The 57671-nt window shown below is 53.0% G+C and carries 48 protein-coding genes (2 of these 48 cut by a window edge); 6 read left to right on the forward strand and 42 right to left on the reverse strand.

Annotation, left to right across the window (positions count from 1 at the left end):
* Positions 1-268: the 5' portion of a transcription repressor NadR gene (locus GCWU000342_RS03090; RefSeq protein ID WP_156784475.1), read on the reverse strand. The gene continues 242 nt to the left of window position 1, outside the view; the window shows 268 of its 510 coding nt (coding positions 1-268); the start codon lies at positions 266-268; its stop codon lies off the left edge, out of view.
* A gap of 194 nt (positions 269-462) precedes the next feature.
* Here GCWU000342_RS03090 and GCWU000342_RS03095 point away from each other — a divergent pair, with 194 nt between their 5' ends.
* Positions 463-1281 carry an enoyl-CoA hydratase-related protein gene (locus tag GCWU000342_RS03095; RefSeq protein ID WP_045000219.1) on the forward strand — a complete coding sequence of 273 codons (819 nt, stop codon included), beginning with the start codon at positions 463-465 and terminating at the stop codon, positions 1279-1281.
* 110 nt (positions 1282-1391) lie between these two features.
* Here GCWU000342_RS03095 and nagA read toward each other — a convergent pair whose 3' ends face one another.
* The 13 genes from nagA to glgB all read right to left on the reverse strand — a co-directional run bounded on the left by nagA (position 1392) and on the right by glgB (position 16969).
* Positions 1392-2663: an N-acetylglucosamine-6-phosphate deacetylase gene (nagA, locus tag GCWU000342_RS03100; RefSeq protein WP_006905789.1), complete on the reverse strand. Its 1272-nt coding sequence runs from the start codon at positions 2661-2663 to the stop codon at positions 1392-1394.
* Between the two features lie 118 nt (positions 2664-2781).
* On the reverse strand, positions 2782-3774 hold the full coding sequence (locus GCWU000342_RS03105) for an ROK family protein (protein WP_045000221.1): 993 nt from the start codon (positions 3772-3774) through the stop codon (positions 2782-2784).
* 87 nt (positions 3775-3861) lie between these two features.
* Positions 3862-4782, reverse strand: a complete 921-nt coding sequence (locus GCWU000342_RS03110) for a dihydrodipicolinate synthase family protein (protein WP_006905791.1) — start codon at positions 4780-4782, stop codon at positions 3862-3864.
* A 67-nt stretch (positions 4783-4849) separates the two neighbouring features.
* A complete protein-coding gene (locus tag GCWU000342_RS03115) occupies positions 4850-5773 on the reverse strand; it encodes a carbohydrate ABC transporter permease (protein WP_006905792.1) in 924 nt (307 codons plus the stop codon).
* An 8-nt stretch (positions 5774-5781) separates the two neighbouring features.
* A complete protein-coding gene (locus GCWU000342_RS03120) occupies positions 5782-6693 on the reverse strand; it encodes a carbohydrate ABC transporter permease (protein ID WP_044959352.1) in 912 nt (303 codons plus the stop codon).
* Positions 6694-6825: 132 nt separating this feature from the next.
* Positions 6826-8160, reverse strand: a complete 1335-nt coding sequence (locus tag GCWU000342_RS03125; protein WP_006905795.1) for an ABC transporter substrate-binding protein — start codon at positions 8158-8160, stop codon at positions 6826-6828.
* A gap of 57 nt (positions 8161-8217) precedes the next feature.
* Positions 8218-8904 carry an N-acetylmannosamine-6-phosphate 2-epimerase gene (locus GCWU000342_RS03130; protein ID WP_006905796.1) on the reverse strand — a complete coding sequence of 229 codons (687 nt, stop codon included), beginning with the start codon at positions 8902-8904 and terminating at the stop codon, positions 8218-8220.
* A gap of 131 nt (positions 8905-9035) precedes the next feature.
* Positions 9036-9782: a glucosamine-6-phosphate deaminase gene (gene nagB, locus GCWU000342_RS03135; protein WP_045000223.1), complete on the reverse strand. Its 747-nt coding sequence runs from the start codon at positions 9780-9782 to the stop codon at positions 9036-9038.
* 89 nt (positions 9783-9871) lie between these two features.
* Positions 9872-10714, reverse strand: coding sequence for a MurR/RpiR family transcriptional regulator (locus tag GCWU000342_RS03140; RefSeq protein ID WP_006905799.1), 843 nt, complete (start codon positions 10712-10714; stop codon positions 9872-9874).
* A 605-nt stretch (positions 10715-11319) separates the two neighbouring features.
* Positions 11320-12756 carry a glycogen synthase GlgA gene (gene glgA / locus GCWU000342_RS03145; protein ID WP_006905802.1) on the reverse strand — a complete coding sequence of 479 codons (1437 nt, stop codon included), beginning with the start codon at positions 12754-12756 and terminating at the stop codon, positions 11320-11322.
* Positions 12753-13889: a glucose-1-phosphate adenylyltransferase subunit GlgD gene (gene glgD, locus GCWU000342_RS03150; protein ID WP_006905803.1), complete on the reverse strand. Its 1137-nt coding sequence runs from the start codon at positions 13887-13889 to the stop codon at positions 12753-12755. The genes glgA and glgD overlap by 4 nt, the downstream gene beginning before the upstream one ends.
* A complete protein-coding gene (locus GCWU000342_RS03155) occupies positions 13879-15006 on the reverse strand; it encodes a glucose-1-phosphate adenylyltransferase (RefSeq protein ID WP_242649967.1) in 1128 nt (375 codons plus the stop codon). The genes glgD and GCWU000342_RS03155 overlap by 11 nt, the downstream gene beginning before the upstream one ends.
* A gap of 67 nt (positions 15007-15073) precedes the next feature.
* Complete coding sequence (glgB, locus tag GCWU000342_RS03160; RefSeq protein ID WP_006905805.1) at positions 15074-16969, reverse strand: 1,4-alpha-glucan branching protein GlgB; 1896 nt, start codon at positions 16967-16969, stop codon at positions 15074-15076.
* Positions 16970-17213: 244 nt separating this feature from the next.
* On the opposite strand from glgB, the gene GCWU000342_RS03165 reads away from it, so the two are divergent.
* Positions 17214-17972 carry an alpha/beta fold hydrolase gene (locus GCWU000342_RS03165; RefSeq protein ID WP_006905807.1) on the forward strand — a complete coding sequence of 253 codons (759 nt, stop codon included), beginning with the start codon at positions 17214-17216 and terminating at the stop codon, positions 17970-17972.
* 117 nt (positions 17973-18089) lie between these two features.
* Here the strand turns inward: GCWU000342_RS03165 and pulA are convergent, their stop codons facing one another.
* The 16 genes from pulA to GCWU000342_RS03245 all read right to left on the reverse strand — a co-directional run bounded on the left by pulA (position 18090) and on the right by GCWU000342_RS03245 (position 38693).
* Entirely contained in the window at positions 18090-20285 is a 2196-nt protein-coding gene (gene pulA / locus GCWU000342_RS03170; protein WP_006905808.1) for a type I pullulanase, read from the reverse strand.
* Positions 20286-20342: 57 nt separating this feature from the next.
* Positions 20343-21152 (reverse strand): pyrroline-5-carboxylate reductase, encoded by an 810-nt coding sequence (proC, locus tag GCWU000342_RS03175; RefSeq protein WP_006905809.1) that lies wholly within the window; start codon positions 21150-21152, stop codon positions 20343-20345.
* A 184-nt stretch (positions 21153-21336) separates the two neighbouring features.
* Positions 21337-22680 (reverse strand): replication-associated recombination protein A, encoded by a 1344-nt coding sequence (locus GCWU000342_RS03180; protein WP_006905810.1) that lies wholly within the window; start codon positions 22678-22680, stop codon positions 21337-21339.
* Positions 22681-22713: 33 nt separating this feature from the next.
* Positions 22714-24111: an MATE family efflux transporter gene (locus tag GCWU000342_RS03185; protein ID WP_006905811.1), complete on the reverse strand. Its 1398-nt coding sequence runs from the start codon at positions 24109-24111 to the stop codon at positions 22714-22716.
* A gap of 67 nt (positions 24112-24178) precedes the next feature.
* Positions 24179-24979 carry a glutamate 5-kinase gene (gene proB / locus GCWU000342_RS03190; protein ID WP_006905812.1) on the reverse strand — a complete coding sequence of 267 codons (801 nt, stop codon included), beginning with the start codon at positions 24977-24979 and terminating at the stop codon, positions 24179-24181.
* Positions 24980-25165: 186 nt separating this feature from the next.
* Positions 25166-25888, reverse strand: a complete 723-nt coding sequence (locus GCWU000342_RS03195) for a TraX family protein (RefSeq protein ID WP_045000611.1) — start codon at positions 25886-25888, stop codon at positions 25166-25168.
* 229 nt (positions 25889-26117) lie between these two features.
* Positions 26118-28703 (reverse strand): ATP-dependent chaperone ClpB, encoded by a 2586-nt coding sequence (gene clpB / locus GCWU000342_RS03200; RefSeq protein WP_006905815.1) that lies wholly within the window; start codon positions 28701-28703, stop codon positions 26118-26120.
* A 155-nt stretch (positions 28704-28858) separates the two neighbouring features.
* Positions 28859-29029, reverse strand: a complete 171-nt coding sequence (locus GCWU000342_RS10425; protein ID WP_006905816.1) for a hypothetical protein — start codon at positions 29027-29029, stop codon at positions 28859-28861.
* 99 nt (positions 29030-29128) lie between these two features.
* A complete protein-coding gene (locus GCWU000342_RS03205) occupies positions 29129-30043 on the reverse strand; it encodes an MBL fold metallo-hydrolase (RefSeq protein ID WP_006905817.1) in 915 nt (304 codons plus the stop codon).
* Between the two features lie 121 nt (positions 30044-30164).
* Positions 30165-31004 (reverse strand): undecaprenyl-diphosphate phosphatase, encoded by an 840-nt coding sequence (locus tag GCWU000342_RS03210; protein ID WP_006905818.1) that lies wholly within the window; start codon positions 31002-31004, stop codon positions 30165-30167.
* 126 nt (positions 31005-31130) lie between these two features.
* A complete protein-coding gene (locus tag GCWU000342_RS03215; RefSeq protein ID WP_006905819.1) occupies positions 31131-32387 on the reverse strand; it encodes an AI-2E family transporter in 1257 nt (418 codons plus the stop codon).
* Between the two features lie 16 nt (positions 32388-32403).
* Positions 32404-33618, reverse strand: a complete 1215-nt coding sequence (locus tag GCWU000342_RS09900; RefSeq protein ID WP_006905820.1) for a PIN domain-containing protein — start codon at positions 33616-33618, stop codon at positions 32404-32406.
* Between the two features lie 185 nt (positions 33619-33803).
* Positions 33804-35771: a hypothetical protein gene (locus GCWU000342_RS03225; protein ID WP_006905821.1), complete on the reverse strand. Its 1968-nt coding sequence runs from the start codon at positions 35769-35771 to the stop codon at positions 33804-33806.
* Complete coding sequence (locus GCWU000342_RS03230) at positions 35768-37468, reverse strand: serine/threonine protein kinase (RefSeq protein ID WP_006905822.1); 1701 nt, start codon at positions 37466-37468, stop codon at positions 35768-35770. Before GCWU000342_RS03230 ends, GCWU000342_RS03225 begins: the two co-directional genes overlap by 4 nt.
* Before the next feature lie 317 nt (positions 37469-37785).
* Positions 37786-38331 carry a hypothetical protein gene (locus GCWU000342_RS03240; protein WP_006905824.1) on the reverse strand — a complete coding sequence of 182 codons (546 nt, stop codon included), beginning with the start codon at positions 38329-38331 and terminating at the stop codon, positions 37786-37788.
* Between the two features lie 134 nt (positions 38332-38465).
* On the reverse strand, positions 38466-38693 hold the full coding sequence (locus tag GCWU000342_RS03245; RefSeq protein WP_006905825.1) for a hypothetical protein: 228 nt from the start codon (positions 38691-38693) through the stop codon (positions 38466-38468).
* A 214-nt stretch (positions 38694-38907) separates the two neighbouring features.
* On the opposite strand from GCWU000342_RS03245, the gene GCWU000342_RS10975 reads away from it, so the two are divergent.
* Positions 38908-39804, forward strand: a complete 897-nt coding sequence (locus tag GCWU000342_RS10975; protein ID WP_006905826.1) for a Fic family protein — start codon at positions 38908-38910, stop codon at positions 39802-39804.
* A 60-nt stretch (positions 39805-39864) separates the two neighbouring features.
* On the opposite strand, the gene GCWU000342_RS03255 is transcribed toward GCWU000342_RS10975, so the two are convergent.
* Both GCWU000342_RS03255 and GCWU000342_RS03260 read right to left on the reverse strand, forming a co-directional pair.
* Complete coding sequence (locus GCWU000342_RS03255) at positions 39865-40317, reverse strand: threonine/serine exporter family protein (protein ID WP_006905827.1); 453 nt, start codon at positions 40315-40317, stop codon at positions 39865-39867.
* Positions 40311-41090, reverse strand: a complete 780-nt coding sequence (locus tag GCWU000342_RS03260) for a threonine/serine exporter family protein (RefSeq protein ID WP_006905828.1) — start codon at positions 41088-41090, stop codon at positions 40311-40313. Before GCWU000342_RS03260 ends, GCWU000342_RS03255 begins: the two co-directional genes overlap by 7 nt.
* A gap of 272 nt (positions 41091-41362) precedes the next feature.
* Between GCWU000342_RS03260 and GCWU000342_RS03270 the strand changes: the two genes are divergently transcribed.
* The gene (locus GCWU000342_RS03270) at positions 41363-42904 is read left to right on the forward strand and encodes a L,D-transpeptidase family protein (protein ID WP_006905830.1); all 1542 of its coding nucleotides are present in this window, start codon (positions 41363-41365) and stop codon (positions 42902-42904) included.
* Positions 42905-42930: 26 nt separating this feature from the next.
* Here the strand turns inward: GCWU000342_RS03270 and GCWU000342_RS03275 are convergent, their stop codons facing one another.
* The 5 genes from GCWU000342_RS03275 to GCWU000342_RS03295 are packed head-to-tail and all read right to left on the reverse strand — an operon-like array spanning position 42931 to position 47380.
* Positions 42931-44382 (reverse strand): sensor histidine kinase, encoded by a 1452-nt coding sequence (locus GCWU000342_RS03275; protein WP_045000229.1) that lies wholly within the window; start codon positions 44380-44382, stop codon positions 42931-42933.
* Positions 44383-44395: 13 nt separating this feature from the next.
* Positions 44396-45088 (reverse strand): response regulator transcription factor, encoded by a 693-nt coding sequence (locus GCWU000342_RS03280; protein ID WP_006905832.1) that lies wholly within the window; start codon positions 45086-45088, stop codon positions 44396-44398.
* A gap of 44 nt (positions 45089-45132) precedes the next feature.
* Positions 45133-45921 carry a lantibiotic immunity ABC transporter MutG family permease subunit gene (locus GCWU000342_RS03285; protein WP_006905833.1) on the reverse strand — a complete coding sequence of 263 codons (789 nt, stop codon included), beginning with the start codon at positions 45919-45921 and terminating at the stop codon, positions 45133-45135.
* Positions 45918-46682: a lantibiotic immunity ABC transporter MutE/EpiE family permease subunit gene (locus GCWU000342_RS03290; protein ID WP_006905834.1), complete on the reverse strand. Its 765-nt coding sequence runs from the start codon at positions 46680-46682 to the stop codon at positions 45918-45920. The genes GCWU000342_RS03285 and GCWU000342_RS03290 overlap by 4 nt, the downstream gene beginning before the upstream one ends.
* Complete coding sequence (locus GCWU000342_RS03295; protein ID WP_044959404.1) at positions 46679-47380, reverse strand: lantibiotic protection ABC transporter ATP-binding protein; 702 nt, start codon at positions 47378-47380, stop codon at positions 46679-46681. Before GCWU000342_RS03295 ends, GCWU000342_RS03290 begins: the two co-directional genes overlap by 4 nt.
* 79 nt (positions 47381-47459) lie before the next feature.
* Between GCWU000342_RS03295 and GCWU000342_RS10835 the strand changes: the two genes are divergently transcribed.
* Entirely contained in the window at positions 47460-47594 is a 135-nt protein-coding gene (locus tag GCWU000342_RS10835; protein ID WP_006905836.1) for a hypothetical protein, read from the forward strand.
* A gap of 37 nt (positions 47595-47631) precedes the next feature.
* Here the strand turns inward: GCWU000342_RS10835 and GCWU000342_RS03300 are convergent, their stop codons facing one another.
* From GCWU000342_RS03300 to GCWU000342_RS03320, 5 genes are all read right to left on the reverse strand, one after another.
* Positions 47632-49167: a Mur ligase family protein gene (locus GCWU000342_RS03300; protein ID WP_006905837.1), complete on the reverse strand. Its 1536-nt coding sequence runs from the start codon at positions 49165-49167 to the stop codon at positions 47632-47634.
* 11 nt (positions 49168-49178) lie between these two features.
* On the reverse strand, positions 49179-50399 hold the full coding sequence (locus tag GCWU000342_RS03305) for a carboxylate--amine ligase (protein ID WP_006905838.1): 1221 nt from the start codon (positions 50397-50399) through the stop codon (positions 49179-49181).
* Between the two features lie 211 nt (positions 50400-50610).
* Entirely contained in the window at positions 50611-51324 is a 714-nt protein-coding gene (gene cuyB / locus GCWU000342_RS03310; protein ID WP_006905839.1) for a cysteate racemase, read from the reverse strand.
* A gap of 59 nt (positions 51325-51383) precedes the next feature.
* Positions 51384-53177, reverse strand: a complete 1794-nt coding sequence (gene thrS / locus GCWU000342_RS03315; protein ID WP_006905840.1) for a threonine--tRNA ligase — start codon at positions 53175-53177, stop codon at positions 51384-51386.
* A 425-nt stretch (positions 53178-53602) separates the two neighbouring features.
* Positions 53603-55633, reverse strand: a complete 2031-nt coding sequence (locus GCWU000342_RS03320; RefSeq protein ID WP_006905842.1) for a 2-isopropylmalate synthase — start codon at positions 55631-55633, stop codon at positions 53603-53605.
* A 497-nt stretch (positions 55634-56130) separates the two neighbouring features.
* Between GCWU000342_RS03320 and GCWU000342_RS03325 the strand changes: the two genes are divergently transcribed.
* A protein-coding gene (locus GCWU000342_RS03325; protein WP_006905844.1) for a Na/Pi cotransporter family protein crosses the window boundary here: on the forward strand, positions 56131-57671 show its 5' portion. Its footprint extends 265 nt past the window's final position; the window shows 1541 of its 1806 coding nt (coding positions 1-1541); its start codon is at positions 56131-56133; its stop codon lies beyond the right edge, outside the window.

The raw sequence follows: 57671 nt of genomic DNA on the forward strand, positions 1-57671 counted from the left end.
AGTCAACGATCGCGTTCAACTCCTCCTGGATTTGTGAGGCGTCGTGCTTGCAGGCAATCTGACAGACCGGCAGTCCGGTTTCTTTCGGGAGAATATATCCCCTGGGCGTCGCCGTGATCTTATGTCCCTCCGCCCGAAGAATGGCAATATCTCCGACAATAATCTGCCTGCTGACTCCGAATTCCCCCGCGAGCGCCGAAGCGCTGATGGGTCTGTCCGCCGACTGCAGTTCCTCCAACAGCCCGCTCTTGCGTTTCTTCCTGTCCACTGATCTTCCTCCCGCAAATTTCATCCATCCGCCCGCCTGCCCTCGATTTCTCCGGCAGAATCCAATCCACCGTCCGCCTCACATGAAGTTTACCACAGATAGCCGATTCCAATTGAATTCCATCTGTTAAAGAATTACCATGATCTTAAGAGATGCCAAGGGGCATCGCCATTGTCTTGATAAGGAGAGTGAATATGACAGAATTCAAGCACCTGACCCTGGATGTCGCTGAGGAAATCGCAACCTTGAAGATCAGCAATCCCAAGTCTCTCAACGCCTTAAACACCGAGACCCTTGAGGAGTTGAACGTCGCCCTGACCGAGATTGAGGCCAGAGACGACATCAAGGTTCTGATCCTGACCGGCGGACCCTGCTTTAACAAGAAGCTGGGCGGCGACGACCCCTATCGGTCCTTTGTTGCCGGCGCCGATATCTCCGAGATGGCGGGATTCACCGCCCCCCAGGCCAGAGCCTTCGGCATCCGCGCCTCCAAGCCCTTCTTCAAGCTCATGGAGATGCGCCAGGTGACCATCGCCGCAGTCAACGGATTCGCTTTCGGCGGCGGCAATGAGATCGCCATGGCCTGCGATATCCGCGTTTCCTCTGACAATGCCCTCTTCGGCCAGCCCGAGACCGGCCTGGGAATCATCCCCGGCTTTGGCGGCACCCAGCGCCTTGCCCGTCTGGTCGGCATGGGACGCGCCAAGGAGCTGATCTTCACCTGCGATAATATCGACGCCCAGGAGGCCTACCGCATCGGCCTGGTCAACAAGGTTGTCCCCAAAGAAGACCTCTATCCCACCTGTCAGGCAATGGCCAAGAAGATCATCTCCAAGGGCTCTTACGCCAATTCCATCGCCAAGGCTGCCATCAACAACGGCTATGACATGGACATCAGAAACGCTGTCGAAATGGAGGCCAACCTCTTTGGCGTGGTCAATGACACCCATGACAAGAGAGAGGGTATGGGCGCCTTCTTAGAGAAGAGAGCCGCTGATCTGACGGATTTCTGACCCTTAAAGAGACCAGACAAGGCTCTAGTGATTTTCGGATAAAGGGGCTGTGAGGAAACGTTCCGTTTCCTCACAGCCCCTTTTTTATGACTGGCCTCTTAATTTTTCTGTCAGCAGCGAACTCCGTCCTTATAGACGGCTTTCAGACGCAGGTCCCGGTCCATAAGCAGTAAGTCCGCCCGCATCCCCGGGCCAATGGAGCCGATCTGATCTGCGAGCCCCATTTCCCTGGCCGGATTAAAGGTCGCGGCCCGAACTGCCGTCTCTAAGGGCAGGCCCATTTCTCCAACGGCTGTGCGCATGCAGTCCGCCAGGTTGCTGACAGATCCGGCCAGGGCCCCGTCTGAGGCCAGGCGGGCATACTTTCCCTCCTTGACAACCTCAAGACCTCCCAGCGTATAAGTCCCGTCCGGCATACCGGTTGCCCGCATGGAATCAGAGATCAGAATCATCCGCTCCTCTCCCATCATGCGAAAGGTCGCTCTGACGACAGAGGGGTGAATGTGCACCCCGTCGCTTATCAGCTCCGCGCCGACCCAGGGGGAATCACAGACCGCCCCCACGACGCCGGGAGCCCGATGACTGTAAGCCGGCATGGCGTTATAGAGGTGAACGGCGTGACTCGCCCCCAGGTCAAACGCCCGCTTGGCCGTGTCATAGTCCGCGTTGGTATGAGCCAGGGAAACCGCGACACGGTTCTTGACCTCTCTGATGAAATCCAGCTGATCCCGGTTCTCCTCCGGCGCGATTCCGACGAACCTGACCAGTCCCTCAGAAGCAGACAAAAAGCCCTCCAGGACCTCCATGGAGAAGGGGATGATCTTACTTCCATCCTGGGCCCCCTTCTTGGCCCTGCTGATGAATGGTCCCTCCATGTTGACCCCCACATAGGAGGCCTGGGGCCGATGTCTCTCCTCGGCGCAAGTGGGATTCTCTGCGCTCTCTCCTCGGCGGCTGAAGGGATCAGACTCTTTTTTCTGTTTTTTGGCATATGCCGCAATGTTTGCCAGAATGTGATTCAGATCGCTGACCGGCAAGGTCATGGTCGCCGGGCAGAGGGAAGTCACTCCGACCGAGAGTTCATACTCTGCAATCGCGGCCAGGGCCTCCTCCGAGGCGTCGCAGACGTCCGCCCCGACCGCTCCGTGGAAGTGCAGGTCAATCAGCCCCGGAATCAGGTAGGCTCCCTCTCCGTCAATGATCTCATAATTTGCATGATTTCTGTCTTTTTTTATTTCGTGTGCAGGTTTTGATTCATTTATCCCGCTCCCACCCTGTCTTTCCGCCAATGTGACAGAGCGGATGGTCCCTCCTTCCACCCTGACACTGCCCGGATGAAAGAGAAAATCCCTCCCATAGACCAACACGTTTCTGATTTCCATCGGCGCCTCTTTTCCTGTCCGCCCTTCTTATTGCACAAGGACTAAAATATCCCTCTTCGAGGATTCCTCTGCCATAAACAGTGAAAGGCACTCTCCGCAAATGCTCCATTAAAACCAATCAACCCGGATCTCCCCCGCGCCGATTCTCCCGCATGGATCTGAAGTGGTAATATGCCCCCAGCATCCCGGCCCGGTTTCCCATGGCCGCCATGGCAAGCCTGGTCTTTTTCGCAATCTCCGGCTCAAGATAATGGTCTAAGGCCCCCCGCAGCCTGGGGTAGAGATAGTCCTCCTGCTTCATAATTCCGCCGCCCAGAACCAGGCACTCCGGGTTGAGGATATAGGCCAGATTGGCCATGCCCCTTCCCAGAAGATCCACCATCCGGTCGATCTCCCTGATACAGATCTGATCCCCCTCTTCCGCGGCGGTAAAGATTCGAAGACCATCCCAGTCCTCCGCCTTCTCTCCCCTGGCCTCAGCAACTCTTTGGCACAGAGCCGAAGTCGAGGCCATCTCCTCAAAGCGGCCCGGTCCGCCAAGATCCATATAGCCCACTGCGCAGGCCGCATTGCCGAAGCCACGGTAAATGCCTCCGCAGTCCTCATTCCTCAGATAGAGGGCTCCGCCGATCCCGGTTCCGACAGTCAGAGTCAGGACACTTCGACAGCCCCGGCCGGATCCGGCCAAAGCCTCCGCCAGGCAGGCGCAATTGACATCATTTTCCACCTCGACCGGCAGATGATAGGCCTGGCCCAGGATCTGCTTCCAGCAGGTCCCCCGGTAGTCTGGAATCGTCGGCCCCGAGTGAAAAACGCTGCCGCTGATCGGATCCACCATTCCGGCCGTAGAGATACAGATCCCGGCACAGACTCTTTTCGTTTCACCCCGATCAGGTATACTTGTTTTATCCCGATCGGGTGTGGTCTTATAAATCTGTCCTGTCTCCTTCAGGTAAGCGTCCAGGATCTCCCGGACATTTGTCACAAGCTGGGGTCCGCCTCGATCAGCCTGACTCGGCCTCTCATGAGCTTCCAGAATTTCTCCTTCCTCAGAGACCAGCCCATATTTGATCGCTGTTCCGCCGATATCAATACAGATATATTTCCCCATAATCCTCCGCATGCAAGCTGCATATTTTTCAAAAATGAGGCGCCTTCCTCAGTCGAGAGCATGTTTAAACCATGCGCGTAAGACTCCTTACAGACCGTACCTGGCTACCGCCTCCTCGATTCTGGCCGCCGTCTTTTTGGCCAGCTCCCTGTCCTCCCCGGTCAGTGGGGCAAGAGGTCTTCTGACGGATCCCAGATCAATCCCCTCCTTAATCCGAAGGACTTCCTTGATCATGGCGTACATATTGCCTCGGCCGGCGCAGAGCTCTTCAATGATCCCGTTGACCACATTCTGAATTTCCACGGCCAAAGAGAGATTGCCGGTTCGCAGGCAGTCGTTCATGGCGATGAAGAGCTCCGGCATAGCTCCGTAAGTGCCCCCGATTCCGGCATCCGCCCCAATAACGCGGCCGGCGATAAACTGCTCGTCAGGCCCGTTGAAGACCACATGATCTCCCTTTCCGCAGGTCTTAAAGATCTGTATATCATAGGGGGCCATCGACGAGTTCTTCACCCCGATCACCCTGGGATTTTCAAGCATTTTCAGATAAAGATCCCTGGACAGGGCCACGCCGGCCAGCTGGGGAATATTATAGATGATGAAATCCGTGTGGGGCGCGGCGGAGCTGATATCGTTCCAGTAGTCCGCGATGGCCTCCTCCGGCAGATGGAAGTAGATGGGCGGAATCGACGCGATGGCGTCTACGCCCAGACTCTCGGCATGACGGGCGAGCTCCATGGAGTCCGCGGTGTTATTGCAGGCCACATGATTGATAATCGTAAGCCTGCCGTCCGCCTGGTCTACAACCGTCTCTATGATCCGCTTGCGTTCCTCTACCGTCAGGTAAATGCACTCTCCGGACGAACCGTTGACATAGAGTCCATTGACCCCCCTGTCGATGTAGTAGTCCACCATCTGACGGACGGCGGACCTGTTGATTTTGCCCTCCCCGTCATAGCAGGCGTAAAAGGCAGGAATCACTCCTGTGTACTTATCCAGCTTAGCCATTTGTCCCTTCTTTCCTCGGAAGAAAAAGCCGGGCAAAGCCCGACTTTTGCCTCTTAACGCTCTTATCTTATCCCTTCACGGCTCCCATTGCGATCCCCTGGGTGAAATATTTCTGGAAGGCCAAAAAGATCATCAGAATCGGAGCTGCCGCCAGTGTCGCGCCCGCCATAATCAGGCCGAAGTCGGTCGAGTTCTCCGCCTGCAGCTTGGCGATCCCCAGAGAGATGGTCAAATGCTTAGTGGAGCTGAGCATGATCAGTTGCATAAAGTAGTCATTCCAGTTATTGATGAAGGTGAAAATGGCCAGGGCCCCAATTCCCGGCTTGACCATGGGAACGACTATGGAATTGAAGGTCTTGAGCTCACTGGCGCCGTCAATTCTGGCCGCCTCGATCAATTCCCCGGGAATCCCCTCGGAGAACTGCTTCATGAGAAAGACCCCAAAGGGCCAGCCCACTGTCGGAAAAATCACAGCCCAGATGCTGTCATAGAGATTCAAAGTGGACATTTCCCTAATCAGGGGAATCAGAATCACCTGCTTGGGCAGGGCCATGGCGCAGACAATCAAGGAGAAGAGCAGAACTCGTCCGAAAAAGCGCTTCTTGGCCAGGACATAGCCGGCCATGGTCGCCGTAATGCAGGTCAGCACCATTGCCATGACAGACATGAAGACCGTGTTTAACATCCAGCGAATGGAAGCGGGAACCACCGGACCGGAGGATAAGATCAAAGGGCCGCCGTCCTCGGTGAAATTGCTGCCGAAGGGGAGGGCAATCTCCCAGAGGGGGGCTTTCTGGCTCCCCATCAGGGTTCTGAAATTATCTAAAACCCACTTGCCGGGCCACCACTCGGGGGAGGGGGCGTTGATGGAGGCGGCGGTCTTAAATGCCCCGGTCACAATCCAGTAGAGAGGGAAGGTAAAGAGAATGGCCAGAATGACCAGCAGGATGACCCCGATCAGGTAATAGGGTGTGATTTTCTTCTTGATCATATGACACCTTACCTTTCTCTGGTGACCCTGAACTGTACTGCCGACAGAACCGCAATGATAATGGCCAGGACAACGCCCATGGCATTGGCATAGCCATAGTCATAGAGCTTGAAGGCCGTGTAGTAGATGTAATACATGACCGTGTCCGTGCTGTGATTTGGCCCGCCAGAAGTCAGAAGCTGGATCAGGGCGAAGCACTGAAAGCTGTTGATCATGGTAATAACCAGAATATAGAGGGTCGTCGGCATAATGGCCGGCCACTTGATCTTCCAGAAGAGCTGAAAATTCGTGGCTCCATCCACCTTGGCGGCCTCGACGACCGAATCGTCCACATTGCCCAGGGCAGATACATATAGGACGATCGGCTGGCCGACGGAGGTTGTCAGAAGGATGAGAATGATGCAGGCCAGCGCGAAGCGCTCATCTCCCAGCCAGTTGATATTCTCGTGGATAATCCCCGTGCTCTTCCCCAGGTAATTGAAGATGCCGTAGTAGTTGTTGAACATCCACTTCCAGACCACGGTGACCGCTACGGAGCCGGTGACGACCGGCAGGTAGAAGATGACGCGGAAGGAGGACAGCACCGGCCCCCTCATCTTATAGATCAGCGACGATACCCAGAGGGAGAAGACGCAGACGACGGGCACAGATACCACAACAATGATGAAGGTATTTGCCAGAGCCTTCCGGAAAATGGGATCCGCAAAGAGATTTTGATAATTCTTCAGCCCGACAAAGACATCCTGCGTATCTGCCCCCATGGTGGAATCAAAGAAACTGGTAAAGACGCACAAGACCATGGGAAGGACAACGAAGCCGAGAAAAAATACCAGGCTTGGCAGTAAAAACAGATAGGCCGACCTGGTCTCCCGGATCACAAGTGCCCGCTCCCTCAGCGCAGCATTTGTTGTTCTACTCAAACTTTCCCTCACTCTCTAAGAATCAGACACGCGTTTTGTTGGCATCTGACTTTCAAAAAAGAGGCGCCCGGCCCTGTCCGGGCGGGCACCTCTCATCCATCTTCCTGTAAATAATCCTGAAATTCCCTCTTATTATTTCTTGGCAGCCGCCGCGTTGGCATTGGTATCGAAGGTCTTGACCTCATTGGCGATATCTCCGCCGGCGCCGACTCTCTGCAGCATGTTCCACCACTCGGTGCGGGCAGTCGCCCAGCCCGGAACCACCTGATAGTAGTCGCCCATAGAAGGCATGAACTTTTCGGTGAACATCTTCATCACCTTCTCATTTGCCTGTCCCGTGTAGACATCCCCAAGGTCCTTATGTGCGGGGAAGAAACCGGACTCGAGAACGGACTTCTTGGTCTGGGTCTGGTCATTGGCCATGAAATCAATGAACTTCTTGGCCGCCTCAATCTTTGACTGAGAGCCGTTGTTGAATATTCCAAAGCCCCAGATGCCGCCGCAGAGCTCCGCCTTGCCGTCACTGGAGGGGAACTGCATGGGGATGATCTCATCTCCATTATTGGTCTTGCCCGCCTCGCCGTTCTTGGAATCATTCTGCTGCGATGCGTTCCAGCAATTGGAAATCGCCAGCGTTCCGTTCCTGAAGAGCGTGATCTCATCTCCGCCGGCGATGGAGGGATCGAACTTAACCCCCTTGGTATCCTTCAATGCCTGCAAAGCCTTGATGTTAGCCTCTGAGTTCACCGTATACTGGGTGTGCTCCGTATTGGTAAAACGGCCTTTGTAGAGGTTGTTCACCAGCGCGCGGGTCCCCTGGTCGCCGCCCTGGCCGGAGCAGTAGACCGCTGTGACGTCGGCTCCCTGACCGGATTCTGCCAGGGCCTTGACTGCCTTTAAGTAGTTCTCGGTCGTCCAGGTGTGATTCTCCAGATCCAGATACTGAAGCGCGTTGGCCTTCTCGAATTTGGCCTTATTGATCGCCATGCAATGGGCAACCATGCAGAGCGGATACTCATAGTATTTCCCGTCGGAGCTCTTGCAGGCAGCCGTGATATTGGGATAGAAATCCTTGGCCGCGTCCTTGGCGAACATATCGGCCAGATCAACCATCAATCCCTTAGCCCCCCAGTTGGCAACCAGTCGCTCCGGTCCTTCCATGATCAGATCGGGGGCCTTCTTGCCCTCAATCGCGGTGTTGACCTGATCGTCGCCGGTCTTGTAGTCCAGATACTGAACCGTCACCTTGATATCCGGATACTTCTCGTTGAAGCTGGCAATCAGCTTGTCAACCGTCTCCGACTTGCCCCAGTTGCCGATGGGATAGGTCCACAGGGTAATGGACTCTTTGCCATCGGTCTTGCCGCTGTCTGTCGAAGCGCTCTTCTTGCCCTGGCCGCAGCCGGCGAGAGCGCCGACAAGCATTGTCGCTGCCAAACCTGTTGCTAGAACTCTCTTAAATCTCATATAAAACCCCTCCTAAAATGTACGATCCCGGAGATTTTCTCTCCTTACTGTGGATCCCTACTCCAGCGCCCGGGCGAATGCCCTGGTGATCAGCTGCGGTCTTGTAATAATGGAGCCTACCACAACGGCAAATGCTCCCAGATCAATCACTCTTCTCGCCTTCTCCGGCGTGTTGATATTTCCCTCGGCAATCACCCGATGCCTGGCTTTGTCGATGATCGCCCTCAGGATATCGAAATCATTGGCCTCTATCTTATCTCCCCGGCTCTGGGGCGTATAGCCCACCATGGTTGTCCCGATAAAGTCAAATCCGAGCGCGTCGGCATGCATGGCTTCCTCAACAGTGGAGCAGTCCGCCATCCACAGCTGACCCGGATAGTCCCGTTTTAGCTCAGTAAAGAAGTCATCCAGGCTCCTGCCGTCCGGTCGCAGAGCGCCGGTCGCGTCCAGAGCAATAATATCAGGCTTCACTTCCATTAATTCCTCCACCTCTTTCATGGTAGGAGTAATGTAGACCTGGCAATCCGGATAATCCCGCTTGACAATGCCGATCACAGGCAGATCGACCGTAGACTGAATCTCTCTGATATCCTCCGCCGTATTGGCCCGGATCCCGGCCGCACCGCCTTCCTGCGCCGCGGCTGCCATGCGTCCCATAATGAAAGAGGAATGAAGCGGTTCATTCTCCAGAGCCTGACATGAGACAATGAGCTTACCCTTGAGTGCTTCCACTCGATTTCTCATCTGCTTCCCCTTTCCCTTCTGATAGAGAGATCATATCACGATATAAATGTATTTTCAATATATATTTTCTTTTTGAAAATTTTTTCTTTCATTTTTGTTTATAAAAGACCTCCGGCAGGCCGCAGGAAAAATCACAATCTGCCTTCCATCCGGCAGAGACGCAGGGCAGCCCGATCCGCAATCAGGACAACATCCCTGTGCAGCTGGAGAATCGAGGCCGGCAGCTGGGGTGTCACCGGGCCGAAGAATGCGTCCCTGACCGCTCGGGCCTTATCCTCTCCGCTGACAATCACCAGAATCTTTTTGGCCCGCAAAATGCTTCCGACCCCCATCGTAATTGCCCGCCTGGGCACATCCTCTCTGCGGGCAAAGAGGCGGGCATTGGCATTGATCGTGCTCTCCGTCAGCTCAACCACGTGCGTCCCGTTCTCAAAGGCATCCCCCGGCTCATTGAAACCGATATGCCCATTGTGGCCCAGCCCGAGAAGCTGCAGGTCAACCCCTCCCAGGTCCTGAACCAGGCGATCGTAGTCCCTGCACTCTCTGTCTATATCCTCCGCCATCCCGTTGGGCACGTGCGTATGATTGACGTCGATATTGACCTTGTCAAAGAGGTGCTCGTTCATGAAGAAACGGTAGCTGGCGGGGGAGCTGCCGTCCAGCCCCAGATATTCGTCCAGATTTACCGTCTTTACTTCCGAGAAATCAATATCTCCCTTTCGATGCCACTCCACCAGCTGCCGATAGGTCCCGATCGGGGATGATCCCGTGGCCAGACCCAAAACCGCGTCCGGCTTTAAGATCACCTGCGCCGAAATCAGATTGGCCGCCTGCCGGCTCATCTGTCCTTCATCTTCTGCCTGATAGATTCTTACCATAGCTCCCCCTCTTCTTAAAACTCTCATCTTGTCCTGTTTCATCATCTCCGAACACGCGCGGGTATTCCCCCCTCTCTCGCCCGGCCGGTCTAATAGAGCTTATTTACCACAGCATTTGCTGTCTTTTGACGATTTTCCCTGGCCTTCTTACCGTTCGCCTTAAAATAACACTGATAGAGAATGTCAATGATATGCAGCTGGCTTAATTTGGCCCCCATGGATCCCCCTTCCAGAGGCCCTTCCTTGGAGCCGCAGATCAAGACGCAGTCTGAGAACTCGGTCAGAGGGGACTTGAGGAAGCGGGTGATGGAAATAACCTTGGCCCCCGCCTCTTTTGCGATCTGTGCCACCTCGACAGTATCCTTGGTCGATCCGGAATAGGACACCACAAAGAGCAAGTCCTCTTCTGTCATCATAGAGGCCGCCATGGCCTGCAGGTGGGTATCCCCTGCGCACATCACCTTGGGCGTGACATGCAGGAACTTGTTGTTGGCCTCAATGGCCGCCGTCTTACTGTCGCCTACCCCGAAGAACATGATCTGTCTGGCCTCGGTCAACATTCTGACCGCCTGATCCACCTTCTCCTTATCTAGAAGCTGGTTGGTCTCGTTAATGGCCTCCAGATGGCTCTTCAATACCTGCTGGAAGATCGGCTCCTTGCCATCCTCTTCTTCGCTTTCCTCCTCGCCCTTCTCATGTCCCATATTGATCGAGAGCCACATCTTAAACTCCTGGTAGCCCTTTGCCCCGATGGTACGGCAGAAGCGGTGCACCGAGGCGTCCGCCACATGGCACTCCTCCGCCAGCTCCGTAATCGACATGAAAAGAACCTTCTGGGCGTTTTTCTGCACATAGTCGGCAATCTTCTTCTCGGTTCTGGTCAATTGGTTATAAGAGAGCTGCATAGACAGCAACACATTCGGAATTGCCATAAAATCCTCCTAATCGCTTGTCCTATTGCCTTTTTTCTGTTCTTTATTTCAACTTCCTGTTTTTGTTTGAACTTCCTGTCCCAACTGATTATAGGTTGGCCGAAATTTATTTTCAACATTATTTTCATGTCTTCACATAAACTGTCTATAATTTTCAGTCATCTCTGATCATGGGCTTTTCGCAGCTCGCCTGCAGCGCTGTATCCCGGATCCTGATGGCAATGAATTAGTAACTGAAAACAAGCTTGGCGCTCAGGGGTTTATTTGTTATGCCATAAAAGATGCTGACATACCATGGAACACCTAAATCCGCCCAAACACAGTATTATGGGCGGGCTCCCAAAGGATCCCGCCCCAATATTTGACATAGAGCCATTCTTTTGACGATAAAAGACAGAAAAAACCAGCCCTTTGATCCGCAGCTGTATCTGCCGATCAAAGAGCCGGTCTTCTCTGTCAAAGTCTCTCCCCAGATTCGATTTCTGCCTCTTTCGCCAAGTGAATCAACGCAATTGTATTCCTGCCCTTTCGCCAAGTAACTCAACTCAATTGAATTCCAGTCTCTTTCTCCGAGCGAATCAACGCAATTGAATCCCTGTCATCTCCTATGCGGGGATCAGCTGACGGTAGAGATCAAGGTAGGCCTGACTGGCGGTATCCCATGAGAAATCCCTGGTCATGGCATTCTGCTGAAGATCCCTCCATCCTTCTCTGTCATTGTGATAGACATCAAGGGCCCTCTCAATGGTCTTGACCATCCAGTAGCCGGAGAATTCCCGGAAGGAGAAGCCTGTGCCCTCATGGGTCACGACATTGTACGGCGTAACCGTATCCTTAAGCCCGCCGACCTCACTGACGATCGGAAGTGTCCCGTAACGCATGGACATCATCTGCGACAGGCCGCAGGGCTCAAAGGCAGACGGCATGAGGAAGAGGTCACAGCCCGCGTAGATCTGTTGGGCAAGTTCCAGGTTGAAGGTGATATGGGCCGATACCTTATCCCTAAAGGTCTGGCCGAACCACCAGAAATCATGCTCGTAGGCAGGGTATCCGGTCCCCAGGACAACCATCTGCAGGTCATGTCGCAGGAGGTTGTTCAATTCACTGACCACCAGACCGAATCCCTTCTGGTCTGTCAATCTGGATACAATCCCGATCAAGGGCACATCCGAGCGGACCGGAAGACCCACACGCCTCTGGAGTTCCTCCTTGTCAAGGGCTTTGCCGGACAGGTCCTTCGCCGAGAAATGATGGGGGATGAGCGGGTCCGTCTCCGGGTTAAAGAGATCGGTGTCTATCCCGTTGACAAGGCCGGATAGCTTGCCGGACTCCATCCGCATGATCTGGTCAAGCCCCTTGCCGAATTCCGGCCTCTGGATCTCCTGCGCGTAGGAGGGGGACACCGTCGTCACCCGGTCGGCATAGAGAACGCCTGCCTTCATCCAGTTCAGGCAGTTGTTCCAGCGGAGGATTCCGTCTGCATAGCGGCGATAGCCCACGCCGAAGAGCTCCCCTAACATACTGCTGTCAAACTGGCCCTGGAATTCGATGTTATGAATGGTAAAGACCGTCCGGATTCCCTGATAGGCCTGAATCCAGTGATACTTCTCCTTGAGCAGGAAGGGGATCATGGCCGTGTGATAGTCGTGGACATGAAGCACATCCGGAATGAAATCGATCCGCTCCATGAGCTCGATGGCCGCCAGCTGGAAGAAGGCAAAGCGCTCGCCGTCATCTCCCTCTCCGTAGACCCTGCCCCGGAAGAAATACTGCTGATTGTCCAGGAAATAGAAGGTGACCCCATCCCGGATCAGCTTTCTGATCCCGACATACTGATGGCGCCAGCCCACATCGGTATAGTAGTATCCCTCATAGGAGACCTGATCGCCGAACCCGGCATCCACCAGGTCATAATAGGGAAGAACGACAATGACCTCATTCCCCTTTTTCGCCAGAGCCTTGGGAAGGGCTCCAATCACATCCCCCAGGCCACCCGTCTTGGCAAAAGGTGCCCCTTCCGCCGCTGCAAACATAATTTTCATTGAATAATATCTCCTGTGATCTCCTGTCCCTTGCCGATGACCAATAGGTTATCAGCGCTGCCGCGAAGCGTCACTCCCTCGGGGATCTGCACATTCTTATCGATAATCGCGTACTCTACCGTGGCCATCTTATGAATTTGCACCTTCGGGGAGACTACGGACCATCTGACGCTCGCGCTCTCGTCGACCAGGCAGTTGCGTCCCACGACAGAGTGCTCGACCGCTCCTCTGATGATGGATCCAGAGGCAAACTGTGAATTCTTGATCCGTGAGTCCGCGTCGAAATAGGTCGCTTCCTCATTCTTGACCTTAGTGTAGATCTTCTGGTTCCCGTAGAAAAGAGCGTAGAACTTCTGCGGGTCAAGCATGTCCATATTGGCCTGGTAGTAGGCCTGAACCGAGTTGATATTGGCCAGATATCCCGAGTGCTCGAAGGCCAGTGCCCCCGCTTCTGCCAAAAGATCCCGAAGGACAAAGCAGATCTTTCTCATCTGTTCTTTCTTCGCTTCCTCCTCCAGCTTCTCGATCAGCCAGGGGGTATCAACCACGTAGATATCCGCATTCATGGGGGCAATCTCCGGGGCATCGGAAAGGCTGATCTTGCCCGCTACCGTATCCGTATCGTCAATTTGCAGGATCTCGTTCATCTCGGAGATCTGCGTCTTGGGCAGCCTCTTATAGACCACAGTCACCTTGCCGCCACTGGCATTGTGGACATGGATGACCTGCTCCAGATTGATATTGCAGAGAATATCAAAGGGCATATAGATGGTCTGGTCAGACCCCGATGTCTTCAGGTAAGTCAGGAGCTGACTGTAGTATTCCCTATCTGCCATCCGGCAGTCCTCCTGGTCCTCAAGAAAGGAAGGAAAATAATGGCTCAACAGGGTGTTCAGACCCCAGACCCGTCCGGACCTGACATGGTCGAAGACCGAGCGGACATTCTTCCCGCTGAAAATCGCATAGACGCTGCGAATCCCGGAATTGGCGATGCTTGACAGCTGAAAGTCGATCAGTCGGTACTTCCCGTCAAAGGGAAGCGTCGCCAGGGGTCTTTCCTTCGTCAGACCTCCCATATCCAGACAACCTGCTCCCACATTTCCTAAAATCGCTGTATATTTATCAATCTTCATCTGGCGCCCCCACTACTTCGTTATACCCGACAACTGCCACTTCCTCGCTGCCATCGATCACAACATTCTCACCAATGGTAGCGCCCTCGCCGACAATGGCCCGCGTCACATGGGCCCCGGCCTTAACGGTAGCTCCGCTCATGACGAAGCTGTCCTTGATCACCGCCCCTTCTTCCACCTTGACATTGGTTGACAGGATGGAATGTTCGATCTCGCCGGAGACGAAGCAGCCGTCGACGACAAGGGAATCGTTGACCGTCGCCTCGTCACTGATGAAGTTGGGCGGGGCAATGACATTCTTCGAGTAGATCTTCCAGGACCGGTCGCGGCTGTTCAAGGCATTGTCCACCTCAATGTACTCCATATTGGCCTCCCAGAGAGACTCGATGGTTCCGACGTCTTTCCAGTAGCCGTGGAAATGATAGGTGTATACCGGTTCGCCGTGTTCCAGATAGGCGGGAATAACATTTTTGCCGAAATCAGACATGTCCACTTCATTTTTCTCGGCATTGACAAGCATGGTCTTTAATTTCTGCCAGTCAAAAATGTAGATTCCCATGGAAGCGTGCCTTGACTTGGGATGCTTGGGCTTCTCCTCAAATTCGACAATCCGGTCATTAGCATCCGTGTTCATGATTCCAAAGCGGCTGGCCTCTTCCAGAGGCACATCGATGACCGCCACAGTCAGACTGGCATGCTTATCCTTGTGCTGTCTGAGCATGTCGTCATAGTCCATCTTGTAAATATGGTCGCCCGAGAGAATGAGGACATATTTGGGGTTGATGCTGTCGATGTAATCCATATTCTGGTATATGGCATGGCTGGTCCCCAGGAACCAGCGATTCCCCTCCTTGGCGGAATAGGGCTGGAGGATGGTTGCACCGGTATCAATTCCGTCCAGGCCCCAGGAAGATCCGTTTCCGATATGGCTGTTTAAGATCAGGGGCTGATACTGGGTGATCACACCGACATTCTTAATTCCGGAATTGGCGCAATTGGACAGGGCAAAGTCAATGATCCGATAGCGTCCCCCAAACTGTACCGCCGGTTTGGCGATGTTCTGCGTCAGTTTCCCCAGACGCGTCCCCTGCCCGCCGGCAAGAATTAAAGCCAACATTTCATTTTTCATGTAGATCCACCCCTTTTCTGATCACGGATACCATGATTGCTCTGTACTGATGTCTTTATTCTCTGTGAGTCTTCGGCTGCTTCACGCGGCGTTTCACCCTCCATACACTGGCGCCGAGCGCCGGCAGGGTGAAGCTGAGCGTGTTTGTATAGTCCTTCCAGCTCCCCTCCTGCGTCATAGTGTCAGGATTGTGCTCCTTCCACACACCGCCGAATTCCTCAAGCTCTGTATTGATGACCTCCTGATAGAGCCCGGCGACAGGAACCCCGATGGTGAAATTCTTTCGCTCCACCGGCGTCATATTGAAGACGCAGACCAAAAAATCTCCCTTATCCCCCTTGCGGATAAATGAGAGGACGCTCTCCGCCCGATTGTCCGCGTCGATCACCTCCAAACCATCGTAGGAATCATCGATCTGCCAGAGGGCCTTGTGCTCTTTGTAGAAGGCATTGAGACGACTGGTGAAATACTGCATCTGCCGGTTCATGCGGTCGTCCAGATTGCCCCATTCCAGTTGATAATCGTATTTCCATTCCAGGAACTGACCGAATTCAGAACCCATAAAGAGGAGCTTCTTCCCTGGATGGCAGATCTGGTAGGCGTACAGGTTTCGCAGTCCTGCGAATTGATTGTAGCGGTCTCCCCACATCTTATGCATCATGCTCTTCTTGCCATGAACCACCTCATCATGGGAAAACGGGAGGACGAAGTGTTCATTGAAGACATACATGAAGCTGAATGTCACCAGGTTGAAGTCGTACTGGCGGTAAATGGGATCCTCCTCATAGAACCTGAGAATATCGTTCATCCATCCCATGTCCCACTTGAAGTCAAAGCCCAGACCTCCCTCTTCAAAGGGCCTTGTAATCGGCGTAGCTGCCGTGGACTCCTCGGCGATCATCATAACATCCGGATGATAGAACTTAACGACCCCATTGAGCCGCCGCAGGAAGTTGTATCCCTCAATGTTGCGGTTGCCCCCCTCCTGATTCGGTGTCCAGGGTCCCTCGTCGTAGTCCAGGTAGAGCATATTAGAGACCGCGTCCACGCGAAGCCCGTCGATATGATATTCCTCCAGCCAGAATAGAGCACTTGAGAGCAAAAAGGACTGCACCTGATTCTTGCCCAGATCGAAATTCAAAGCGCCCCAGCGATAATTGTGGGCCCGGTGGTGATCCTGGTACTCAAAGGTCGGCGTCCCGTCGAAATAAGCCAGGGCGTCATCATTCTGCGTAAAATGTCCTGGCACCCAGTCCACGAGCACCCCGATATTATGCTGGTGACAGGCCTCGACAAAATCCTGAAAATCCTCCGGACTTCCATAGGTATGCTCCAGAGCAAAATAACCCATGAGCTGATATCCCCAGCTCATTCCCAGTGGGTGTGCCATGAGGGGCAAGAACTCCACGTGAGTGTAGTGCATCTTCTCCAGATAGGGGATCAGTTCCTCCTTCAACTCCCGAAACGTGTAGGGAGTCCCGTCTTCTCTAAGCTTCCAGGAAGACGCGTGTACCTCATAGATATTGACCGGACGCTTCTGAAATCCAAACCGCTTGCGCCGTCCCATCCAGGGACCATCCTTCCATTTCCTCTCTCTCTTCAGACGGACAATCGCGCCTGTCCCCGGCCTGGCTTCCAAATAGCTCGCAAAGGGATCCATCTTCTCAACGACCTGTCCTCCCTTTCTCTTCACCAGGTACTTATAGATCTGCCCCTCCCTGGGAAGATCGGAAGAAACCTCCCAGACCCCGATATGGTTCCTGACCATATCGATCGGATTCTGGAACCAGCCGGTAAAGTCTCCGATCAGCTGAACCTGCTCGGCGTGCGGAGCCCAGACGCGAAAAACGAACGCCCCCTCCCGGCTTTCATCCTGATGAAGCCCCAGGTAGTCCTGCAGGTGAAAATTCTCACCCAGCCCGAATGTGTACATTTCCTCTTCCAAACGCATACGATCACCTCACTTCTCGAATACGACCATGTAATCGTTAAATCTATTATATCACTTACTTGTGTTTATCTGAAAATTATTAATTTGCATTTACATTATTGAATTAACTTTCAGAAAGTGTCATAATAGTTAAATCAGCATTTTTTTAAGAACAATTTCCTGCCCCTCGCGTCGGCGAGGAAATCTAAAATAGCAGATGTTTGATAAGCCGGGAATGTGGAAATAATAGAGGAGATGCAGATAGATGACATTTCATGAATACGGGACACAGAATGAGAAGGTAATCGTGCTCATCCATCCCTCCGCGGTCATGTGGGACTATTTTTCTTATCTGATCCCCCTTCTCGAAAGGGACTTTCATCTGCTGATCCCTGCTCTGCCCGGATATGATGAGTCAAACCCGGATATGGACTACACGAGCGTGGAGGAGATCGCGTCGCAGATCGCCGGTTTTCTGTCCGCAAGAAACATAGATCACATCGATCTCTTATACGGATGTTCCATGGGGGGAAGCATTGTCATCCGCATGTTGGCGGATCGTCTCATCGCGATAGATAACGCGGTCATTGACGGGGGAATTACCCCCTATCAGCTCCCGCGGATCATTACCCGTCTCATTGCGGCCAGAGATTTTCTGATGGTGTCCATGGGAAAAATCGGCGGTCTGAAATTGCTGGAAAAGGTTTTCTCCACGGATGAATACAGCGCGGAGGATTTGAAATACATCGAGAAGACGCTTGGCTTTATGAGCTACCGGACGATCTGGCGGACCTTCGAGTCCTGCAACAATTACCGGATACCGGATCCTGTGCCGGAAATCCCCGGGCATATGGAATACTGGTATGGGGACAAGGAACAAAAAGACCGCAAATGGGACATCCGATATATCAGGAAAAACTTCCCCCAGGCCAGGTTGGTTCGGATGAAGAATTGCGGACACGCCAGCATGGCCTCCCTTCATCCGGAGAAAATGACGGCCCTGTTCCGGAAATTGCTCCAATAAGATACCCTTTTGGCATTTTCTGATAAGATACTCTTTGGCATTCTCTGATCGCGCAGGAAAGGGTCTGTGAAGAAATGAAAGCTCATTTCCTCACAGACCCTTTTCAATTGAAGTAAATCAGGAAATCTCAAGCGTCTTTTTACGGTTGTCAAAGCAATAGCGCTTTTTACTGGCGCCCAGGCTCTCCAGGGCCACAAGTCCGGATCCCCCCTGACTGCTCTTGATCCGCATCTGATTTCCAATCTCCTCGTAGCTCTTGCAGGAGAACTCCGGCGCTGTCTTCTTCAGGCGGATCAGATCCCTGACCGCCGCGATCAGGTCCGCCTTGCGCGTAATCCGGTTCCAGTCAATGGCATTAACCGCGTCCGGAGCATTATAACTGTTCCTGGCCCTGGCGTAATCGCTGTCCGTGTACTCCCCGTTCTGACCCGTCGCCACAAGCTTGGTCCGCTGAAACTCCTGCCCCAGCTGCATGAAACAGAGGCCCTGCATGAGCAGATTCAGGGCATTGGCCAGGTAGACCCGCTTTTCCAGCTCCTCCTCGGACTCCCCCGGGTGCAGGAGGGTCAAAAGATCGTTCAGATTGTAATTGTCATGTGCCTCGATGTAGTTCAAGACCTGGTTGGGAGCGACATAGGATACGAAGGCCAGGCTGCCGAGCAGGGCCTTGCCGATCCTGCCTTCCTCTGCCTGCCCCGAGACAAAGCCCCTCTTGATCTGGTCATAGACCTCAGCCCCCTTGACCGCGTCTCGCTCATCGTCATTAAAGAAGGCGATCCGGGGCATGAAGTGGGCATTGCCCTTGGTGGCCTTGTACTGGCCCGGCAAGCCGCGGCCCATATCCCAGCCCTCTCCATAGATGAGAATCCGTGGATCGATCCGATCCATGGCGGACCGTATGGCATTCATGGTATCGACATCGTGAAGTCCCATCAGGTCAAAGCGGAAGCCGTCAACCCCAAATTCCCCGGCCCAATAGCTGAGGGAATCGATCATGTACTTCCGGTACATCTCCTTCTCACTGGCCGTCTCATTGCCGCATCCCGACCCGTCCTGGAAGGAGCCGTCATAGTTCATGCGGTAGTAGTAATTCGGCACCGAAAGCTGGAAGGGAGATCGGAAGGAAGAATAGGTGTGGTTGTAGACCACGTCCATGATGACCCCGATCCCGGCCTCGTGATAGGCCTGTATCATCCGCTTCATCTCCAGAATCGGCGCCAGGGGATCCTTCTGATCCGCGGCGAACTGCCTGTCCGGCACATTGTAGTTCTCCGGGTCGTACCCCCAGTTATAATTGAGATTTCCGTCCGCGTCGTAGGTCTTGTGGTGGTCAAAAACAGGCTGCAGCTGAACATAGGAATAGCCCATCTGCCTGATATAGTCGAAGGCAGTCACGTCTCCACAGGCGTTTCGCGTACCCGGCTGACAGGCTCCCAGGAAAGTCCCTCTTAACCCGGCCTCCAGTCCAGAGCTGGCGGACTTGGTGAAATCCCTCAGATGAAGCTCCACAATCACCGCGGAACAGGGGTTGTTCACCCGCCAGACGGCATTTGCCCCATGCTCCACCTTGAAATTCTCCGGAACCAGGTCCTGGGGCGCCGCAATCAGGCTCCTCTGATTGTCCAGGGTCAGGGCAATACTGTATGGGTCTCTCGTCTCCTGGTAGAAATCGTCCTCGTGGTAGACCCGGTAGACATAGGATGCCCCCCTTAAATCCTCCTCGATCGTCAGAGACCAGACTCCTCGCGTATTCTTCCTGTGATCAGCGAAATGAACCCTCTTCCCACGCTTCATGTCATAGACACGGGCCCGCTCTTCTCCGGCGGCATATAAGACCAGTTCAACCCGGTGCGCCAGCGGAGACCAGAGGCGAAAACAGGTCTCAGACGGATTGTAACGGTATCCCAGCCAGCCCTGAAAGCCCCAGCGGCGATCAAAATCCTGAATGTGAACCGCCATATCAAAGGCCGTCTGATCCGGATTCTTCAGATGAGGACTGGTCAGGGCCGCCTGCTTGGAGTAATACACCTGTCCGTCTCCTTCCACCAGCCAGATCTCGTTGGGAGCATCCCCGACAAAGCGCCTGACCTTATAGTCATTCGTCTGTTTCGACCAGTCGTCCGTCTTGACCAGCAGATTCACCAGGGTCATAAAGCGGCTGGCGGGAAAGCTGATCTGTCCATAGAGACCGAAGTCGTCTCTACCGGAGAAAGAAGCGTCCTGCCCCCAGTATCCGTCCAGCCATTTCCACATGCTATAATGACGCCCATCTCCATCCTTGCTGTGGAAATGAACCATCAGTTGGTTATCCATTCTCTCTCTCTTTCAAACATTTTCTCAGTAACACTCCGCCCGGCAGAGATCCTTTCCTCAGCCCTTCATCTCTTCTGACTTCTTCACCGCAGCCAGAATGCCGTCCATGACGAGGCCGCGAAAACCGCCCTCTTCCAGGGCCTTGAGTCCGGCTATCGTCGTCCCGCCCGGAGAGGTCACCTGGTCCTTGAGCTGTCCCGGCACAAAGCCGGTCTCCAAGACCATTTTGGCGGATCCCAGAACTGCCTGCGCCGCGAAGGTGTAGGCCTGAGATCTGGGCAGGCCTGACGCGACCCCTGCATCGGCCATAGCCTCAATCAGCATATAGATATAGGCCGGGGAAGATCCGCTCAGGCCGGTCACCGCGTCCATCAGGTTCTCCGGAACCACCTCCGCCCTTCCCAGGGCCTCAAAGAGCCTGACGGCAAAGGCCATATTTTCTTTTGACAGTTCCCCATTTGGGGTCAGCGCCGACATGGCCTCCCCGACCATGGCCGGCGTATTGGGCATGACGCGAACCAGGCTGACCGGGCGTCCAAAAGCGCCCTCTAAGGTCTTCAGGCTCTTCCCGGCGACAATGCTGATGATCAGCGTGTCTTCTGCAAGCGCGTCACGGATCTGTAAAATGACCTCATCTAAGACCTTGGGCTTGACCGCCAGGACTAAAACCCGGCCGAAGGCCGCCGCCTGACAATTGTCCGCTGTTGTCTTCACGCCGAAGTCTGCCGCCATCCGGTCTCGGCTGGACTGGCTGGGGGCGGAGACCATGATCTGATTCCCCAGAAAGAGCCCCTGACTGATAATGCCTCGAATGATGGCGGAGGCCATATTGCCCGCCCCGATAAAAGCGATCCTTTTGTCTTCCATACTTCTCTCCGATTCCTCATCCCGCCTACGCCGCCGATTCTATCCCGCAAAGCTTATGATCTCTTAACTCCGGCATCAGATTCTCATCCCGCCTGTGTCACTGATTCTATCTCCGCGTCTTGAGTGGAATAAGCCCTATTCTATCATGAAGTCGCTTGGCTCGCAGTTCTTCCTGCTCTTTCCCTCACACTTCCTCCGTCTCTTCCTCCGCTTCTCTGCGGATCCGCTCCATCCAGTCTTTCATCTGCTTCTCATAGCCCTGGTCTGACAGCTCATAGAATCGCTCTCCCACCAGGGAGTCCGGCAGATACTGCTGTCTGACATAGTGGTTGGGCCAGTCATGGGCGTATTTGTAGCCGATCCCATGCCCGAGCCTGGTGCTCCCCCCGTAATGGGCATCCCGCAGATGGCCCGGCACGGTCTCAGTCATTGTGGTCTTGACCGTCTTCATCGCCTTCATGATTCCGTTTACCGCGGAATTCGATTTGGGAGCGCAGGCCACATAGGCTGCTGCCTGGGCCAGGATAATCTGGCTCTCCGGCATGCCGATCCTCTCCACCTCCTGTGCCGCGCTGCTGGCGACCACCATGGCCATGGGATCCGCATTCCCCACATCCTCCGAGGCGCAGATACAGATCCGCCTCGCGATGAATTTGACGTCCTCTCCCGCATAGAGCATGCGGGCAAGATAATAGATCGCCGCATCGGGGTCGCTGCCCCGCATGGACTTGATGAAGGCAGAGATGGTGTCGTAGTGGCCGTCTCCCTTCTTGTCGTACTTGACCACCCGCCTCTGGATGCACTCGCTGGCCACCTCCAGACTGATGTGAATCTTGCCGTCCTCGGATCGGGGAGTCGTCAGGATCCCGAGTTCTATGGCCGTGAGAGCATTTCTGGCATCTCCATTGGCCATATCCGCCAGAAAATCCAGCGCGTCCTCCGCAATTACGGCTCCATAGCTGCCCATCCCCTTTTCCCTGTCGCTGATCGCCCGAAGCAGGAGCTTGCGAATGTTCTCCTGAGAGAGAGGTTTGAGCTCAAAGATCACCGACCGGGAGAGCAGGGCTCCATTGACTTCAAAATAGGGATTCTCGGTCGTAGCCCCGATCAGGATAACAGTCCCGTCCTCCACATAGGGAAGGAGATAGTCCTGCTGCCCCTTGTTGAAGCGATGAATCTCATCAATAAAGAGGATGGTCTTTTTGCCATACATACCAAGGGTATCTTTGGCTGCCTCGACAGCCTCCTGCATATCCTTCTTACCCGCTGTCGTGGCATTGATCTGCCGGAAATCAGCGGAGGTCGTATTGGCGATCACCCTGGCCAGAGTCGTCTTGCCTGTCCCCGGCGGGCCATAGAAGATAACTGACGACAGCTTATCCGCCTTGATGGCCCGGTAGAGAAGCTTGTCCTCTCCTATGATATGCTCCTGGCCAACGACCTCTTCCAGACAGGTCGGGCGCAGGCGGGAAGCCAGAGGAGACTCATGCTCCTGATTTTTATTTCTGGCATAGTCAAATAAATCCATGTGATCCTTTCAAATCCGCTTCCTCGCGGGCTTTCATTCCTTCTTTGGCGCAGGGGGGCTTGCATCCATCCTGGCCCTGCCCCTCCTGATCCTCTGCTCGATCCTGCCAATCACATAAAAATGATAGGCAAAGGCCGTAAAGAGACCGGCCGTAAGCCAGGCGGATGCGTCGCAGGCAGCCGCGAGCAGGTAAGAGCCCAGCCGCATGGAGACAGCCGCCGGAATGACTCTGGCCACCAGCTCCACTACCCCTCCCATCATCGGCAGAAAACCGTAACCGCAGCCCTGCATAATGTTGCGGAAGATGAAGATCATGCCCAGGGGAATGTAACAGGACATGGAAAAGTAGATATAGGGTCTGGCAAATTCCATCAATTTCCCGGTATCTGTCCCCGCCGGGAAAAACAGGCGCATGAGCGGATGAAGAAGGAGCAGGATCAGGATGGAGATCAGGGCCGCATAGGCGACGTCGATCTGCATGGCCGCTTTGACCCCGGACCGGATGCGGTCGGGACGAGCCGCCCCATAATTCTGTCCTCCGTAGGCAGCCATGGACTGTCCGAGCGCCGCGAAGCCCTGGGTCAGCAGGGTGGACATCTTACTGGCCGCCGTAAAGGCCGCCACGGCTGTCGGGCCGAAGGTATTGACCGCCGTCTGCAGGACCATGGTCCCCGACGCGGTGATGCCAAACTGCAGGGCCATGGGAACCCCGACTCGAATCTGGCGTATGGCCATGCCCCGGTCAAGTCTCCAGAAATCCCGATAAGGTCGCAGATCTGGCATTTTTCGCCCGATATATACAGCGGCGACAAGGGCTGCGATCACCTGGGAGATAACCGTGGCATAGGCCGCCCCCTCCGTTCCCATACCGAAACCCGGAATAAAAAGCAAATCGAGCGCAATATTACAGACGGCACCGACCATGAGAAAGACCAGGGGGAGCCTGGAATTACCGACCGCAGTCAGCAAAGAAGAGCCCAGCGTATAGAGAACGATGCTGAAGAGGCCTGCGCAGATGACAATGATATAGCGGTAGGCGTCATCATAGATCTCCGCCGGTGTGTTCATTATCAGCAGGATTCTATGCATAAAGAGGGTGGAGAAGAAGGTCAGGATCAGAATGACCCCAAAGCTCAGCATGAGGGCATTGGAAGCCGACCGCCTGGTCCCCTTCGGGTCCATGGCCCCGAAATGCTGGGCTGTCAGGACGGTAAAGCCGGTTGTCAGCCCGGTAGCAAGCCCCTGGACCAGAAAGATGATCGTCCCGGTTGACCCGACTGCCGCCAGAGCATTTTCCCCCAGGAACCGGCCCACGATGACCGTGTCCACCAGGTTGTACAGCTGCATGAACATATTGCCCAGAAAAAGCGGCAGTGTAAAGCGGAGAATGACTGCCAGGGGTCTTCCCTCTGTCAAATGTACACTCTTCATCACAGTCCTTTCTTCGGCCCGGGCCCACTCCAAAGGCTCCCTCCGGCTGATATCTCATTTGATCCGATTACTTTCCCCGGGCTACGAAGAGGGTCCCCACCTTCTTCTCATCCATGATGTCATAGAGGGACTCCGGATGCGCCCCATTGGTCACTATGGTATCTATTCCATTGGCCGTAGCCAGTTCCGCCGCCTTGAGCTTGGTCTGCATACCTCCGGTTCCCCGTCGGCTTCCGGCGCCGCCGGCCAGGTCGTAGGTCTCTTTTGTGATCTCCTCGATGCGGGAGATCAGCCTGGCATTCCTGAAGAGGCGGGGATCCGCGTCATAAAATCCCTCAATATCTGACAGGATCACCAAAAGGTCTGCCTGGCAGAGGACGGAGACGACGGCAGACAGCATATCATTGTCTCCGAAGAGCTTCTCCTCCGACTCGATCTCCGTGTAGGAGACGGAGTCATTCTCATTGACAATGGGAATGATCCCCTGCTCCAAAAGGGCAAAGAAGGTGTTGGCCAGGTTCTCCCGCTTGACCTCCTGTTCGATGTCCTCCGCATTTAAGAGGATCTGAGCGACTGTCTTGTCGTACTCCCCAAAGAATTTATCATAGAGAAACATATTCTCGCACTGACCCACAGCGGCAGCCGCCTGTTTCATCCGCATCTGGCTCGGCTTCTCGGGCAGGTGCATCTTGTTGGCTCCCACGGCGATAGCCCCGGAGGAAACCAGGAGGACTTCATGCCCCATATTCTGAATGTCGGACAATACTCTCGCCAGATGATCCAGGGTCCGCAGATTGCTCTTTCCCATCTCATTGGTTAGAGTTGAGGTCCCCACCTTGACAACGATTCGCTTTCTCTTAATTCCCATGTCTGCTCCTCTTTGACTATTCTGATATCACTCAGGAGAGTTTGTCCATTATAGAATATTTTTGGCCCCTGTAACAGGGATCCGATCAAACTCTCTCAAATGATACATAAGGTCAAATCTTATGAAATCCAATCCCTCTCGCAGGGCACCGCCCTGCCTGACCGCGGACCGGCCTTTCTGTTTGACTCAAGAAGCCAAAAGGCGGCTGATCCCATACAGGACAAGCAGGTGTCCCGGGTAAAAGACATAGAAAAACCACTTGTGAAAAGGCCTCCTGCTCCCGGCCTGGCCATTGTAGGCAAAGCGGAGCAAAAAGAGGGGGAGGAGGATGCCCGACAGATACATTTCACAGCGGATCGGCGCCCCGCCGACAATCTCAAAGAACCCCAGGAGAAAAGTATAGATGATGGTCATCTCAAAATAGGCTCTCCACATGCGGGATTTATCCTGATAATTGCGGACCAGCAAAAGGGGCATGATCACCCCGTATCCCGGCCAGTCCCCCCAAATACTCAAAAGCATGCAGGCGCAGACCACCAGTCGGCGGACCTGGGGGTTCTGGTCCTTTTTCTGGTCAAAATAGCAGGCCAGAAGACCCAGAAAGAGGGTATATATGATGCCGAAATTGGTCCCCAGAGGACTGCGAACATTGAAATAGAGGCAAAAGGGAATCCAGGAGATCAGAGCGAAAATCCCCATACGGGTCAGGTATTTCTTCAGATTCCGCGTGTGGATAAATCCCTCCGCTATAAAAAAGGCCATCGCCGGCCCTGTCAACCGCCCGATGAAATGCATGGCCTGCCCCTGCCAGCTGCAGGATGGAACAAAGCGCCAGGCGATGTGATCAATGACCATGGCCAGGATCACCAGGTATTTAATTTGATTTCGATTGAGAGAAAGCGTTTTCATAGAGCTATTGTCCCACAGGCCCCCCACCGAGGGCAAGCCAATATAAAAAATCGGCTTCCCTGGCATCATGCACACAAACCTGATGCATGATGCCGGAAAACCGGCTTTGCTTTCTCATTTTCCTTTATATATCGCAATAGAATACTCACAAAACTTGTATTCTGTCGTTCATAACTATGGAATACCCGCGGCGCGGACATTCCATAGTAGAACGGCGTCCTGATCAGGCTCACTCCTTCTCTGCGGAGAGCTGATCATCCTTCACTGAAATTTTGATACTGTCTCCCATATCAATCTGTCCCTGCAGAATAATACGGGCAACCAGGGTCTCAACGGTCTTCTGAATATAGCGCTTTAAGGGACGGGCGCCATAGGCCGGCTCATAACCATGGTCGATGATAAAGTCCCTGGCCTGGTCTGTCAGCACAACCTTGATCTGACGGTCATCCATACGGGCATTGAGCTCTGCGAGCTGCAGGTCCACAATCCTGCCGATATTGGACTTGGTCAGGGGCTTGAACATGATGATCTCATCCAGACGATTGATGAACTCCGGCCGGAAGTGCGTCTTGACCTGGTTCATAACCATCTCCTCCGCCTTGGGGCCGATCTCTCCGTGCTCGTCAATACCGTCCAGCAGATAGTCACTGCCCAGGTTGGAGGTCATAATGATGATGGTGTTCTTGAAGTCTACCGTTCGGCCCTGGGAATCCGTGATACGCCCATCATCCAAAACCTGCAGGAGAATGTTAAAGACATCCGGATGCGCCTTCTCCACCTCATCGAAGAGGACAACGGAATAGGGCTTGCGGCGAACCGCCTCGGTCAGCTGGCCGCCCTCGTCATAGCCGACATATCCGGGAGGCGCTCCGATCAGGCGGGATACGGAATACTTCTCCATGTACTCGCTCATATCGAGACGGACAATATTCTTCTCATCGTCAAAGAGACTGGCGGCCAGGGTCTTGGCCAGCTCTGTCTTACCGACGCCGGTGGGTCCTAAGAAGAGGAAGGATCCGATGGGTCTGGACGGGTCCTTGATCCCCGCCCTGCTGCGGATGATGGCCTCAGTGACCAGCTGAACCGCCTGATCCTGACCCACTACCCTCTTGTGAAGCTCTTCGTCCAGATGCAGGGTCTTATTGCGCTCGCTCTCTCCCAGCTTGGCCACCGGAATCCCGGTCCAGCGGGAGACAATGCGGGCGATCTCATCCTCCGTCACAGCCTCATGGACCATGCCCATATCCTTGCCTTCTATGTTGGCTTCTTCCGCTTTTAAGGATTCCTGCAGCTTGGGCAGCTTGCCGTACTGCAGCTCCGCCGCCTTGGACAGGTCGTAGGATGTCTTGGCCCGTTCGATTTCCTTCTTAGTCTCCTCGATCTCCTCACGGAGGGCAGAGACCTTGTCCAGGGCATTCTTCTCATTCTCCCACTGTGCCTTGCGGCTGTTGAGCTCCTCTTTTAAGTCTGCCAGCTCGCGGGTCAGCTTCTCCAGGCGCTCCTTAGAGAGGGAATCGGTCTCCTTCTTCAGAGCCTCCTCCTCAATCTGCATCTGCATCACCTTGCGGTTGATCTCGTCCAGATCCTCCGGCATAGAGTCCATTTCCGTGCGAATGGAAGCGCAGGCCTCATCGACCAGGTCAATTGCCTTATCCGGGAGAAAACGGTCTGTAATATAGCGGTTAGAGAGGGTCGCGGCAGAGACCAGGGCCGCGTCCTGAATCTTCACATGATGGAAGACCTCATAGCGGTCCTTGAGTCCGCGCAGGATCGATATGGTATCCTCCACCGTCGGCTCATCCACCATAACCGGCTGAAACCGCCTTGCCAGGGCCTGATCCTTCTCAATATACTCCCGATACTCATCTAATGTGGTCGCCCCGATGCAGTGAAGTTCTCCTCTGGCCAGCATGGGCTTTAACATATTGCCGGCGTCCAGCGCTCCGTCTGTCTTTCCGGCGCCCACAATGGTGTGGAGTTCGTCAATGAACATAAGGATCTGTCCCTCTGACTTCTTGACGGAGTCGAGGACAGCCTTGAGACGTTCCTCGAACTCGCCCCGGTACTTGGCTCCGGCCACCAGAGCCCCCATATCCAGGGCGAAGATCTTCTTGTCTTTCAAGGTATCCGGCACATCTCCCCTGGCGATACGCTGGGCCAAGCCCTCGACCACGGCGGTTTTGCCGACGCCGGGATCGCCGATTAAGACGGGGTTATTCTTGGACTTGCGGGAGAGAATCCGAATCACGTTGCGGATCTCCTCATCCCTTCCGATGATGGGGTCCGCCTTCTGCTCCTTGGCTCTGGCCACCATCTCATGACCGTACTTGTCCAGGGCCTCATAGGTGTCCTCCGGATTGTCACTGGTGACCCGGACATTGCCTCTCACCTGAGAGAGGGCCGTCAAAAAGCGCTCCCTGGTCAGCCCGTACTCGCTCATCAGAGCCTTCATGCCCCTGCTGGCGAAGCGCATCATCGACAGGAAAAGGTGCTCCACGGAGACGTACTCATCTCCCATGGCCTTCGCCTCATCCTCCGCGTGATTCAAGGCGTCGTTGAGCGCCTGTGAGAAATAGCGCTGGCCGGCCCCTGAGACCTTGGGCAGAGCATTGAGCTTGGACAGGGCATTTTCTGTAAAATGCTGCCCATTGATCTCCATCTTCTCCAGAAGCTTGGGGATCAGTCCGTCCTCCTGCTGCAGGAGAGCGACCAGAAGGTGCTCGTCGTCAATGGTCTGATTGCCGTAATCAGCCGCCAGCTTCTCTGTATTCTGTACTGCCTCGATGGACTTCTGTGTGAATTTTTGAATGTTCATAGGTCCACCTCCTTTTTCTCTTAGATTCGTGATAATGGAATGTCCGCAAGGCACGGATCCCATTGTCTGCTTTCCCGAAAAAATCTTCTGTGAGTTCTCACATCCTCTTTTCTTTTCGTTTCACAGGTATGTTATAACACCAAAATTAGCACTCGTCAAGTGCGAGTGCTAACAATTTTTATCTTTCTTTTTCTTCCCCCATTTTTCGTTTTTTGTTTTCTTTTTCCCCTTGCAGCCGCCCCTTTCCCTGAGATTTTTTCTTCCTTCTCTCTTGATTCCCTTAATTCCCCCTCTAATCCGTTCTGACTCTCTTTGATTCTCCTCAATTCTTCTTAATCCGTCTTAGTTCCTAATCCGTCTTAGTTCCCCTAATCCGTCCTGATTCTCCCTAATTCTTCTTAATTCTCAATCCGTCTTAATCCCCATTAATCCAGATACTCCATCTTCTTCTCTACCTGGATCTGGGGGTCTACCAGGCTCTCAAAGCGATCGGCGCAGGAGGCGTCTCCGATCACACTCCCATAGTGACTCGGGATGACAATATCGGGTGCGATGGCATTGGCCAATTCCGCCGCCTGCTCAGGGTCACAGGTATATTTACCCCCGCATGGAATCAGGGCGATATCGCAGACCACGGACTTGGCCTCAGCCGTCGCGTCCGTGTCCCCGGCGATATAGACCTTCTTCTTCCCGTCATCGATCAGATACCCCAGCCAGCCCTTTTCTCTCGGGTGAAAATCTCTTCCGATCGTATATGCCAAAATGCCGGCGATCCCTATCCCCTCCCAGTCCATCTCCTGGCCCGGCCTCAGATAACGGGTCTTCCCCCGCAGATCCGCCCTTTCCACTGAGATCATCTCTTCCATGCTCTCCGGAAAGACATAGCGCGTTTCCTCTGTCGCCAGCTTGTCGATATCCTCCGGGGAGTAGTGATCATAGTGCTCATGGGTGATCAGAATCAGATCCGCGTCGTGAGAAGCCTCCCTGATCTGATAGGGATCCAGATAGACTACTTTGCCGCAGACTTCCATCCGAACAGCCGCGTGTGTGATCAGACGGATGTTGGAGCTGTCCGTGAGGTCACCGGTGAATCCCATCTCTTCAAGGAGTTCGACCGCCTTTTCCCTGGCCTCCTCGGCCACGAAAATACTGACAGGGTGGAAATCCCCTGCCCCCATGTAAATCCCCATCAGCTGATTGGCTCCGTCCTCGTGCTTGTAGGCGCATATTCCCTGGCTCTTTAAGGCGGCAATAACCCGGTCCGCCTCAAATTCGTTCGTGAGAGTCAAAAGGCAGACTCCGATTCCATCCTCTTTGTGCTCACGCCCAAAAATACTCATATCCTTTCCTTCCCCTCATCGTTTTCATGACCACAGGGCATCAGCAACGCTTACAGCCTGCGGCCCATGTCAACTGCATGTCAACAAAATGCCTGCTCAGCAAGGCCCCCTTCGAACCGGTTTAATGCAACAGCGCAAAATAGAGAATCACCGCGAATCCCAGCACAATACGGTACATGCCGAAGGGCTTAAAATCGTGCTTGCGGATGTAGTCCATCAGGAAGCGGATGATCACAAGGGATACAAAGAAGGCGACAAGCATTCCCGTCAAAAGAATGGCCGCTTCCATGCCGCTGAAGTAAGCTCCCCCGACCAAATACTTGACAATCTTCAGAAGGCTGGCCCCCAGCATCACCGGAATCGCCAGAATAAAGGTGAATTCCGCGGCGATCTTGCGGGAGACGCCAATGGAGAGGGCGCCGACGATGGTTGCTCCGGATCTGGATGTTCCCGGGAAGACAGCTGCCAGAAGCTGAAAGATCCCGATGATCAGGGCATCCTTCATGGTCAGCTCTTCCAGGCTTGTCACAAGAGGCTGTCTGTCGGCATTTCTCTTCTCCACCAAAAGGAAGACAAGGCCGACTAAAATCAGCATGATTGCAACCACCCACCAGTTGTAGAGATGCTCATCTAACCAGTCGTCCAGGACAAGCCCCACGACAGCCGCCGGAATACAGGCCGCTATGACCTTGATCCAGAGGGCAATGGTCTTGCGGCTGACATAGTGCCTTCCCGTTTTTTTCGACCTTCGAACCGGCCAGATCGTCTTCCAATAGAGGAGGATGACCGCAAGAATAGCGCCGAACTGAATAACAACCAGAAACATCTTCCAGAATTCATTCGAGACATCCAGCTTGACGAATTCATTCAGCAGAATCATGTGACCTGTGGAGGATACCGGGAGCCACTCTGTTACTCCCTCCACAATGCCAAAGAGAATGGCCTTGAGAATCTGAAACATACACTCCTCCTCTTCCTGATAGCTTGCTTAACTTTCCTGTCTCCCTATGTAAACCTGTTTCCTATATAAATTCGTTGCGTTCAATAGCTGCCTGTATTTTCGCTCCATCCCGTTCGGGACCATTCTTCACGGGGCAGTGCTGTCCGCTTCCAAAGGTTCCCCGGTCGAATCAAGCACCTTTGTCGTGGAATCTTCCGGAGGAATGGCCCTGGCATGCTCCTGGCCCTCTCCCCGGCCGGATTCCGCGTCTCTTCTCTCGCGAAAATGCCTCAGCCGAACCAGGATCGACTCCCGATAGACAAAATCGGAAATCGCCGCAAAGGGAATTGCCAAAAGAATTCCGATCACGCCGAAGGCCTTGCCTCCCACGATAATGCAGATCAAAATCCAAATGCCCGCCACTCCTAAGGTGTTGCCAAAGAGACGGGGCTTAATCACGTATCCGTCGATGGTCTGCAGGATAATCGTAAAGATCAGGAACCAGAGGGCATGCCAGGGATTGATCAGAAGCAGGATCAGAGATCCGATGGCCCCGCCCAGAATCGGCCCGAAGGTCGGAGCCAGATTCGTCACGCCGACGACAAGAGATAGAAGCACGGCATAGGGCATCTGCATGATCATCATAAAGATGAAGTTGGCAAACGCGACGATCAGGCCGTCTAAGATCGTACCTCCAATATAGCGGATCAGGATCCGATCCGACCTCTTGGCAAAATCTCTCAGCTCCCGGTAACGCTGCCGACTCAGAAGCAGGCCCATCAGCTGGCGCAGGCCTCCCATCCACCGCTCCATGTCCATCAGAAAATAGATGGCCATGATAATACCGATCACCCAGTCGAAGACGCCGACGCCGATATTGGTGACAAAATGCAGAAGCTGACTGGGCTGACTGGGAAGAAGATTGGTCAGGCCGTCCAGACCTTCCTTGATCATGTCTGACAGATTACTGACATCACGCCCGTTTTGCCTTAAGGCATCCACAGCCAGAGCAATCAGCTTCTGCAGACTTGCGATGTAATCCCCCGCGTTCTGAAGGAAGCGCACCACAGACCCGATCAATTGCGGAATCAGGGCAATCATTAAAAGCACGATCAGAAGCAATACCACAAGTATGGTTGCCGTCACCGAGAAGACATGCCGGGTCTTGGGCCTGAAATGCTTCATCCGCGAGAAGACCTTCCGCTCAAATACGTTGACCAGCGGATGCAGTACGTAGGCAATCACAAGTCCCAGAAGGACGGGACGGGTGACCGCGGCGACGGTACTGATCGCCCCCGCAAGCACATTGAGATGAGACAGGGCCAGGTAAATGAGGATTGCTGTCCCTAATCCCAGGGCAATCTGCACCCAGGTCTGTTTGTAAAAGTTTTTACTGATTTTCATCCTTCAACCACTCGATTCATGACTTCAGCATAGACTGGATCACCCTGAGATTCCCCTTAAAAAGCTTATAGTATGCTGTACCCTGCTCATCATCAAAACGCTTGACAAATTCCCTGTGAAGGTCCGCAAGATGGTCTGCGTCCGCCTGACGCAGGAGCTTGCAGATCTCGGGGCGGTCCGTCTGCGGCAGCTCATTCACCCGCAGAAAGATTTCCACATAGTTTCGCAGCCTGCCGTTTGCATTGGCCAGATATGCCCTGTCCGCTTCCGTCTTCCAATCCGCCTGATTCTGGAGCTGCTCAAAGACCCGATTGCCCGGATTTTCTCCCAGGAGATGATTGAGACTCTGGCGAAAATCCGCCTCTTTTGAAATCGGAATGGATTTGCTCAGCCCCCTGACTGCCTGAAGCTCTCTTGCACCCGGCAGTGAGCTCCCGGCCTCTTTTTCTCCTTTTGACGAGGCCAGCTGCTGAGGTCTGTCCTTGGTCCCGGCCCCGGCAGGGGCCTGACCTCTTCCTGCCTTTGATCCCGCCCGTGCGGGGGTCCGGCTTGTCCCTGTCCTTGATTTCGTCCGCCCCGAATCCTGACCTGGCCCGGTCTTTGATCCCGTCCGCGCAAAGCTCTGATCTGAACCGGATCTCTCCTTTCCCTGCACACTTTTTCTGGTTTGCGCAGAAGTTTGATCCGACCCGGCCCTCGATCTGGTCCGACCAGGGGCCTGACCTGACGGCTCCGCAGATCGTGTCTCACTTCTCTTTTCCGCCGCAGGCCCTTGCGTCCTGACTGCCTGATCCTGACCGGTCACCTTCTTAAAGATCTTTAAAACGACGCTCTCCTTCGCGACCGGCTGAGGACTCGCCTTTTTCTCCATCTTCGTCTGTATCGGCTGGCGCTTGATCTGGATCCCTCTCTCCTGCCAAAAACAGGAGACCGGATCATAGCCCTTGTCATTGGAAATAATCACATAGTGACAATCCCTCTTAGAAGCGATCATGTAGCCCAGATAAGAGACCAGTTGAAAATCAAGGGCATTGGTTCCCTTATGACATCCGATCGCCTCAAACTCACATCCCTTGGCCGCAAAATCCGCCATGCGCTCCCAGGACAATTTGGGACTGTTGTCTGTATAGAAGGCCACAACCTTATCTCTGGGTTGGATCTCCGCGATCGCGTCCACCCAGATTTCATTCACATTTTCTGTATCGACCAGGTATACGGTCTGTGTTTTCATCAATATTCAAGTACCTTTCCGGAATTATTCTCACTGTTAAAACGCGTCCGAACACATAAATCGGCTTTATTTTAACACAAATACTTCCCATAAAAATACGCAAAGGCCAACCGCCATCTCTCTCGCCCCGCACTTCCATAAAAATCCCGAAATACAGCTGCGGTCTGCGGCAGTCAGCCTGATAATTATTTCTTATCGCGAGCGCGGCGGATCAGGACGCCCCATATCAATCCCCCGGCCAGAAGCGCCCCGAAAGCGCCTCCAAGAATCAGATATTGACCGGTCGGCAGCGTCTTTTTCAACCCTGCCTTTCCCTGTAATCCCCGGCCCAAAAACGCATCCTCTTTCTTCAAATCCGATTGTCCGGCGGCTGACATCAGACCATCTGTATTGGCCTCTTCCTTTCCTGCCAGATCATCCGCCCGCTGCCCCTTTTCTTCTCCCTCTTTTCCCTTCCCGCGTGTCAGATCCGTCAGTCTCTCCAGGATATTCTTTTTCCCCACATGAATGCCGCGATAGACCCTCTCACTTCGATTGCCCGCCGCGTCTTCTGCCTCCAATCGGATTTCCTCATAGCTTCCTCTCGCAAGGTCTAAGAAATAGCGATTTCCCTCAATCCGCAGGGGGACCTCATTCTTATCTAGGAAACAGCGAACCTTTCTGACCTCCTGATTATCCCGGATCACAAGCTCCACTGTGTATTGATCCAAATCCACGCGGAGTCCGTCCTCCAGGGACAAGGCATAAATTACCGGTTTCGTCCGATCCAGGCGAAAGCGCAAGCCCTCCTTTTCTCCGAATCGGCCCTGGTTACCCGAAACGTCTCTGGTCATCACCTCTATTTCATAGAGCCCGTCCGTCTCAAACAGATTCCTGGGAATCCGGTAAATATGCCTCCAGAATCCGTTCTCGTCCTGATCCGAATCCAGCCGGTAGTCCTCCGGCCGCAGGAGACGGCTGATCCCATCCTGCCGCAGAAGCAGTCTGGGAAATCCTGTCTCCATCGCGTCAAGATTATCCTCGCGGAGCAAAAAATCCGGGAGATGGCGAAGAGTCTGATCAAAGAGCTCTCTTGCGTCCCCCTCCAGCTCAAAGGCGGATCCCCGCTGATTGACCAGAAAGCTGCGGGTCAAATGACTCCGGTTTCCCGCCGCATCTCTTGCACTGACTTCGATGGAATATCTTCCATCTTCTGAAAAAATATGCTCCGGAAAGAGGAGTTCTCCCTCTGACGTCTGTTGAACCTCCCGGCTCAGATCGCTTCTTTTCTCCCTGGTCTGGCGCACCAGGCGCAGCCGCGTGGCCCTGGGGTCAGGATGTGCGTCCTCCACCCGAATTCTTCCGCTGACTTTTCCCCGATGGCTTCCCTCGGACAGGCCTTCCAGCTGGAAGGTCGGTTTGGTCTGATCAATGATAAAGGTCTCTGAGACCAGCCGGCTCTCATGCCCTGCCAGATCTCTTCCCGTCAGCTCCAGCCGGTGGCGTCCATCCCCGCTCACCCGGATTTTCCCTCTGCTTTCCTCTCCCTCTCCTTTCCACTCGACAGGTAATGGTTTTTTATCTAAAGTCACTTCCAGGTGTTCCCGGTCAAGATTAGCGTCCCTTGCAAGAAGATGAAATTCAACCGGTCCGGCATAGATTGCCTTTTTCTCTCCCCGGAGACTGACCGCAAGCTCCGGCTCACGGAAGTCCAGTTCATACTCCTCTTTTTTGAGAATCTTCTGTCCCGTAATCAACTCAATCTCTGCTGCCAGACGAACACGATCTTCTTCCCCGGCACCCTCGATCTCAATCTCACTGTCTCCCTTATAAACAGATCCCTCTTCGCTCTCCTCCCTGTCAAACCGCGCAAGCTCCCCCTTCTTGATCTCAAGTCCCTCTCCCGATTCCTGTCCCTCTTTCTGTCTTCCCGTCAGAGACTGAAGACTCCAGGAAATCCTTCGGATGGGGATCTGCTCGCTCTTAACCTCGAGCTTCACATGAAATTTTTCTGCATAGATTTTTCTGCCGTCCGCAAGCTGCACTGCTTCCACCTCAGGACTCATCCGCAGATCTACCATGCGGTTTAAGGCCCCCTCCTCAATCGGAAAGGGAATCATTGGCCTTCCCATTGAAAGCACTGTCACAAGCCCCAGTATCAACATCTTTCTCATATCTTTCCCCCTCTTTCTCTCTCAAGCAAGTCCAGCACCTGTCTGCTGTCCTCAAGCACCTTTGTCACAAATGGATTCCCTGACCTCATGGCTCGAATGTTCTCGGCCAGGCGGCCCAATACCTGCTCATATTCCTCTTCTGACACCCCGTCCTCCAGGAAATGCCCTCTCTGACGGTAGAGGCTCTCTAAGACCTCCTGCCTCCCCCGGGCTCGAATCAGGTCATTCTCCGCCTTATCCAGGCTGTTCTCGTATTCCTTCAGCCGAAGAAAATGCGCCCGATACAAGCCCTTCTCCCTCCCCTCACGGGTCCACTTCGCGATCTCACGATGGAAATGGATCAGAGCCAGGTGTTCTTCCAGATCCTTCTTCACCTCCCCCCTGCTCTCCCGAAGATCAGGCAAGGACGCACCCTGCCGTTCTGCTCTGTTTTCATATTTCCCCTCTCCCTGCGCAGGTTGATCCCTGCTCTCGCGCAGGGCCTCTTCTCCCTGCACATGCTGATCTCCGCTCCTGCGCAAGGCCTCCTCTCCCCTCTCAAGCCACTCTCCGGCTGCCTGCATCCGGGCCTCCTGCCCGATTTGGTCCCCAGATGCATCTATCCCGTAGTAATACCAGTAGAGCTTCCCCAACTGCAGACAGATCGCGGCGTAAGTCAGAGGCTCTTCTCTGGCGAGTCTCTTTGAAGGTTCGCTTGCCAGAAGCTCCAGTAAGTCCTTTTCCTCTTCCTGGCTGAAAACCAGGTCTTCCTTATCCTGGCGAAGCATTGTCTCCAGCCTTGCTCCCATACTTTTCGTCTGATTTTGACTTGTTTTGTCGCCTCTCCACAGAGCAGACAGAACTGTAAAAACACACAGAAACGTCAACAGCAGGATTCCCGCGGGCAAAAGAAAAGTCCTCCTCTTAACGCGTCCTTGGCCCGAAGGCAGATTTCCTGTCGCGGATAATTTTGTCAGCGCGGCTTCCAGTTCTCCTGCCGTCTGAAAGCGATCCTCCGGTCTCTTCTTGCAGCAGCTCTCAATCACTTGCCTCAGCCCATCTCTTCGACTGCCCTTATCATCGGGCAGATAGTCAAACATCTCCTTCAGGCAGACACCCAGGGCATAGAGATCACTGCGCTCATCAAAGCTGCCTTCAAATTGTTCCGGCGCCGCGTAGGCCGGACTTCCCAGAGAAGACTCTTGATCCGGCAGACCTGAAAGAGATGTCAGCGTTCCAAAATCAATCAGCTTTAACCTGCCATTCGGACAGATCATCACATTGGCTGGCTTTAAATCCCGATAAATCAGGGGAGGCTTCCTCCCGTGCAAATAGATTAAAATACGCGTCAGCTCTATTCCCCAGTCAAGCAGCTGATCCGCCGACAGTCCCCCGGGCCGGATCTGATCCATATAAGATCTCAGTGACTGTCCCTCCACAAGCTCCATTACAAGGCAGACGGTATCCGCCCCCTCCAACAGATCTACAAGATGCGGCAGACAAGGGTGATCCAAGTCCCGCAGAGCCATCAGTTCTCCGTAGCCTGACTGCAAACGGTTCTTGGGAATGCACTTGATCGCCCTTTGGATTCCTATATTCTCCTGGATTGCCAGATAAACCCGGGAGCCTGCGCCACGACCAAGCTCCCTCATGATGCGATATTTCGATGCGAGAAGGGCACCCTCTGCCAGAAAGGCGGGAGAAATCGATGTGTTCATAGATAATATCGTTACGAAATGAAAAAATTGAAAAACAGATGTGCCTTACATACGAATTGCGTAAAGAGACAGTTATGTGCAGCAAGAAAAAAATAAGAAGATACAGTACTTTTTCTCTGTACTTTTATCAAAGTATAGTCTTCCCCCTTTCCTTCTTCCATTGGCAGAAGTCACAGGATTTACGACAAATCTTCTACACGCCCGTCTATATACAAGTTTTCCTGCAAACGCAATCCCACAGAATCCATGCATCCGAATGCATATTTCGTAAGAATACCATAAAGGCCGCCCATTCATATGAATGAAGCGGCCAGGAACTAACGCCATATTTCTTTCAGATCCAATGTTTCCTTTCTGATTATTTCCGGATAGCCAAACTGAGCCAGTACCTCCTCAATGTCTTCTATATTTTCCCCAAAAGGCAGAAATATCGTTTTCTTTTTCGTTTTCTTTTCTCTGAAAATAAGAAAATTTCTGGTCCGATATATTTTTTTAATTTCATCTTTGGTGAGGCTGTATCTATTTTCATGAATTGAGTCCTGTGAGATTTCAACGTGAATTTCTTCTGGGAGCATGCGCTGAACCGCTTTTTTCCACAGCTTCTTTACTATGAAACGTACCAAAAAAAACCACGCATATCGGACAAACACGCAAATAAAAAGCACCTTAAAGATCAATGCAATCCGTAAACCCATAATCGATTTCACTTTATCTAGATCTAGAAAAAAAGGCGCTCCTATCGTAATTATAAAACAGACCCAGATATAAGCCCTCTTTAAAAAGCTCCAATGCGCCCATTGGTCAGGCAAAAGTTCAAAAAGGACTTTCTTGTCACAATCTGTTGGATGAAGTGTATACTGCATTTTGGGACTGATCTCCTATTGCTTAAATTTTCAGAGGTGTTTTCTGCCGGATCATGGAAGGACTTTCTGCATAACAGAGGGTACTATCACCGAAAGCGATACAGGTGTCAAAACACCACTGCCAAAAAATGCAACTAATAGCAATGCAAATAGTTCTCTCTTGAGATCTTGATTGAAACCGCTATATTTCCACTTTTGACCGAAACCGCGATCCCTGCAATTTCATTCTCGCAGCTTTCTTCCATCTTTCCTGAGGAATCAAATTTTACATGAATAACCTTTTCTCCATTCGATGTATCTTCTGCTAAAACTTCTATTTCAGTAGACAACTCGATTTTAGCTGACACATCCTCATATTCCAATAGCTGTATTTCCTTAGATCATACCATCTTTAAAATCAAAAATATCCAGCGAACGTGATTTCAAATTTTCGATAAGCACAAAATGTTATGTCCGATTTACCGAATGAGTACAATTTCCGTTATCGGCAAAATCTTGATATTATTCAACCGTTGAATTTTGATATTTTGCCGATAACGTGCTATACTATCCCTGTGTAGAAGGTGAGGGTTCACTATGAAGTATATTTCTGTCGCGGAAGCGGCAAAAAAGTGGGGCGTTTCCGAACGCAGCGTGCGCGGGTACTGTGCCGAAGGGAAAATCGACGGTGCATTTCTGACCGGCAAGACATGGAACATACCCGAAACCGCGGAGAAGCCCGACCGCATTAATAAGAAAACCAACACGCCAAAGACACTTCTTGAGGTGCTGAAAGCCGAGAAAGCGGCAAAGCTGCACGGCGGTATTTATCATAAAGTCCAGATCGATCTGACCTATAACTCCAATCACATTGAGGGCAGTCGCCTCACCCACGATCAGACGCGCTATATCTTCGAGACGAACACCATCGGCGTATCGGATGGAACGCTCAAAGTTGACGATGTGGTCGAGACCGCCAACCATTTCAAGTGCATTGATATGGTTATCGACAGCGCAAATCATGTGCTGAGCGCGGCGTTCATCAAGCAGCTGCACGCCGTTCTGAAAAACGGGACTTCCGATTCCCGTCTCGATTGCTTTGCCGTCGGGGACTACAAGAAACTGCCCAATGAGGTCGGCGGTATGGATACAACTGCGCCTGAGAATGTCGGTGCTGAGATGAAGAAGCTGCTTGCCGAATATAACTCCATTGAAAATAAGACCTTTGATGATCTGTTGGATTTCCACTATCGCTTTGAGCGCATCCACCCGTTTCAGGACGGGAACGGCAGAGTCGGGCGTCTGCTCCTTTTCAAAGAATGTCTGCGGAACAATATCGTGCCGTTTATCATTGAAGACGACATCAAGATGTTCTACTACCGCGGCTTGAAGGAGTGGCAGAACGAGCGCGGCTACCTGCGTGATACCTGTCTATCTGCACAGGACAGGTTCAAGAAGTATTTGGACTATTTCCGAGTACCATATGACAAATAAGCGTCTTCAGCACAGAAATCTCCTTGATCTCCTGCAGTTCTCTCTGCAGAGCTCCCCTCTCTAATCCTCCTCCTGGAAAAAGGTTTTTCTATGAATACTCTGTACCGTTGTCCAGCTGACAATACTGCCAATGCTTAAAGCCAGAAGAAGCAGGACACACTGCATTCCCTGTGTCCTTGCCAGGGGCATATTCCCGACCAGGATGGATGCGATCATATAGTGAAAAAGATCACCTGGAATCAGAGGAATCAGCGCAGGATATGTGAAAAAAGCCACCGGGACATGTTTTGCTTTGGCCAGGATAGACCCATAGAGAGAAGCTACAAAAGAAGCCAGCAAAACCGTAACAAAAGGATTCCCCGTCAAGGCGATCAGAACCAGATAGGCAAGTCTTGTCACAAGTCCTCCCATGCCGGCCAGGATCAGTTTTTCTCTCTCATGAATCTCAAAAGCGACGCCGAATCCAAAAGAGGCCAAAAAAGACAGTATTAAAATAATGATCGAATTTACCATGCCTTGGCTCCTCCCATCAGAATCACTCCCAGAAATGTCCCTGCTGCCAGAGACGCGCTCTCCAGAAACACATTTAAAAGCTGCATGACGCCATTGAACTCATTGCCGCAGATTAGATTGCGAAAGGCATTGATCAGGGGAATTCCCGGAATCATCAAAAGGCTGACCGAAATCAGGGTCCACTGGGTATCAGACATCAATCCCAGTCTCACTAAAATGAAGGCCAGAACCGTCACAGCGAACATACTGATCACATTGTTGATCATCTGCACCGTCCGAAGCCGGGCAAGTCCCTGATTGATCCAGAAGAGGGTAAAGGACACGATGGCTGTTCCGAGCACATCCGAAAGTCCCCCTCCTAGAATCAGGCAGATACTGCAGATGGCCAGGACCTGACACAGGGCTATGGTCATTTTCTTATACTGCCTTACCTGGCGGCTCTTTTGCAGGCGCCCCCAAAGTTCCTGGGGCGCAGGCGTCTGACTGCAGATTTCAGACGAAATCTCATTCAGCACCCTCAGCTTCTCCAGATGAATGCTGATCTCAGGAATATCCATCTGCTTCATATATGTCTTCCCCTGACGATCACTGAAACAGATGCTGACATGCTGATGGGTGATGGCCATGCTCATCCCCTTCAGATGGTAGGCTTCCGCCGTCTTTTCCAGGACAATTTCCACATGCTCAATGGTCGCCCCGCAGGCCACCATGTCCCTGGCCAGTCTGGTCAGGTAATTTAAGACATCTTCCATCATAGGGCCAATTCCTTTCATCCTCCTGTCCCATTCGCTGTCTTTTCATGGAACGCATTATAGCATAGACACATGCTCTTTCTGCCGGAGTCTCCGCAAATCCGCCGGACCGCTGCCTCTCATTTCATCAGCCCTTTATCTGCTGGCCTGCCCGGGTTTTACACTTCCAAAAGCAGTCATGCTATAATTGATCTGATGACATGGTCAAAGGGCGCCCGGCAGGGATATTCCACTCTCCCTCAGGGATATAACCTTATGACCTGCCTGTTCCAGTTCGGCCGGGGGGAGAACACATGAAGCAAGAGGCAAATGAAAAAACAGATCTGACCTTGGTCCCTGCCAGACCACGCGGCGGGCGGGAGGAAACAGAAGGCGCGCCCTCTCTTTCCGCCTCGCAGGATCTTCCTGTCTCCACAAAGAAATCTGTCAGCCGCGGAGCTATCGGTCTGGCAATCGCCCTCCTGCTCCTCCTGGTATACGGGAGCGGTCTCTTTTTCTTTTGGGGACATTTCCTCCCCCGCTCCAGCGTTGCTGAAATAGATGTCTCCCTGATGAATCTGTCAGCCCTGACTCGCGCCCTGGACAAGGCCGATGGTCAATACAGTCTTTTGATCAAGGATAAGAACAGTCATGACCTGACCATAGAGGGAAGCGCCATTGGTCTGGCCTATACCGATCAAGACCACGCCCTCCTCGCCAAAAAAGCCCTTCGGGCGCAGAATGCCTTTCTCTGGCCCCTGGGAATTTTCACCGGACATCATTACCCCCTCGCCGTCAGCTATGACGAGTCTATGCTGAAGGCCGCGCTCAATCCCATCTTAAGCCAGTCTCAAGAGCCAAGTGACGCCAAAATCATCTTCTCCGGCGACAGCTATACGGTCAGTCAGGGGGACTGGGGAATCAAAGCGGATCAGATTCTCTCCGATGTCAAAGGGGCGATCTCGGATCAAAAGAGCCAGTTGACCCTGCCGGACAGCGACTACACCGCCCCCAGCCGAAGGACAGATGATCCCGCCATCAAGGCGGCCTGCGCCAAAATCGATTCCTATGCCAGATCTACAGTCACCTATCAGGTTCAGGGCAAAGAAGCCTCCCTGTCCAAGGCAGACATTTTCTCCATGATCCAAATCGATGAAAATTTCAATGTCAGCCTCAGACCGGACGGCATCAGTCAGTTTGTAGACCGCCTGGCCCATGAGCTCAACACCTATGGTTCCAAGCGCCCCTTCCACACCCAGAAGGGGGATGATATTGAGGTCTCCGGAGGCACCTACGGATGGGTCGTGTCCAAGAAGAAGGAAATCGAACAGTTGTCTCGGGAGATCGAGGCGGGGCAGGCGGTGACCCGGGAGCCCAACTGGGAGCAGACAGCGCTTGGCCCCATCGGAGATGATATCGGCAAAACCTATGTGGAACTGGATTACAGCAACCAGCACATGTACTATGTCAAGGACGGGTCCCGCGTCTGGGAAAGCGACATCGTCTCCGGCAATATGTCCAAGGGCAGCGGCTCTCCTGACGGTATCTTTCACATCATCTACCGCAAGTCCCCCGCTGTCCTAAAGGGAGAGGATTACGAGTCACCCGTCCAGTACTTTACCGTCTGGGCCTCAGATGTCGGCTTCCACGATGCCTCCTGGAAGCATGTCTTCGGAGGAAAGGAATATCTGACCAAGGGATCGCACGGCTGTATCAACCTGCCTCTTGAAGCCGCCAAGTGGGTCTATGAGAACATCCCGGATGGCACTCCTGTCGTCTCCTACTACCGTGAGCCGGTCGAACTGACCACTGACAACAACCGCATCTCCAATGCCAGATCCTATGCCAAGAAGTAGGGTTCTTTCGCCAGACCTCTTCCCAGTCAGACATTATCCGAGTCAGAGCAAATCCTCTGGGAGAACCGCACGCAGGCTCCGCCATCTTCTTCGTTTGACAGGTCCAGCTCTCCTCCCATTTGGCTGACAAGCTGTTTTACCGTATAGAGTCCAAGGCCCGAGTGCCCGTCCCCGCTGTGTCTACCCTCATCTCCCCTGTAAAACCGCTCTGTTGCGTGTTCTAAGTCCCTTCCGGCAAAACCAGATCCCGTATCGGACAGCTGATACCGTATGACTTCCCCATCTGCAAATGCGCGGATACGGATATATCCACCTGCGGGCGTGTAAGATAAACTGTTTGACAGGATATTATCGAAAATACGATCCAGCTTATTTCGGTCGAGTGTATAAGACGCGTGCAGGCTTTTGTCATCGCACAATTGTATCTCAATCCTCTTTTCTTTTGCCTGCAGGCGGTATTCCCTTACTTTCTGTTCAAGGAAACTGTACAGGTTCATTCTGACATATTCTGCCTTACTCCCTGCCTGCTCCGACTCGGAGGCCTCCTTCATCTGCCGGGCCAGACGGGTACATTTCTTCGCGTTTCTCTCAATCACCGACAGGTACCGCCTGGACTGATCCGGATCCATATGTGGATGATCCAGCAGAGATTCCGTATAGGCCAAAATGATAGAGGCGGGCGTTTTTATGTCATGCGCCAGAGCATCAACCATCTCAATACGCTCCTGTTCCATCTTCCACTGCGCAGACAGAGACTTCCGCAATTCCTCCTGCATCTCCGAGAAAGCCTTGCAGAGTTGTCCCAACTCATTGTCAGCGTGGTAGTTGATTTGAAAGTCCAGGTCTCTTTTCTTGATCTTCTCTGCGGCCTCCTGCAGAAGCTGCAGGGGCTGGTTGATTCTTCTGATAAAGCGTCTGGAAAAGTACATGGTAAACAAGACAATATAGACAATCGGAGAAAAAAAAGCTCCGTTTAACAGTACTGACACCCATGAGCCCCTGGAATTGACCGGAAACATTTTCACCTGATAGACAAGAGCAACGGCACCCTGAATCTCCCCATCTCCCCCAAGCAGGGGAACAAGTGACAGATATTTATTTTTCTCCTGATAGATGCTGGTAATATTCAAATGACGAATTAGGTCTCCTCTGGATGAAAGAACCGGATTTGTCTCTGTCCCATACAGAAATTTTCCCTGCCCATCGACAACCTGATAGCGAATTCCCTGATCACCAATCACTCCGCTCAGATCCTCTTCCCTCTCCTTTGACAGCAGCTCCGTATTCATCTGCCGCACATACTGCTCAATCGCCGGGATCTGCCTCTCATGATAATTAGCCGGATAGATCCCCCTGTTTTCTTCCAGAAGATACAGGGCAAAAGCGACAGCCAGGGTGAGCAGGGTCGCCGCAATGGATGCTACAGCGATCCAGGTGACCGTCATTCGAAAGCTGACCACAAGTGATTGTTTTCTCATTCTCATCTCTCTTTCAAAGGCGCTCCCAGCGGTAGCCGATCCCCCAGACGGTGGAGATATATTCTTTCTCCGAAGACACTTGTGCAAATTTCTTTCTTATTTTCCGAATATGTTCTACGACCGTATAGGCATCTCCCTCGGCGTCACAACCCCATACCCTCTCATAGATATGTTCTCTGGAAAAGACCTGACCGGCCCGAAGAGCCAGAAGTTCTACAATTTCATATTCCCGCCTGGACAGGGGGATCTCCGTATCGCCGATTCGAACTCTGTGCTCCAGCAGATCAAGGCTTAAGTCAGCAAAATAGAGTCTGGTACGTTTTTTCTGATGATGATTCTCCTGAGATCTCTGTTCCCTCCGAAGATTTGCCTCAATCCGGGCCAGAAGTTCTCTGAGCCCGAATGGTTTGGATATGAAATCATCTCCTCCCAGTGTCAACGCATGGATTTTATCGCTTTCCGCCTGTTTTGCGCTCAAAAAAAGAATCGGACACAGGATCTGATCCCGGATCGCCCGACAGACTTCAAATCCATTCATATCCGGCATCATGATATCGAGAAGAATCAGATCCGGCTCCTGTCTGGCAAGCGCGATTCCCTCTTCTCCCCGATAGGCAGTCAGGACCCGGTGCCCTCGCGCCTCCAACTCGTTTTTCAGAAGCATAAGCAATTCGACTTCATCGTCAATCAGCAGAATTTTACTCATCTTTCCTCAGCTCCTGCGCGAAAATATCCCACATTCAATATATCCTATTCCTGGGATTTTCTCCCCTCCCAGCTGTTAAACCAGATCATACCTCCTGCGCAAAAAATCACAAGACTGATCAAAAGCACAAGGTTCCCTGTCAAAAACTGCCGTGCGACAGCGCCCGAGGCGATCTCAACCGGAGGACGATCCATCCCCGCCGTAAATTTCAAATAGGCCCCCGGTAATCCGGCCATACGATAGGGCCACAGCCAGGGCATCAAAATCCAGACCCGGTCAGCGAGTACAGATGTTCCGAGAGCCATAGAGGAAATAAGACCTCCGATTCCTATCCCGATCGAAATCCCCGTCCCCCACACAAAGCTGGCCCACAGATGGATTGCCAGCAGAGGAAGCGCGCCGAACAGACCCAAAATCAGGGCAAGGGCAAAAATAACCCAGCCCTTAACGGCATCCGGCGAGCCGATCTGCATCGTCAGTTGAAACACAAAAAAAGCCAGAATCGCGCTGACGAAATGAAAGAGAAGCAAAAACAGGTACTTACTGAAATAGAGCTTCTTTCTGTCAATGCTCCTTGTAAGATATCCTGTGAAATTACCGGCAAAGGCCTCCTCCTGCACAAGAGAAGCCGCAAGGATACCGGTCATGATCGGCACCATCAATCCCTCCCAGGAGAAGAAAAAGAGCTGAAAGATCTCTGTCTCGCTCAGCTGCCCCCGCAGTACAATATATCCGGCGACTGCCAGAGAAAAGAGAGGCGGAAGCAAAAAGGCAAGCCAGCGGATCCCTGTTCTTTTTGTTTTGAGCCATTCCGATAACAAAAGTGAAATCATTGACAATCCCTCCGCTGAAAGCAAAATGCACTGATCCCGGCAACCACGAAAGAAGCTCCAAGAGATAAAAGCAGACCCGGCAGGAGTACCGAGGAATCCTGCAGAACATCGGAGGCATCCATCATAACACCGTTCGGGTTTAACTGTAAGATAGGGCACATCATACGTATACTCCAGGCCCAGGGGGACAGATACCAGAAGGGCTTTGCGGCCAGCGCAATTCCCGACACCATCCCTGCAAATCCCATCCCCATACCGGCAAACATGCCCTTCCATGCTGCAATCCACAGCTGGAGCGGGATCAGTGCCAGGGATGTAAACCACGAGAAGAAAACAGCCAGCAGAATTTTGCTCCAGGGAATGGCCCACTTCCCCTCTGTCACTGTGATCAGACCGGAAAAGATCGTCGCGATAAGCAGAACCATTGATGTGACGAGCAAGAAGATCGACATGACAAGGACTTTGTCAATCCACAGGCGCCAGGGTGCACAGGCACGCACGCGCAGGCCGCGATAATTTCCGGCCCTCTTTTCCTGCAGGTCAACCAGATAGGCAAGTAAGGCAATCCCAAAAGGCAAAAAGGCAACCGTCCAGAGATTAAAGACCATGGAGATCACATTCTCCCATTTTCTCACCACCCCGGCCGGCATAAGCCAAAGACTCGGCAGAGCCTGCAGGACAAAGAAAAGAGGGAGTAGCACAAGCAATTTCTCTGTCATTGTTCTCCTGTATTTCAGCAGTTCTGACGACAAGCCCCTCATAGCCGCCCTCCCTTTCTTATTCTGTCCATGAAGAAGGTCTCTAAATCTTCTTCATGATCCGGTTCTCCCTGGTAGACAAGCTGACCCCTGTCAATAATTCCAACTTCATCAACAAGCTGTTCCAGTTCAGACAGGATGTGGCTGGAAAGAATGACCGTCATTCCCTTCTTCGGGAAACCGGCGATCAATTCTCTGAGCTCTTGAATCCCGATCGGGTCCAATCCATTGGTCGGTTCATCCAATATCAGCAGCGATGGATCATTCAGCAGTGCCATTGCGATGCCCAGTCTCTCTTTCATCCCCATCGAAAATTGCGCAACACGTTTTGACCCCGTGTCCTTTAGGTCAACCGTATTCAATACTTCGTCGATCTTTTCCTTCGGAAGTCCCAGCAGCCTGGTATGCACCAGTAAATTCTCTCTTGCCGTCAAATTAGCGTAAAGAGCCGGTTCCTCAATCAGAGCGCCGATTTTGGCAAGATGTTCACGCCTCCAGTTCTCCCCGTCAAATAGAATCTGACCTTCGGTCGGACGCAGGAGTCCAAGAATCAGTTTCAGGCTTGTGGACTTTCCTGCTCCATTCGGTCCCAGGAGGCCATAGATACTGTTTCTCTTAATTTGCAGGGAAATCCCCCGCACCGCATATTGTCCTCCGAATTTCTTGGTCAGTTCTCTTGTCTCAAGAATATTGTCCCGCATCAACATAGATATTTCCTTCCAGAATCTTCTCGTATTACCATTGACAGCTACGATACATAAGACTTATCAAGAAATAATCATGATTTCTTATTTCCTGCAAAAAGGGGCTCATATCGACCGTTTCTTTTCTCTTTTTCAAGTTCCTTTCCAGATATCCGGCACTGAAAAAGAGACGGCTTTCGCCGCCTCTTTTTCAGATCTCGCCTTCATTTGACAAGACAGATGTCACTTCTTCCTCTTTCCTTCAACTCTCAATCTCCGGCAAGTCCTCCGTCATAGTCCGTCAGATACTTCCTGGCACAGTCGGCGTCAGAGGGACCCTTCTCATAGCCATTGGCCCTGCGGACCATAACCTCATGCCCCTTGCCCGCCAAAAGAAGCAGGGTCGGCTCCTTTGCCGCATGAATGGCCGTTCGGATAGCCTCCTTTCGATCGGGGATAATCTCATAGGGGGTGCCGAAGGGTTTGATATAGGAGGCAATCTCTTCGGCAATCCGGGTCGGATCCTCCCTGCCCGGATCGTCTTCCGTCAGATAGATATAGTCGGCATTGGCCGCCGCCACCTCTCCCAGGTCTCTTCTCCGGTTGATCGCCTTGCCTCCGGAAGCCCCGAATAGAGCCACAATCCGGCGGCCCGGGAATTCCTCTTTCGCTGCCGCGAAGAGCTTCTCGAAAGAGAGGCGGTTGTGAGCGTAATCGATAATGGTCACGATCTTGCCGTCGGCACTGGTATACTCCTCCATGCGTCCCGGCACCCGGGCCCTCTTCAGCCCCTCCTTCACGCAGTCGTATGGGATGCCATAATGCTCTGCCACAGCAATCGCCGCCAGGGCATTGGAGACATTGAAAAAACCAGGTATTCCTAGGATGTACTCTCTCTCCTGCCCGAGGACACGCGCCTTAAAATGGGTCTCCCTTCCCTGCTTCTTCATCCCATAACCGTAGACATCAGCCCTCTCGTCGGTCTCTGAAAAAGTGATCACTTTCCGCGCCTTCTGAGCCGCCGCAAGCATTTCCTCGGAGTGATCGACACCCAGGTGAACGACGGCTGTCCTGCACTGGCTGAAGATCCTGAGTTTGGAGGCAAAATAGTCCTCCCAAGTCGGATGCTCGATGGGGGAAATATGGTCATAGCCGATATTCAAAAATGCCGCCACATCGAACTGCACATCCAAAACCCGATCGTACTTGAGAGCCTGGGAGGATACCTCCATGGTCACATAGTCAAGACCCGCTTCCCTGGCGTTGGCAAAATGTTCCTCCAGTTCAATGGGCTCTGGGGTCGTCATGCGGGAGGGACGACTTTCCTTTCCGTCTTCCGTCAGGATCGTAGATATCAGCCCAGAGGGCCTGCCGCCCCGGCTCTTCTCATAAACGTCGAAAATAGCCTTGAGGAAGAAGGCCGTCGTGGATTTGCCCTTGGTTCCCGTGATGCCGACCAGACGGAAGGCCTCCCAGGGTCTGTCATAGCAGAAGCTGGCGCTGTGGGCCATGGCAGCGCGAATATCGCTGACCCCAATCCATGGCAGGTCGACCCCTTCATAGGGCTTCTCGCTCAGATAGAAGGCGGCCCCTCTCTCTTTGGCCATCCGCAGAAAGTCCTCCCGAAATCCGGCTCCCTTGCAGATAAAGAGTGTGCCCGGAATGACTTTTCTGGAGTCACAGGAGACCAGGGTGATTTCCCTCTGCAGGCTCTCTCCCAGGCGTTCGCCAAGCGTTTCCACGGTCTGACTCAGCAGACCGTGGCCCGCAAGCATTTGCAAATAATCGGCTAACAAGTGTTTCATGGCATCTCTTCTTACTTCTGCTTCTCATAGTAGCTGGCGAACTTCTTCACATGGCTGCGCAGATTATGCCATACCCACAGCTTATGATACCAGTTCTTCTCATCGGGTGAGATCAGGGAGTTGCTCACATGCCCCTCCTTCTCCATCCGCTTCATAAAAGCGTGGTATTTAGAAGGAACATAGTCATAGGAAACCTTTCGCGGAACCACTCTCCACAGGCTCTCCTTCTGACAGATCTCAAAACCGGTGTCAATCCCCTCGATCAGATCACTGACCCAGTACTTTGCCACATTATAGCCAGCTGCAGTCACATAGTAGTTGGAGCGTCCCTGACGGCAATTGATCTCGAAAACCTTATACTTGCCGTCCCTTTCATCGTACTTAATGTCGAAATTCGAGAAACCGGTGTAGTGGATCTCCTCCAGGAAATGTCGGATCTTCTCACAGAGCGTCCAGGACTGCCCATCCAGCTTCTCTGTGATGACAACAGCGTGGTTGCCTCTTCCGTGGGGTGTATGCTCTTCCAGAAGCGTGTGACCCAGGCACATCATCTTGACCCTGCCCTTCCTGTCGGAGTAACAGGTGAGTACCCGCATATAGGAATCATCGCCGGGAATCATATCCTGGATCACCATGGTGTCCGGATAACCGGCTGCGTAGCAGCGGTCTAAGACATCCAAAAGAGCCTCGCGATCCTTTAGGACGAAAACCTTGTCATTGCCCTGAAAAGGATGCCGCCAATAGAGAGCGGAAGAAGAAGGTTTGCAGATATAGGGAGGCTTGAAGGGAAGCTCAAAATCATGCCCCATCTCCTTGCGATAAATGAAAGTCCCGGGATGATCTATGTCATACTTGTCCGCCAGCTCGTAGAAGTGCTCCTTGCGGATCAACTCTCCCATCAGCCTGCTGTCAATATAAGGAACAATAACATTGTCCGGGTACTTGTCCCGATTGTCCGTCACCAGAAAGACATAGTCATCGGAACAGCCGATGGGCATCACCTTACCGTCCCCGTGCTCCGCGGCGAAATCGCAGATCAGCCTGACCAGAGTCTCGGCCTTCTCCGCGTTCGCGTTGACCCGATAATCGATCAGACTGGACCGATAGGCCGGACCGGAGGGAAACTTGCCATAACAGGTTACCCTGATCCGATACTGCTCCCAGAAAGCTCTGGCGACAGAGTAGACATTGATATCTCCTCCGAAGAGGAGGGGGTAGAGTTTTTCTTTCATGCAAATCACCTGTTTACGCCGGGCAGACATCCTGCGTCGGCATCCTGAATCCTTATGGAAGTTCCATTGACCCCACGGGTCCTACTCTACAACTTCCAACTGAGAAGGGCCTCATAAATATGACTTTTTCAATGCAGTCATACGTTTAAAGCCCAAGCTGAAAAGTTTCCGTTTTTTTGATCTTCCGCCGGAAATAAAAGCCTGCATTCTCCTAAACCAAAAGCGGCTTCAGACCAAAGAACTTAATGCACTCCTCGGCCAGAACCTCCATGGCATCAATATAGAAAGAAGACAGACCATGGTATTCCCGATAAACCGATAATTCCGTACAGCCCAGAATTGCCCCGTCGCATCCTGCCTCCCTGACTGCTCTGTCAATAGCGGCAAAGGTATGCCGGTTCCCCTTTTCTCCCGCTTTGATCTCATCGTAGATCAGGGACATGACCTTCTTCTGTGTCTGCGAATCAGGCTCATAGGCCACGATTCCCGCCGCCTCCAGGGCCTTGCGGTAAACGCCCGTCACTATGGTTCCGTCTGTCGCCAGAATGGCCACCTTCTTCTTCCCCGCGTCTGCCAGCCTCAGGACGGTCCGGCGGGGCATATGAATGATGGGCACGGTCAGCTGATCCTGCAGACGATCTGCAAAGTAGTGAGACGTATTGCAGGGAATGGCAATGGCCGAGCAGCCACAGGTCTCTAATATCTTACAGTCCTTAAGCAGGCGTTCCTCTACCGGTCCCTCATCTCCCGACAAAATCGCCTCCGTCCGATCCGGCATCTGGGTGTCAGAATAAATCAGAGTCGGAATATGGTCCTGGTCGCGAGCGGCCGGGGTCCGGTCCAAAATCCACTGATAGAAGATCTGTGTGGCCTGAGGCCCCATACCTCCCAAAATCCCAAGTTTCCCTGTGAAAGCATCTGTCATTTCATCACCATTTTCAGGTCTTTCGACCTATGGAAAGTTATAGCCTTATGACACTGCTGTCATCCGTTTTCGTTTTCGTTTCCGACCGGTCCGGTCAGCAGATCTTTCAGGTGTTCCACCTGAAGTTTTCTGCACATAGCGCAGAAATCAGCCAGAGGCAGATCATGAATCTGCTGCTTCTGCCCCCGAACCGTAACAGATACCGTCCCATTCTCCACTTCCTTGTCACCGATGACTAAGGTATAAGGGTCACGCAGGGTTCTGAAACGCTTGATCTTCTCGTTCATGTTCTTGTCCGCATAGTCGGCCTCTACACGGATCCCCATGGAACGCAGTTCCTCCTGGATCTTCTCGGCATAGGCGTTGTGACTGGTTCGGATAGGAACGATACCGACCTGATAGGGGGATACCCAGAAGGGGAAGCTGCCCTTGAAGTTCTCAATCAGGATTCCGATAAAGCGCTCCATGGAGCCGAAGATCGCTCTGTGAATCAGAACCGGCTGCTTCTCGCTTCCATCCTGAGCGGCGTACTTGAGTCCGAAGTTGAGGGGCAGCTGGAAGTCCAGCTGGATGGTCCCCATCTGCCACTCTCTTCCCAGAGCGTCCTTCATCTGCAGATCAATCTTGGGTCCATAGAAGGCACCGTCCCCCTCATTGACGTCATAATTACCCTCCCCATACATGTTGTCCAGGATCTCTCTGAGCTCCGCCTCTGCCTTATCCCAGGTCGCGATATCTCCCATGAAGTCATCCGGTCTGGTGGACAGTTCAGCGCGGAAGCTAAGACCGAAGGTGGAATAGATCTCATCCGCGATGGACATGATATCGGCAATCTCACTGGCGATCTGATCCTCCGTCACCAGGATATGGGCATCATCCTGACGGAACATCTGCACCCGGAAGAGACCGTTGAGCTCTCCGGACTTCTCCTTGCGGTGAATGACATCCACCTGGGAAACCCTGAAGGGAAGATCACGGTAGGAGCGCAGACCGTTCTTATAGAACATGATGGCATTGGGGCAGTTCATGGGCTTGGCCGCGTAATAATCCGACTCATCCTCCTTCTCCCCCGGGATGATAAACATATTCTCCTTATAGTGCCCCCAGTGACCGGAGGTAGCCCAGAGCTTCTGATTGTTGATGACCGGGGCCGCGATCTCCAGGTAGTTATGGCGCTCGTGTACGCTTCTCCAGTAATCGAGCAGGGCATTGAAGAGCTTCCAGCCCCTGGGCAGCCAATAGGGCATTCCGGGAGCGGACTCATGGAACATGAAGAGTTCCAGTGCCGGTCCTAATTTCTTGTGGTCTCTCTCCTTGGCCTCGCGAAGCAGCCTCTGATGCTCCTTGAGCTCCTCCTTGGATGGGAATGCGTCCACATAGATTCTCTGCAGGGTATCATTCTTCTCGTCTCCCCTCCAGTAAGCGCCGGAGGTGGACCGGATGGCAAAGGCCGCGGACATGAGCTCTTTGGCATTATCCACATGAGGTCCTCTGCACAGATCCGTGAAGTCGTCGCCGGTCTTATAGACGGTGATCACGGCGTCTTCGGGCAGGTCTTTAATGATCTCTGTCTTATATTTCTGATCCCGAAAAATCTCCAGAGCCTGATCGCGGGTGACCTCTTCGCGGATAAAGTCCTCCTTGCGCTTTAAGATCTCTTTCATCTTGGCCTCAATTTTAGGAAAATCATCCTCGGTGATGGATGCGGGCAGCTTGAAATCATAGTAGAAGCCCGTGTCGATCTGAGGCCCGATGGCATACTGGGTCTCGGGGCCATAGAGCTCAATGACAGCCTTGGCCAGGATATGGGCCAGGGAATGACGATAGACCTGTAAGAATTCCTCTCTCTCCATTGCGTATCTCCTTTTGCTGATCGCATCGGATGCATCATCCTGTCACTTAGGATCCAGGATCATCCTGTACACTCCTCTGTAAGCATTTCCCTGTCTGTGACAACAGGATGCGCGCTTCGCGATCCTTCCATTGTCATCAAAAACACCCCAGGTGCGCCTTGCATGCGCGCCCAGGGTGCTTCTTGCACGGTTCCACCTAAGCTTTCACTCATTCTCCCGTAACGGGGGATACCGTCAGACCTTACACACCCGCTGTCACACATTCCCTGTCAAGAGATGACACAAGCTTGGGGTCTGAAGCTGTGGAGTGGTCTTGGCAGATTCCGAAACCCGGATGTCTTCCAGCCTTGGGCATCCTCTCTGACGAGTCCCTCTGGAATCTGTTACTGTCTCCGTCAACGCCTTTGTCAATAAGTTCCTACAGTTTAGCTTTTGCGCCTTTTCTTGTCAACCGGGAGTCCGTTCTCCTTATTGCGATAGGCCAGGGGAGTCATGGCAAAGAGACGCTTGAAGGTGCGGTTGAAATGCTCGACATTGGCATAGCCTGACTCATAGGCGATGCTCTCCACCGTGGCGACGCCGTTCTTGAGCAGGCCCTTCGCTCTCTTCATCCGCTCTGCCGTCACATGCTCACCGAAGGTCTTGCCGGATTTTTCCCTGATGTATTTGGAGACATAGGGCTCTGACAGGTGGAAGGTCTTTGACATGGTCTCCAGGGTGACATTCCGATAGTTCTTGCGAATAAAGTCGAGCATATCTGTAAGCCTTGCATCCGCACTCTTATCCTGCGCGGCGATCTTCGGCAGCTGGTTGACCGCGACACAGAGGGCATGGATTGAGGCAGTCAGAATATCCTCATTGATTCCCGCTCCCCAGAAATCCCTCTCGCTCGTAGAAATTCCCACGTAGGCAATTGCCTTGGAGGCAGACCCTCTTGACAGGGTATGCTCTTCGTAGGCAACCAGTTCATAGCTGACGCCGAAGAATTCCTTCACCGCGTTGGAGGCCGCGTCCAGGCGTCCGTTCCCGATGGCCTCCACTTTGCTCACATGGTCTCCTCTGCGAATCTCTACCTGGGCGACAACCGCCTCCCCCATACGCTTGAACTCCGCGTCCTCGACCGCGAAATAGGGCATGGGGTCCACAAACCTGGCCCGAAAGGCCTTATAGACCTCGTCCGGCGACAGTTCCTGATGGGTCTCGTCGGATACCTGCTTGATGGCATAGCCCACGGACTCCTTCATCTTGGCGGGAAGGGTCAAGGCAAAGTTGTGCTGGAGGATATAGCTCACGCCGCCCTTGCCGGACTGGGAGTTGATGCGAATGACATCCTTATCATAATTGCGGCCGACATCCTTGGGGTCAATGGGCAGATAGGGAACCGTCCATGGCTCGCCCTGCGTCTCTCTCTCTCTGGCTGCCATCCCCTTGGCGATCGCGTCCTGATGAGAACCGGAGAACGCGGAGAAGACAAGGTCTCCAGCATAGGGCTGGCGGGCAGGAACACGCATCTGTGTCAGGCGCTCATAGGTCCCCCGAACCTTCGGCATATCCGAAAAATCCAGTCCCGGATCGACGCCGTAGGAATAGAGATTCATCGCCAAGGTCACAAGATCCACATTGCCGGTCCTCTCTCCATTGCCGAAGAGTGTCCCCTCAACGCGCTCCACTCCCGCGAGGCAGCAGAGCTCCGCGTCGGCGACCGCGCAGCCCCGGTCATTGTGCGGGTGTAGGGACAGGATGACATTGTCCCTGTACTTCAGATTCTTGGAAATGTATTCGATCTGACTGGCAAAGACATGGGGCATCGCCGTCTCAACCGTCCCCGGAATATTAATGATGCACTTCCTGTCCGCGGAGGGCTTCCAGATATCCAGAACGGCGTTGCAGACCTCCAGTCCATACTCCACCTCTGTCCCGTGAAAGGACTCCGGAGAGTACTCAAAGGAGAAGTCCCCCTCTGTCTTTTCTGCCAGGTCCAAAAGCATCTTTGCCCCTTCTGTCGCCAGCTTCCGGATCTCCTCCTTATTCTTGCGGAAGACCACATTTCTCTGGGCGACGGAAGTGGAATTATAGAGGTGGATCACAGCGTGCGGCGCGCCCTTGACCGCCTCGAAGGTCTTCTTGATAATGTGCGGTCTGGCCTGGGTCAGCACCTGTACCGTCACATCCTCAGGAATCATATCGCGGTCAATCAGAGCCCGCATGAAATCATATTCCGTCTCGGAGGCGGCGGGAAATCCCACTTCGATTTCCTTGAATCCAACCTCGACCAGCATACGGAAGAATTCCAGCTTCTCCTCCAGTCCCATGGGCTCAATCAGGGCCTGGTTTCCGTCGCGCAGGTCGACAGAACACCAGATGGGCGGACGATCCAAATGATCCTTTCTGACCCAGTCTGACATAAAGACTGGGGGTAGAAAATATTGCCTCGTATATTTCTCCACATGCTTCATTACAGGACTCCCTCCCATTCTTTTCGTCCGCGAGCGGACAGGCACTGATCTTTCTTGTCTATAGTATCATATTGATTTTCTGGTTTTAATGTATAAATTTATCTTCTTTCTTTGATTATATTTAATATTCTCCCCCCTCTCACCTATCGTTTCGCTTTTACTTCACCTTTTGATTCTCCTTTTGCTTCTCCTTTTGCTTCTCCTTTTGCTTCTCCTTTTGCTTCGCTTAATAGAATATTTATTTTACCTATACATGTGCATACACATGCAAATTAATTTAAACTTCTATATATAGCTTCCGTAGGAATCCCCTTATAGCTTCCAGAAAAATACCTTTCCATAGAAAATCGGAGAGAGTTTTCTGCGGTTGATTTCTGCAGCTCCTGGCTGACGTTGTGGCGGGTTTTGCATCTATTTTCTTGCTAAGACCTCCCCTTGCAATGTAGAATAAGCGGTGTATGGGCCATAGCCCCCTAACGCGAAAAGGAGATATACATATGGACATCACCATTATCCTGCAGATGATCGGCGGTCTGGTTCTCTTCCTCTATGGGATCCAGTATCTGGGCGACTCGCTCAAGAAGGTATCTTCCGGACGCCTGGAGAAGATCCTGGAGACCCTCACTTCCAACAAGTGGAAGGCAGCCCTCCTGGGAATGCTGGTCACTGCTTTGATCCAGTCCTCCGGGGCAACCATCGTCATGTGCGTCGGCTTCGTCAACTCCGGCATCATGAGCCTGACCCAGTCTGTCGGCGTCATCCTGGGCGCCAATATCGGTACCACCATCACCGCCTGGCTCTTGTCCCTGTCCGGCATTACCTCGGACAATATCATTCTTCAGCTCTTTAAACCGGCTAACTTTTCTCCCATTCTCGGCTTCATCGGCCTGGTCATGTTCCTGGCCGCCAAGAGGGAGCGGACCAAGGACATCGGTTCCATCCTCCTCTCCTTCGCCATTCTCTTAATCGGAATGAGCTCTATGTCGGCAGCGGCAGCTCCTCTCTCCAACAACGAGGCCTTCACCAGTCTTCTGACCGCCTTCTCCAATCCCATCCTGGGGCTTTTGGCCGGACTGATCATGACCGCTATCCTCCAGTCGTCCTCTGCTTCCATCGGTATCCTGCAGGCCCTGTCCACAACAGGAACCGTCAGCATGGGCGCCGCCATTCCCATCATCATGGGAGAGAACATCGGTTCCGCCTTGACCGGAGTCATTTCCTCCATCGGAGCCTCCCGCAACGCCAAGCGCGCCGCCTGGATTCAGATGTTCTATTGTATCTTAAAGACCTTTACCTTCATGATCGCTTTTTACTCCTTAAACCTGCTCTTTCATTTCCCTGTCATGTATCAGGCAGCCAACCCTGTCATCATCGCCATCTTCCACTCCATCTTCAATATCGCGGCTGTCGTCATCATGCTTCCCATCTCCGACATTTTGGTCAAGATGGTTGAGACCGTCTTCCCCATCACTGAGGAGGAGACCCGGGCCAGAGAGAGTATGCACACCTTCGACGTCCTGGACGAGCGTTTCCTGGACTCTCCTGTCCTTGCCTTAGACCAGTCCAAGGTCGTTCTCATGGAGATGTTCCGGCATTCCAATGAGGCCATGAATGACGCTATGGACCTGATCTTCGAGTACGACGAGAAGAAGGCCAAAAATGTAATTCGCCTTGAAGCCCTGGTCGACCAGTATGAAGATCGGCTGGACTCCTATCTGACCCTTCTGTCCACCAGAACCCACACGGAACACGAGGCCAACCGCCTGACCATGCATGTCCACTCCACCAACGATCTGGAGCGCATTTCCGATCACGCGCTTAACGTCGCCAGCTCCATTACGAAAATGCGGGAGGAGGGGCAGTCCTTCTCAGACGCGGCCAAGGAAGAGCTCAAAGTCTTCACCGACGCTGTCCGCGAGATCCTGGATCTGACCATGCGAACCTTCGACGACAACAATCTGGAGCTGGCCCGCAGCGTCGATCCTCTGGAGGACACCATCGACTTCCTCAATATGGAGATCAAGGATCATCACGCCCG

Source organism: Shuttleworthella satelles DSM 14600 (assembly GCF_000160115.1).
GTDB lineage: Bacteria > Bacillota > Clostridia > Lachnospirales > Lachnospiraceae > Shuttleworthia > Shuttleworthia satelles.

Excerpts from the sequence above, each read along its gene's own strand:
- glgB (WP_006905805.1), bottom strand. The coding sequence starts at position 16,969 with ATGCGTTTGGAAGAGGAAATGTACACATTCGGGCTGGGTGAGAATTTT.
- GCWU000342_RS03260 (WP_006905828.1), bottom strand. The coding sequence starts at position 41,090 with ATGAAAGGAATTGGCCCTATGATGGAAGATGTCTTAAATTACCTGACC.
- GCWU000342_RS03140 (WP_006905799.1), bottom strand. The coding sequence starts at position 10,714 with ATGGCAATTCCGAATGTGTTGCTGTCTATGCAGCTCTCTTATAACCAA.
- proB (WP_006905812.1), bottom strand. The coding sequence starts at position 24,979 with ATGGGAATTAAGAGAAAGCGAATCGTTGTCAAGGTGGGGACCTCAACT.
- GCWU000342_RS03105 (WP_045000221.1), bottom strand. The coding sequence starts at position 3,774 with ATGGGGAAATATATCTGTATTGATATCGGCGGAACAGCGATCAAATAT.
- pulA (WP_006905808.1), bottom strand. The coding sequence starts at position 20,285 with ATGGATAACCAACTGATGGTTCATTTCCACAGCAAGGATGGAGATGGG.
- GCWU000342_RS03240 (WP_006905824.1), bottom strand. The coding sequence starts at position 38,331 with ATGCAGTATACACTTCATCCAACAGATTGTGACAAGAAAGTCCTTTTT.
- GCWU000342_RS03165 (WP_006905807.1), top strand. The coding sequence starts at position 17,214 with ATGACATTTCATGAATACGGGACACAGAATGAGAAGGTAATCGTGCTC.
- GCWU000342_RS03225 (WP_006905821.1), bottom strand. The coding sequence starts at position 35,771 with ATGAGAAAGATGTTGATACTGGGGCTTGTGACAGTGCTTTCAATGGGA.
- glgD (WP_006905803.1), bottom strand. The coding sequence starts at position 13,889 with ATGAAGATTGATAAATATACAGCGATTTTAGGAAATGTGGGAGCAGGT.
- nagB (WP_045000223.1), bottom strand. The coding sequence starts at position 9,782 with ATGGTAAGAATCTATCAGGCAGAAGATGAAGGACAGATGAGCCGGCAG.
- GCWU000342_RS03285 (WP_006905833.1), bottom strand. The coding sequence starts at position 45,921 with ATGATTTCACTTTTGTTATCGGAATGGCTCAAAACAAAAAGAACAGGG.
- GCWU000342_RS03180 (WP_006905810.1), bottom strand. The coding sequence starts at position 22,680 with ATGGATTTATTTGACTATGCCAGAAATAAAAATCAGGAGCATGAGTCT.
- GCWU000342_RS03210 (WP_006905818.1), bottom strand. The coding sequence starts at position 31,004 with ATGTTTCAGATTCTCAAGGCCATTCTCTTTGGCATTGTGGAGGGAGTA.
- GCWU000342_RS03185 (WP_006905811.1), bottom strand. The coding sequence starts at position 24,111 with ATGAAGAGTGTACATTTGACAGAGGGAAGACCCCTGGCAGTCATTCTC.
- GCWU000342_RS03275 (WP_045000229.1), bottom strand. The coding sequence starts at position 44,382 with ATGAGAAAACAATCACTTGTGGTCAGCTTTCGAATGACGGTCACCTGG.
- GCWU000342_RS10835 (WP_006905836.1), top strand. The coding sequence starts at position 47,460 with ATGATTTCTTATTTCCTGCAAAAAGGGGCTCATATCGACCGTTTCTTT.
- GCWU000342_RS09900 (WP_006905820.1), bottom strand. The coding sequence starts at position 33,618 with ATGAAAACACAGACCGTATACCTGGTCGATACAGAAAATGTGAATGAA.
- GCWU000342_RS03130 (WP_006905796.1), bottom strand. The coding sequence starts at position 8,904 with ATGAGAAATCGAGTGGAAGCACTCAAGGGTAAGCTCATTGTCTCATGT.
- GCWU000342_RS03095 (WP_045000219.1), top strand. The coding sequence starts at position 463 with ATGACAGAATTCAAGCACCTGACCCTGGATGTCGCTGAGGAAATCGCA.
- GCWU000342_RS03230 (WP_006905822.1), bottom strand. The coding sequence starts at position 37,468 with ATGAACACATCGATTTCTCCCGCCTTTCTGGCAGAGGGTGCCCTTCTC.
- GCWU000342_RS03125 (WP_006905795.1), bottom strand. The coding sequence starts at position 8,160 with ATGAGATTTAAGAGAGTTCTAGCAACAGGTTTGGCAGCGACAATGCTT.
- GCWU000342_RS03110 (WP_006905791.1), bottom strand. The coding sequence starts at position 4,782 with ATGGCTAAGCTGGATAAGTACACAGGAGTGATTCCTGCCTTTTACGCC.
- GCWU000342_RS03295 (WP_044959404.1), bottom strand. The coding sequence starts at position 47,380 with ATGCGGGACAATATTCTTGAGACAAGAGAACTGACCAAGAAATTCGGA.
- GCWU000342_RS03255 (WP_006905827.1), bottom strand. The coding sequence starts at position 40,317 with ATGGTAAATTCGATCATTATTTTAATACTGTCTTTTTTGGCCTCTTTT.
- GCWU000342_RS03205 (WP_006905817.1), bottom strand. The coding sequence starts at position 30,043 with ATGAGTATTTTTGGGCGTGAGCACAAAGAGGATGGAATCGGAGTCTGC.
- proC (WP_006905809.1), bottom strand. The coding sequence starts at position 21,152 with ATGGAAGACAAAAGGATCGCTTTTATCGGGGCGGGCAATATGGCCTCC.
- GCWU000342_RS03290 (WP_006905834.1), bottom strand. The coding sequence starts at position 46,682 with ATGAGGGGCTTGTCGTCAGAACTGCTGAAATACAGGAGAACAATGACA.
- GCWU000342_RS03300 (WP_006905837.1), bottom strand. The coding sequence starts at position 49,167 with ATGAAACACTTGTTAGCCGATTATTTGCAAATGCTTGCGGGCCACGGT.
- GCWU000342_RS03270 (WP_006905830.1), top strand. The coding sequence starts at position 41,363 with ATGAAGCAAGAGGCAAATGAAAAAACAGATCTGACCTTGGTCCCTGCC.
- thrS (WP_006905840.1), bottom strand. The coding sequence starts at position 53,177 with ATGGAGAGAGAGGAATTCTTACAGGTCTATCGTCATTCCCTGGCCCAT.
- GCWU000342_RS03215 (WP_006905819.1), bottom strand. The coding sequence starts at position 32,387 with ATGAAAATCAGTAAAAACTTTTACAAACAGACCTGGGTGCAGATTGCC.
- GCWU000342_RS10975 (WP_006905826.1), top strand. The coding sequence starts at position 38,908 with ATGAAGTATATTTCTGTCGCGGAAGCGGCAAAAAAGTGGGGCGTTTCC.
- GCWU000342_RS03280 (WP_006905832.1), bottom strand. The coding sequence starts at position 45,088 with ATGAGTAAAATTCTGCTGATTGACGATGAAGTCGAATTGCTTATGCTT.
- GCWU000342_RS03115 (WP_006905792.1), bottom strand. The coding sequence starts at position 5,773 with ATGATCAAGAAGAAAATCACACCCTATTACCTGATCGGGGTCATCCTG.
- cuyB (WP_006905839.1), bottom strand. The coding sequence starts at position 51,324 with ATGACAGATGCTTTCACAGGGAAACTTGGGATTTTGGGAGGTATGGGG.
- GCWU000342_RS03305 (WP_006905838.1), bottom strand. The coding sequence starts at position 50,399 with ATGAAAGAAAAACTCTACCCCCTCCTCTTCGGAGGAGATATCAATGTC.
- GCWU000342_RS03320 (WP_006905842.1), bottom strand. The coding sequence starts at position 55,633 with ATGAAGCATGTGGAGAAATATACGAGGCAATATTTTCTACCCCCAGTC.
- GCWU000342_RS03195 (WP_045000611.1), bottom strand. The coding sequence starts at position 25,888 with ATGAAAACGCTTTCTCTCAATCGAAATCAAATTAAATACCTGGTGATC.
- clpB (WP_006905815.1), bottom strand. The coding sequence starts at position 28,703 with ATGAACATTCAAAAATTCACACAGAAGTCCATCGAGGCAGTACAGAAT.
- GCWU000342_RS03155 (WP_242649967.1), bottom strand. The coding sequence starts at position 15,006 with ATGTTGGCTTTAATTCTTGCCGGCGGGCAGGGGACGCGTCTGGGGAAA.
- nagA (WP_006905789.1), bottom strand. The coding sequence starts at position 2,663 with ATGGAAATCAGAAACGTGTTGGTCTATGGGAGGGATTTTCTCTTTCAT.
- glgA (WP_006905802.1), bottom strand. The coding sequence starts at position 12,756 with ATGAAAATTATGTTTGCAGCGGCGGAAGGGGCACCTTTTGCCAAGACG.